Here is a 57,671-nt window from a genome sequence, read left to right as displayed (position 1 = left end):
TCGTCGTGCGGGCCGTCATTGGCCGAAGCTGGGGGCAGGGCGCGCAACACTCGCAGAGTTTGCAATCCCTGTTCATGCACATTCCGGGGATCAAAGTCGTGATGCCGACGACGCCGGCGGACGCCCACGGATTGCTATTGTCTGCGATCGACGATCCGAATCCCGTGGTGATGATCGAGCACCGGCTGCTCTATGATATCACCGGCGAGGTGCCGGCGATCGGCACGCGCATGCCTTTGGGGCGAACGATCATCAGACGGTCGGGTCACGACCTCACGATCGTCGCCAACTCTTATATGGTGGTCGAGGCGTTGAAAGCGGCGGACTTCCTCGCCTCGCACGGCATCGAGGTGGAGATTCTTGATCCGGTGTCGCTCGTGCCGCTTGACGAAGAGCCGATCATGGAATCCATCCGGAAAACGGGGCGGCTCCTCATCGTGGATACGAGTTGGGTCACCTGCGGAGTCAGCGCCGAGATTGCAGCCCTCGCCGGCGAAAAGGCCTTCTTCGCCCTCAAACAGCCGATCAGGCGGATGGGGATGCAGCGTACCGTCTGCCCGGTGAGCAAACCGCTCGAGCAGGCCTTCTATCCAAATGCGAAAACGATTGCCGCCGAAGTCTTTGCGATGCTCGACCGTCCGCTTCCCAACGTGGAGGCGCCTGTCTTGACCACCACTTTCAAAGGGCCATTCTAAATGATTCGCTACCATCTCGCGGAAGACACGATCGATCGGCAGGACATCGACCGGCTGATCGGCTGGCTCAAGACCTACCCCCGCCTCACGAAAGACAAGGTCACCGTCGAATTCGAACAGCGGTGGAGCGAGTGGTTGGGCCGCCCCTACTCGGTGAATTGCAACTCGGGATCGTCGGCGAATCTTTTGATGTACTATGCGCTCCTGTTATCCGGGCGACTGAAAAACAAGAAGGTGATCGTGCCGAGCGTCGGCTGGGTCACGACAATTGCGCCGGCCATTCAATTCGGGTTCGAGCCGATCATGTGCGAGGCGGATCCCGATACGTTTGGTCTCGATCTCAACCATCTCGAGGAATTGCTGAAAACCCATCGACCCGCCACTGTGGTGCTGGTGCAGGTCCTCGGCGTCCCCCATAAGATGCAGGAGATGCAAGCGCTGAAGGAGAAGTATGGTTTCATCCTGCTCGAGGACGCGTGCGCCGCGATCGGCGCCACGTATCGGGGATACAAGGTCGGCACATTCGGCGACATGGCGAGCTTTTCCTTCTACTTCGGCCACCAAATGTCCACGATCGAAGGCGGAATGGTCTCCACCGACGACAAGACGTTCAACGATCTGCTCCGGATGCTGCGGAGCCACGGTTGGAGCAAGGATCTGGACCCTGCCACGCATCAAGCGATGGTCATTAAGTACGGCATCGACGATTTCCATTCGCCGTTCGTGTTCTATGAGCCGGGCTTCAACCTAAGATCGACCGACCTAAATGCGTTCATCGGCGTTGGCCAAATCGAAAAGCTCGACTGGATGACCGCGCGTCGCGTCGAGAACCATGGCCTGTACAAACGCCACCTTGGCGAGAAGTTTACGATCCAGCGGTGCGACGCTTCCTCACAGGTGTCCAGCATCTCGTTTGGCGCGGTCGCCGCGTCAACCGAGCAGCGGCGGTCGATCGTGAAAGCCCTGGTGGCGAACGGAATCGAAACGCGGATATTCTCGGCCGGCAATCTCGGCCTCCATCCCTTCTGGTACGACCGATACGGGAAATCGAGTTTTCCAGTTGCCGACCGTATCCACCATTGCGGATTTTTCTTGCCGAACAACCCGTCGCTGACGCAGCCGGATATCGAGTTCATCTCAAACGTCGTGCTCGAGGCCCGGTGAGCGACACGCTGCTCATGACCGGCGGCCGCGGTCTGCTCGGCTCCGCCGTGCGTCGGCTGTGTCCGGACGCCGTGGCGGTCGATACCCGGGATGCGGACCTTCGGGATATCGAGCAGGTGAGACGCGTATTCGACCGGGTGAAGCCGCGCGTCGTTCTTCACCTCGCGGCACGGGTGGGTGGGGTGAAGGCGAATGCCGAGCACAATGCGGAACTGTTCGCCGACAATATCTCCATCAACACGAACGTGCTGCGCGTCGCACAGGAATGCGGTGTGTCGAGGCTGATCTCCGTGCTTTCCAGTTGTGCGTTTCAGTTGTACGCCGATCGTCCCTCCACCGAGGAGGATCTTCATGTCGGCATGCCGTTCGAAGGGAACTTGGGGTACAGTTGCGCGAAGCGGATGCTCGATATCCACACGCGGCTGCTCGCGCGGCAGTACGGGTGCCGTTTCTCCACGATTGCACCGGTGACGATGTATGGTCCGCACGATGATTTCGACCTCGACGGTGGGCATGTCATCGGCACGCTCATTCATAAGTGCTATCTCGCGCAACAAGAGGGTCGACCGCTCACCGTCTGGGGCAGTGGAAGAGCCGTCCGACAATTCGTGTTTGTCGACGATGTGGCGGCGGTGCTGCTCCGCATGTTGCGCGAGAAGCGCGGGCCGGAGACGACGATCATTGCATCTGACGGAGGGGTGACCATCCGGCAATTGACGGAGTTGGTCGCGCGCGTGATGGGTTTTCAAGGGCCGGTGGTCTACGATACGACAAAACCCGAGGGAGTGCCGGTCAAGCGCTTGACGAGCACGAAAGACGATCCCATTGTGCGATGCTTTCCGTTCACGCCGATGGAGGTCGGCGTGCGGAAGACCGTGGAATGGTTTCTGAGCCACACCCCGGAGGCGCGGGCGGGCTATTCGGTGCAGCGCGCGTGAGACGATAGACGGTCTTTAGACGAAGGAGTGGTCGTGGCGAAGCAACCGCTGAACGTGTTGATCACGGGTGGAGCAGGCTATATCGGATCGGTCTTGAGCAAGACGCTGCTGGATCGCGGGTTCCGTGTCACGGTCTTGGACAACTTCATGTACGGCCAAAACAGCCTGCTTGATTGCTGTCCGATGGAGCAGTTCGACGTCGTGCGCGGCGACTGTCGCGATGAATCGACCATGAAGCCGTTGCTGCGCGATGCCGATATCATCATTCCGCTCGCCGCGCTCGTCGGGGCGCCCTTGTGCAATCGCGACCAGGTCGGCGCGCGTACGACCAATAGCGAGGCGGTACGGCTCTTGTGTCGGCTGTCTTCCGGACAGCAACGAATCTTGTTTCCGGTGACCAACAGTGGGTACGGGATTGGGGAGAAAGGAATCCACTGTACGGAAGACTCGCCGCTGCGGCCGATTTCCTTGTACGGTGAGACGAAGGTCGAAGCGGAACGAGCCGTGTTGGATCGGGGGAATGCCATTTCTTTTCGGCTCGCGACCGTGTTCGGGGTGTCTCCGCGCATGCGCATGGATCTATTGGTGAACGACTTCGTCTACCGCGCGGTCCACGATCGGGCGGTCGTGATCTTTGAAGGGCATTTCAAGCGCAACTACATCCACGTGCGTGACGTGGTGCGTGCGTTCGTGCATGGGATCGACCACTTTGAATCGATGAAGGACCGGCCTTATAACGTGGGCTTGGACGACGCCAATCTGTCAAAAGTCGAGTTGTGTCAGTTCATCCAAAAGATCATCCCGCAGTTCGTGTTCTTCGAGGCGCCGATCGGCGAGGACCCCGACAAGCGCGACTATATCGTGTCGAATGCGAGAATCTTGGCGACCGGCTATCAGCCGGAATGGTCCTTGGAGCGGGGTATTCGGGAATTGATGAAGGCCTACACGATCGTCCGCAAGAACCTGTATGCCAATGTGTGATTTGGAGGCGATGGGGAACCAGAGCGCGCTGTCGGAGATGTACGGGAGCGACGTCGCCGGCCGGGACGTCTCCGTGCGAGCGGGTGTCGGCGTGATCGTCCGCGATGCGGAGGGTCGGATTCTGCTGGAGCAGCGCCGGGACTGTGGCTTGTGGGGATTGCCGGGCGGTCGTATCGAACCCGGTGAATCGATCATCGACGCCGCCACGCGGGAGGTACACGAGGAGACGGGCCTGACCATCCGGGTGACCCACCTCATCGGCGTCTATTCCGAGCCGGATGGCCGGATTGTCACCTATCCCGACAATGGGGATGTCGTGCAGCTTGTCGATGTCGTCCTGCACGCCGTGGCGACCGCCGGCAGTCTTCGGCCTAGCCATGAGAGCTTTGCGGTCCGGTTTTTCCATGCTGAGGAATTGCCGTCGGAGATTGTGCCGCCTGCCCGCGCGCCGATTCATGACGCCCTCAACCGATTGGCCGGCATCCTTCGTTAGGAGCTTTCACTATGATCATTAGCCGGACGCCTTTTCGCATCTCCTTCTTCGGCGGGGGAACGGACTACCCGGTGTGGTACCGCGAGCACGGCGGTGCGGTGCTCGCGACGACGATCGACAAGTACTGCTATATCACGTGCCGCTATCTGCCACCGTTTTTCGAGCACAAGACGCGCATTGCGTACTCCAAGATCGAAACTGTGAGATCGAACGAAGAGATCAGCCATCCGGCTGTGTACGGGGTGCTGAAGTTCCTGAAAATCGACGAGGGCGTCGAAATCCATCACGACGGAGATTTGCCGGCCCGCACAGGCCTGGGATCGAGCTCGTCGTTCACGGTGGGATTGCTCCATGCGATGAGCGCGCTGAAGCAAGTCATGCCGACAAAGATGCAGCTTGCGCGCGACGCCGTCAAGGTCGAGCAGGAAGTTCTTCACGAGAATGTCGGCTGTCAGGACCAGGTCATGGCCGCGCATGGCGGCCTCTGCCGCATTGACTTTCTCCAAAACGACGATATTCGAGTCACGCCCATGATCGTGAATCAGCAGCGGCTGGTCGATTTGCGCGCACACTTGCTGCTGTATTTCACCGGCTTCTCGCGCACCGCTTCTCAGATCGCCAAGGAGCAGATCGAGCGGACGAGGGACCGCCGGGCCGAACTCACCGGGATGTATCAGATGGTCGGGGAAGGTGTGTCGCTGCTGACGGGCTCATCGAACCTGGTGGAGTTCGGCAAACTCCTCCACGAAAGTTGGGAACTCAAACGACGTCTGACGTCGAAAATTTCGACGCCGATGATCGATGACATGTATCAAGCGGCACGTCGCCATGGTGCGATCGGCGGCAAGTTGCTCGGGGCGGGCGGAGGCGGCTTCATGCTGCTGTTTGCGCGCCCGGAGGACCATCCGCATCTCAAGTGGGAACTGCGGAAGTTCCTTCGGGTGCCGTTTGAGTTCGAAACCATGGGCAGTCACATCCTGCTGTATCAACCCGGCGCTCTGATCGAGCGGGACTATCCAGAGGATTTTTGCCTGCAGGAGAATGATCATTTACGTCAGCACACCGGCCTGTAGGCGTCGGCTTTTGTTGAACCTGAAGCATGAAGCGGGACTCGATCGATGTCGTCATTCTCTGCGGCGGGCTTGGCACACGACTTCGGCCTGTGGCCGGTGATCTCCCAAAGGCGATGGTTCCGGTCGGAGGGCGGCCGTTTCTGGACCTCGTCGTGGATCATGTCGTCCATCACGGATACCGCCGCGTCGTGTTCTGCACGGGGTATCGGTCCCACATGATTACGGACCACTTTGGAAAGCGCCGCGATCTGCGGATCGAATTCTCCGCCGAAGCGAGTCCGTTAGGAACCGGAGGCGCGTTGAAGCACGCCGCTGCTCTGATTCGAAGTGAATGCTTTCTGCTGCTCAATGGCGATACCTTCTGTCCGTGTGATCTTCCTGCGATGGTGGCCAGTCATGCCGCACACGATCGAATCGGCACAATCGGCGTCAGCAAGCCGGAAGGCCGCAGCGACGGCGGCATCGTCCGTCTCGGAAGAGACGGACGCGTGCTGGCGTTCGATGAGAAGCCGGACTGTACGACTGAAGGCTACTTGAATGCAGGCGTGTACGTCTTCGCCAAGACCGTCCTGCAGCACATTCCGGACCGTGCGTGCTCTCTCGAGCGGGAGATCTTGCCGCAGTTGATTCGGCACTGTTTGGGCGCCTATGCGGTGGAGGCGCCCGTGTATGATATCGGTACACCGGAGCGATTGGCTTCGTTCGCCAGTCTCTACGCCGCGTCTGCTGTTGTTGGACAACCCAAGGTTAATGAATGAGGCACCATTTGGATCTTCTCCTCGTCAATCCGAGCGCTCGCGCCCAGATTTACCAACGACTCGGCGAAGACCTCGCTGCCGTCGAACCGCCCGTCTGGGCCGGGTTGATCGCGACGTTCGTTCGCACACAGAGATATCGTGTGGCGATTTTGGATGCGGAAGCGGAAGGACTCGGGCCCGATGACGTCGCGCGTCGGGTCGAGGAGTTGAATCCGCTCTTGTGCGCCGTGGTCGTGTATGGCCATCAGCCGTCCGCCTCGACGCAGAACATGGTCGGCGCGAGCGCCGTTTCTACCCGGATCAAGGAGCAGACCCCGGAGACGAAGCTGCTGTTGATCGGGGGACACGTGTCCGCGCTGCCGGAGCGGACCCTGACCGAGGAGGCGGCGGACTTCGTGTGCGAAGGCGAAGGGCCGTGGACAGTCTGCGATCTGTTGGCAGTCTTGCAGGCCGGCGGCAAAGACCTGAGCAAGGTGAGGGGCCTCTGGTATCGAAGTGAAGAGGGAATCCGTTGCACCGCATCGGCCCCGCTGTTGGAAGACTTGGACGGGTTGATGCCCGGTATAGCATGGGACCTCCTTCCCATGGATCGATACCGAGCCCACAATTGGCATTGTTTCGGACATCTGCAACGCCAACCGTACGCGTCGCTCTACACGACCCTGGGGTGCCCCTATCACTGCTCGTTCTGTTGCATCCAAGCGCCGTTCAAGAGCGGTGAAAAGGCGGTGGGCTACAAGGAGACGGTGAACAGTTACCGCTTTTGGAGCCCGCAGACCGTCATTGCCGAGATCGACACCCTTGTCACGCGGTACGGCGTTCGCAACATTAAAATTGCCGATGAAATGTTCGTGCTCAACAAGCGCCATGTCGGCGCCCTCTGCGACCTCATCATCGAGCGGGGGTACGATCTCAACATTTGGGCGTACGCCAGGGTGGATACCGTCAAGGAGGGCATGCTCGAGAAGCTGCGGAAGGCGGGCGTCACCTGGCTGGCGCTCGGCATCGAATCGGCCAGTGAGCACGTTCGGGACGGCGCCTTGAAGATGTACGGGCAAGGCGACATTGTGAAAACAGTGCGGGCCATTCAAGCGGCGGATATCAACGTCATCGGCAACTATATTTTTGGCTTGCCCGACGATACGCTCGAATCTATGCAGCAGACGCTCGATCTTGCAATCGAGCTCAACTGTGAATTTGCCAATTTCTATTCCGCGATGGCGTACCCCGGCTCACCGCTCTACCGTATTGCAATTGAGAAGGGATGGCCGCTGCCGGAAACGTGGAGCGGCTATTCACAGCACTCGTATGATACGTTGCCATTGCCCACGCAGACGTTGTCACCTGCTCAGGTTTTGCAATTCAGAGATGAGGCGTTCCGGATTTATTTCAACAATCCGCTCTACCTAGAAATGATTCGCCGAAAGTTCGGTGAAGCTACTAGACGGCACATTTCTGAAATGTCCATGCATGGTTTGCCGAGAAAGTTCTCGAGTGCGTCTATGGTCTCTACACGGCACTTGCCTGAGGTCTGACAAACCACGGCGAAAAGTTTAATCGTTGACCGCCAGCTTCCCGACAGGTGAGTCGTTGTTCAGTGGAAGTGAGATTGCTTCAACGAGAGATGAGGCAATGGTCCGTGTAGCCACAGGACTTGCAAAGTGCGTATATCGATTTCGAAATGCCATTTATTTAATGGCGCAACGCGAAATCGCCGCTCGTTATATCGGAAGCATTGGTGGACCGTTGTGGATGGTGGGCCAGCCTCTTGCAACCGTGTTAGTATTTTGGTTTGTCTTTGCTGTAGGGTTTAAGGCAAATAATTTTTCTGGTATCCCTTTCATCGTATATTTTCTGGCTGGTTATACACCTTGGCTCCTTGCTACGGAATTGCTAATCAGCAGCACGCATTCGATCGTCAGGCATAGCTATTTAGTGAAGAAAACCGTGTTTCCAGTTGAAGTTCTGCCGCTAGTGTCATTAGCTGTTGCGACATTCACGCATATCATCGTTGTCCTTATGGTCGTACTCGTCGTCTGGATGAACGGCATCGTTATTCCGATGACCACTTTTCAACTCGTCTATTACTATGCAGCGATGGCAATTATGTTGATAGGACTGTCTTGGGGCCTAGCCGCCGTTCAGGTCTTTCACCGCGATGTGGGGCAGGGCATCGGGGTGGTTCTGAATCTCTGGTTTTGGGTGACACCCATTGTATGGGCCGAGGATATGATTCCTCAAAACATTCGCTGGCTCCTGACTTACAATCCGATGCACTATATCGTGCAAGGCTATCGAGAGTCGCTCATTTATGGCGTTCCGTTCTGGCAGAATCTGCAAGGCATGGGGCGGTTTTGGCTCATGGCGTCTGCAGTCTTTATCGTGGGGGCATATGTTTTTCAGCGATTGAAACCGGAGTTTGCGGAAGTGGTCTGAATTGGTGTGCCACGTGGTGAATAGTTCCGCTGTCAAACTCCAAAGCGTCAATAAAGTTTACGCCCTATTCAACTCGCCAATTGCACGTCTGAAGGAAGCGCTTCACCCGTTCGGAAAATGCTACCACAGTGACTTCGTCGCGCTTCGCGAGATTTCTTTTGACGTCCCGGTCGGTCAGACCGTTGGTATTCTCGGCCGAAACGGGTCAGGGAAATCGACCCTGCTGCAAGTCATCGCTGGAGTCCTTCGGCCGACTGCTGGTACCGTAGCGGTAAACGGTCGCATCTCTGCATTGCTTGAACTGGGCACTGGCTTTAATCCCGAATTCAGCGGAGAAGACAACGTTATGCTGTACGGCGCCATTCATGGGCTCTCAGACGTAGAGATGCGTGAGCGCATGCCTGAAATCAGGGCATTTGCAGATATCGGGGAGTTTTTCTATCAGCCGGTGAAGATCTATTCATCGGGAATGTTTGTGCGTGTCGCCTTTTCTGCAGCCATCCACATCGAACCCGACATATTAATAATAGATGAAGCACTCTCAGTAGGCGATCTCAAGTTCCAAAACAAGTGCTTCCAGAAGTTGATGGATTTTAAAAAGGCCGGCAAGACGATTCTCTTGGTTACGCACAGTACAACGTTAGTCACGAGTCTTTGTGAGAGAGCGCTTCTGCTGGAGGCTGGTGAATTGGTCTTTGACGGACACCCGGTGCCCGCCGTTGATCGGTACTTTGACTTGCTTTTCGCCACGACAGAAAAATGTTCAAAGCCGCTCCTTGATCAAGAGCAGAGGACCCGGCCGGACGGCAACCCAAGACCGATAATAGATTTGTCGGATTCGCGAGATCAATGCGCATTCCGCGCCGGATACAACAGAGAGGAGGTTCGGCTTCAGGTATTTGGCGCTCAAATCATCGATTACATCATTGCTTCGGCTTCGGCTATTGATGTCGCCAACATTTTCTTTGGATCTACCACCGCCTTCTTCATCAAAGTGCTCTTTGAAAAATCCATCGTCCATCCCATTATTGGATTCTCAATAAAGACAGTCGAAGGCGTAGAAATATCGGGCACGAATACATTCATGATGCGAGAAAAGGTGTTATCCGTGTCCGCCGGGGAAATACATTTGTTCAAATTCACGTTACAACAACGCCTGAATCCCGGTGATTATTTCATCGACCTCGGCGTAGCGGAAAACAACGGCACTAAGGGCGGAGAGATTTTAGATGTTCGAAGGTCAATCGCCCAGTTCACTGTCACCGCTGTCAATGAGATTGTGTCGGATGGCCTTATCGACCTGGCGCCAAAGTTTGAAGTGCTCTCGTGTGAGCCTCAGGCGCATCCGAAGCGTTTACTCTAATAGGTCACGAGGAAAGAGAACGAGCAGCCAAAGATGGCTGCCCGATGCAAAAACAAGTGTCTTACCGGCGACTTGCTCACGCTCTGCTTCAAGGGAAATCGTATTTCGGTCTAGCCTTACGGGCTCTTCAAGGGATGCCGATTCGGCACAAGTACTTCTTCCCCATCGTTAAGATAATTGCGGAAAGCAAACCAGGGCCTATGTCTATTTTAGAAGTAGGCTCTTGGGCAGGAGCGTCGGCGGTATCATGGGCAAAGGCATTACGGAAGCTAGACCGTCCGGGGCGAGTCTTGTGCGTGGATCACTGGCGTCCGTATTTTGATCTACAAACTGACTCAGGCCATCATTACGCCGAGATGGATGAGGCGGCACAAACAGGCGATATTTTTAGGCTGTTTTTGCACAACATACGTGCAGAAGGCATAGAAGCCATGATCGACTATCGAATTGGTGATTCGCGAGCCATTCTTCCCAGCCTGTCGAGCGCTTACGACGTCGTCTATATCGATGGTTCTCATCGATTTCCTGACGTTCTCTCTGATATTCAACATGCCAAACGTCTTGTGCCTGATGGTGTGATTTGCGGCGATGACTTGGAGGTTTACAAGCACGAAATTGACGAGCGCGAGCACGAGCAATTGCTCCGTGCCGGCTGCGATTATGCCTACAGTGCAAAAGCCCAACGGCACTATCATCCTGGAGTCACTGAGGCTGTCGCGCGTGAGTTTCCCACTGTGTCGCTTTGGGAAGGATTTTGGGCCGTGACGCGCAGTGGCAGCCATTGGCGTCAAATTGAATTGCAGGATCCAGGAAGGCTGGAGATCCCGCCCCATATCTTGTCGAGCATAGACGGTGAAACGATAGCGGAGCACGGCGAGACGACCCTATTCAATTTGCTGGAGATCGAAGGGCGTTTCCTGGCCATTTCCAAGGAGATTGGGAAAGTCGACGTGTTAAGTGAGCGGCTCGGCGAGCGAGAGTTATGGCCCATTGTATTGGAAGCGACGACGCTTGATGAAGTTCGGGCGAAAGCGCAACAGGTCGAGCGTACCGCAAGCCGGCCTACACCAGAGCCGTCGGGAGAAGGATGGGGATTCAATTTTGTGCGGATGGGCGAGGCTTATCTTGCTGTTGCGAAGTCCTTGGGGCCGACGGATCTTCTCCTTGAACGCCTAGGCGAGAGAGATTTGTGCCCTCTGATCTTCAGAGGAGAAACACTTGAAGAGGTGGTGAAGAAGGCGAAAGCAGCAAGAATTTGAATCACGCGCCCGGTGTTCGAACGGGGAGATCCGAATGAAAAAGATTGAACGATACGAAAGCTGTGGAAAATGTTTTTCGCTGATCGTGCCGACGCGCCACCGAACGGACAAGCTTCAGAGTCTGTTTGATAGCCTTCTGGCAACGACGGATGACATTTCCCGTCTCGACATTGTTCTCGTGGTCGATGCAGATGACCCGGTGTCAATGGCCTTCAAGCACGCCACGCTTCCTGCAGCCCGAGTGGTGGTACCGCCGGGAAAGAACATGGGTGAGCTCAACATGGCAGGCTATGAGCGCGCATCCGGACGGTACGTCATGCTGTTGAACGATGATGTGGTCGTAAGGACGAAAGGATGGGATGCGAAGGTTCTCGAAGCGTTCAAAAGTTTCAGCGATGAGATCGCTTTAGTCCATGTAAACGATCGGATTTTTGAAGACAAGCTCTGTACGTTTCCTTTCGTTTCAAAAGCGTACTGCGCCCTAGCAGGCGGAATCTGCCCTCCCGAATACGTCAGGTATCGTATCGACGACCATATCTATAACGTGTTCAACCTTCTCAGCGTCCTCGGAAAAAATCGGATCATTTATCTGCCGGATGTCGTCTTCGAACATACGAATTGCGTGGTGACGTCAACAGGAAAGGTTGATTATCGGCCCGATCCTGCCATTCACCAGATCGATACAACGACATTCGACAATCTGTTGCCGAATCGAAAGGAATTAGCAGTTCAATTAGCCGGTGAGATCGACAACCATCTTCTTCAGCAGGTGCCCGCCGTGCGCCGTAACGTTTTGAAGCCGATTACTGATTCTGTTTCTCTTCGTCGCGCGGAGTATGTACGCACGTATTCTTCGGTTGTGCCCCTTCAAAGCTCCAGTACTCGCGTGACAATTGGAATCGTGTCGGCCGACCTGCGTTCAAGCCATGCATCTGCATCGATTAATGCAGTAAAGAGGTATACGACTAATTACGACTTAGTTATTTTGGACAACAACAGGGGTAGGAATTTCAATCATTCAAGAGAAATGAACCGGATTATTTCGGTATGTAAGACCGACTACCTGGTGCTGATGGATGATGACGTATATGTCGAACCAGGCTGGCTTGATGGCATGTTGCGAGCGATGACGCCGAGCGTCGGCGTTGTGACGCCCCTTCACAAAAATGCCGACGGTCGTTTGTCGTATGCGGGGGTTGTGATGCGGCCTGATTATTCGGGCCACCATGCTCATGCCCTTGCCGTCCCCGATGCTCCGATTCCTATCCAAACCCTCTGCAGTGCTGTCGTGTTAATTGATATGGCAAAATGCGGCCACATAAGATTTGATGAATGTTACTCGAAGTACTTTTTGGACATCGATTACGGTCTTCGAATTTGGGAGTCGGGATTTCAAGTGGTATGCACGCCCTACGCGATAGTGACGCATATAGGCGGCGGCACTCTTCAGCAGGGCGGAGCGGTCTCCAATCAACTTTTCGAAGAGCAGCGGCGTCATTATGTCGAGACGTGGATTGAAACAGGGCGATACCAGACTGTCGAACGTGACAGATGGCACCGGTTCACAGAGCTACAAAAACTGTCGGATGTGGGAAAGCAGGTCGATCGGCTATTGCAGGACCGCCAGGGAGATAACAAAGCTTTCTTTCGCCGGAGCCTTCAATACTTTAAATCCTTATCCGATTACCCGTCCCTCTACAATTATGCCCGCGAACGTGTCTGGCAGTTCGTCGGGGACAAGCGCCCGCAGTTCCATGACGCAGATGGCGGCAGATTGGCATTCCTACTGGGGTTGTCGGGCCATCCAATTCTTATCGAGGCTGGGTGTAAGGGATTTAATATCATACTTTTTCAGTGCTTGTTTTATGCCATACCGGCAAACGAGGGGGCGTTTGATCCAGACCGGATTGAGCACCGCCGCTACACGCGTTTTTATTCTGGAGACGACGTTGAGACGGTGAAGGCTCAAGTCAATGGGGAGCAGTCTCCCACCGGGTCAGTACTCGAAACGAGGTCAAAGATCCATCTGTGGGGCGACCGGCTAATAGAATTGGCGAGAGTCGGGCGCGATGGATGGATAGTACTGAGGGCCGAGAAAAGCCGGTTTGGCAGGTGGAGGCCGGCGGTCCGCCACGCGGGAAAGATGGTAGCGAAAAGAGCGGGCCTCGTTATGCTCGGTACACAACGATTCGATGAGTATAAGGCGAAATGGAAAAGAGGATGCCAAGGGAATGTACCGACATTGGCGCTTGGCTTAAAGCTTGCCGGCGCCGCGTTGTACGAGGCGTTGAAGAGAGAACACCTATGCTCCCCTGGAAGCGTGCTGACCGCGCAACGACGTAATGGGAGCGAGACAAGTCTTCTCGGGTCTTGGCGTTCTGCGCCAAGTGCCAACTCTCTTACTTGGGTTCGCTCTAGCCCGGTTGTGTTGGTGGACGAATTCGGCGGGTATCGAATCTATCGTTTTGAGTACAAGTACTTCGCAATTCTCGAATCGGACGGGCCGTTCGACTACAAGCGTTTCGCACGCCGTCAGTATCACCAGTTTATCATTGGGCATACGCTCAGTGAAGTCCGCGAGGTGATAGCGGAACGTGCGGTGACGAGAAAGCCGCGTGGTGGACGGGTTCTGCTGGCATATTTGCCTGTGTCGCATGTCCGTCCCTACGCCACAGAACACATCACGGACGCCGGATTTGTCTTAGTATCACCCGGTGAGGAAAGTAAATGGGTAGGGTTTAATGTGATCGCAGTCGACCATGACCGGCTTTGTGAATGGGCAAGTAGTCTCCCGGAAGGAAAGATCAAGGACTGTCTCAGGAGTGGCGTAATCGTGCCATGGACGGACCCAGTGAGTTGGACGAATAACGCGCTTGAGGCATCGTGCGCCACTCTGACATCTCAGATGGACGTGCTAGGCCCCGACGGCAGGCGCTCAACGTATCGCGGCGAAAATCTTCATCGTGCTGTCTACAACAAAGCATGCCTTGCAAGCATGTTTGAAGCGGTGGGGCAGCCCAAGGCCCAAACAGTGCTCGAGGTAGGGTGCAGCGACGGTCTGCTATGTGAGATGTTAATCATTGCCGGAGCGAAGAAGGTGGTCGGGATCGATATTATGAGAAGCGTCGGTTGCCGCTTCACGGACGAACAGGCGCGTTATAAGATCATGGATGCCACTGCCTTGGGATTTAAAGACGCCATATTCGATCTTACTTGCTCGATCGCCACATTTGAACATTTGCCCGATCCATATTCCGCGTTGCTCGAAATGTTACGGGTCACGAAGGTCGGTGGCTACTGCTACGTTCAGGCCGGCCCTCTTTATCATTCTCCATATGGGCATCACATGTCCGCCTACTTTCGCGACTACCCTTGGATACACTTGCGAATGGATAAGGAGCAATTGAAGCGCTACGTGCGGGAGCGTGGAGTCGACAAATTGATCAAACAGGACTTGGGGATCAGCAGCGACGACTATATCGATTCTATGCTCTGTCGCGATCACGTTAATGGGCTGTTCTTGTGGGAATATGGTCTCGAAGAGTTCAAGCGCCGAAACGATATTCGCGTCATTAAGTTTCAAATTAGCTATGAAGGCCGGGATCTCCTCACTCCGCCTACAGTTGACGAACTTGCCACGTTTGATCGAGAAACGCTTGTCGAGCACGGGTTTGAGATTGCTTTTCAGCGCACGACGTGAAGCTGGAATTCAAACCCGGATGCGTCGATCACTGTTTCTACTGATGACCGGATATTTTGTCTTGTGCATCGGCTATGTTCGCTTCGTGTGCCGTGGGTACATGGTAAAGGTTACGAAATGTTCGCCACGAACAAGATCGCCGGGACACTTATGGCACAAAATCAAAGCGCTCTATCGGTTTGGGCTAAAAGTCAGTCTGTACTATCTCACGGCCGTTAAGGCATGTCGAACGGTCTTGAGAGATCTTGCGAACAAGGGCACAAGGAGGATTGCCGTATACGGGACAAACGAGGTTGCCGAGATTCTCTGTTGGCTAACGACGTTTGACATTCCTATTCGGATCATTCGCTTTTACCATGATGGCGGGTCTGCATGCTACTTCCAATGGCGGAGAGTATTGTCCATAGAGGAAGCGAATGCCTATCCCGGAGAGGTCGTGCTCATCGCTTCTATCCTCGATGTCGACGAGAAGCTAGAGCGATTGGCATTGCTCGGAATTAAGCGAGATCGAGTGGCTGTGCTTGTGCCGGGGGACTCAAGTAAAATGTCGGAGTGATGTTCGATCGGTAATGATTCTTTCTGGTGGGCGGAAGATTGTTCCGCTGAAGCGAGCCAAAACATTCCAGCGATTCCACGGAAGACCGTGAAGGCCACGATCGCGATTATCAGTTATAAAGCGAATGAACTTTTACGAGGATGCCTGAGATCACTGAAAAAGTCTCCGGGAGTGCAAAGCTACGAAATTATTGTCGTCGATAATGCCGCCGACGAAGACGTCCAAAGAATTCTTAACGAGGAAGTCCCGTGGGCGGTTCTCATCTCAAATGCTGAGAACATTGGGTTTGCTCGAGCCGTAAACCAAGCATTTCGTCGGAGTACTAGTGAATATGTCCTTGTTCTCAACCCAGATATTCACGTCAGACCAGGCTCTGTCGAGGCCTTGCTCGATACAATCAGGAATGACGCCCATATTGGGTTGTGCGCTCCCAAGCTATTAAACCCTGATGGCAGTCTTCAGTACTCCTGTCGTGCTTTTTATACTCCTAAAGCTATACTGCTTCGGCGAGCTCCTCTCGGCCCGTGGCTCGAGAATCGACAGACGTGGCGCCACCATTTAATGATGGACTGGGACCATGAGAGCGTTCGGACGGTGGATTGGGTCATTGGCGCTGCTATGATGCTGAGACGTGCCGCTTTCCCCGATGGTGCCGTGATGGATGAAAGGTTTTTTCTTTACTTCGAGGATGTCGATCTGTGCTGGCGGTTGAAGAAAGCGGGATGGAAAGTAGTGTACTGCGCGAATGCCGTCATGGTCCATCAGCACCAAAGGGCTAGTGCCCGAGGCTGGTGGAACCGTGCAAAATGGGAACACCTCAAATCGTTTCTCAAATTTGCTTGGAAATATCGTCGAGAGCCGATCCTCTCTTGATGGCCGGTCACGCATGCTCAGGCAGCAAGCACGTCAGCTAGTCGCGAGAACTGTTGCAATCGACAGCTTTGCCGTGCTTGCAGGCTTTCTCCTTGGCTACTGGATTCGGGCGTTGGCTTTACCCGCGGCCTTGCCCAAACACTTCGCACTCCCGATCTTCGACCTTGCGACGTACGCTTGGATGTGCCTTGTTCTATTGCCGGTCTATATTGCGATGCTCGCCACGTTTAATACCTATCGCCCTGGTCGGCTCTCTACATTTCGACGAATGCCTGTTGATATTGCAAAGGCTGCGGTCGCCGCGATCCTCTTGCTAATCGGCCTAACCTACATCGTAAAGGTTCAGGACGTGAGCAGATCGATGGTCCTCATTGTCGGGCTTACAACGTATATCTCTGTGATCGGAGGAAGGCTCGCGCTGCGCGGGAGCATTCAGGGCCAACGTGGCTATACGATAACCAGTGTGCTGATCGTGGGAACCGGGGAAAAGGCCCAAAACTTCGCCGCATTGATAGAACGAAACAGGAAGTGGGGATTCCGGCTCGTCGGCCTGCTCTCCGAGCATCGGTCAGCCAACTATCCTCGTTCTGTTGGATCGTTCGACGTGATCGGGAACCTGGATGACCTCGAGTGGATTTGTAAGCGACACGTTGTAGATGAAGTGATTGTCGTGGTCCCCGGAAAACAGCTCAGCGATATGGAAGATCTATTCCTGCTCTGCGAAGAGCTTGGGATCAATGCGCGCGTAGCGGTGGGGATTTTCCCGCACTTGATCGCTCGTGCAACTCTGGAGGAGTTTTCTCATATTCCGCTACTAACATTCACGACGAAACCGACAAACTGGGCTGCCCTTGCCGCAAAGCGCTGTGTAGACTTATTGATTGCCTGGCCCGCGCTCGTCATCGGTCTCCCTTTCTGGACGATTATCGCCATTCTCATCAAGGTCGATTCTTCAGGCCCTATCTTTTATTGTCAGGAGCGATGTGGGTTAAGTGGCCGGCGCTTTACAATGTATAAATTCCGTTCGATGGTTGCCGATGCGGATGCCCGACAAGGGGATGTGGTAGAGATGAACGAACTCTCCGGCCCCGTCTTTAAAATTCGAAAGGACCCACGCATTACAAGAGTGGGTCGTATCCTTCGCAAGACAAGCCTGGATGAAATTCCTCAATTGCTGAATGTGATCAAAGGGGACATGTCAATAGTAGGCCCGCGCCCGGCGATCCCCTCCGAAGTAGACAAGTATGAGCGCTGGCAGCGGCGCCGGCTCAGTATGAAGCCAGGCCTGACAAGCTTATGGGTAATCCGAGGACGAAACAACATCCCATTTGAACAATGGATGCATTTCGATTTGGAATATATCGATAATTGGTCATTGTCGCTTGACTTGATCATTCTTCTAAAAACAGTCCCCGTTGTTCTTACCGCCAGAGGCGCGAGTTAGATACCCCACGCCGCGTGAACATCCTCATCGCCGCCTGGCACATTAAAGATTTCAACGTTGGTCTCGGCCGCTATGCGCGTGGCCTCATCACCGCGTTGGCCGACCTCGACGGTGAAAACTCCTATGAGATCGTCACGCCCGTAGAGCCACCGCCGTTTCCGTCCAAGCCGAACTTTCGGTATCGCACGGTCCGGCTGCCGATGTTCAAGCGGCGTGTGTGGGAGCAGGTCGTGCCGTGGCTGGCCGGGCCGCATGATCTTGTCCATCTGCCCTACGATGGATGTATCGCGTGGAAACGGGGAAAGCTAATCGTCACGATCCACGATGTGAAACAGTTGCTCTTCGATGTCGGTCGGCACGCCCCGTCGCTTTTCGAACGCGTCTTCATGGCCGATCGGCGGGCGCTTGTCGATCATGTCATTACCGACTCCGAATCCTCGGCTCTCGACATTCATCGATTGCTGGGATACGAACGTGACCGCATCACGGTCGTCTACCCCGGTGTCGATCTGGAACGCTTTCGACCGGCCAAGGGCGATGAGTCCGTACCGCGCCCCTACGTCCTTTCCGTCGCTGGACCGGATCCGACCAAGAATGTCGAGACGCTGATCGATGCCTTCGCACGGCTTCCACCGGTGCGGCGCGAGCAATACGATCTCGTGTTGGCCGGAGATTTCCGACGGCGGCCGGATCTCAAGCAACGGCTTCGCGAAGCGGGCTTGGAAGCGCAGGTCGTCTTTCCTGGGGTCGTCTCGGATGAGCAACTGGTCGCGCTCTATCAGCAGGCGACCGTCTTTGTCTTTCCGTCCCGCTACGAAGGCTTCGGGTTGCCGGTGCTGGAAGCGATGGCGTGCGGCTGCCCGGTGATCAGCTCTAACGCCGCATCACTGCCGGAAGTCGTCGGGTCGGCCGGGCTGCTGAGAGCGCCATCTGATGTCGATGGGTTTGCAGCGGACCTCGCCGCTCTCTTGGCCGACCCGTCACGCCGTGGCGAACTCCGTGAGCGAGGCCTGAGTCGCGCGGCCCAATTTTCGTGGGAGAGGACGGCCCGGGGCGTGCTGGCGGTCTACCGAAAAGTGAGGACTGTGCCCTAATGCTGTCAATTACTTGCCTAATCCCCTTGGTTCACGTATCTTTTGCCGCTCATGACTCACCATACCCCAGCATCCCGCGACTGGCATGGATCGCCTCGATCTCTCGCGAGTGCCGAAAAAGCCCGCATCATCGAGAAGATCCGAGACGCGCTTGCCCCGCATATGGAAGTCAATTTTGCCTTGCTGCACGAGTCGTTTCTCACGGATCGACCATTTCGTGACATCGATCTTGCGGTATACGTGATTCCAGCCTTTGAAGGGCTGCGGCGCGGCCAGTATGAAATTGATCTTTCCACAGACCTCGCGGAACTCGTTCGTTTCCCAGTTGATGTCCGCGTCCTCAACGATGCGCCGCTTGCATTTCGGTATCACGCACTCACCGGTACGGTGCTGCTTGTTCGAGACGAAGAGTTATTGGATGAGTTCCGGGCCAGAACCTGGGATGACTATTTTGATTTCGCTCCCTTTGCCCGGCGATTCTTACGTGAGGCGATTGGTGAGTGAGGTCAACCTGGATCGTGTCCGTGAATTAGCCGGACATTTGCGGAATGCATGCCGGCTTATCAAGGAGCTCATGCCCGGCGATGTCGAGACCTTCCTGAGAGATCCGAAGACCACGAATGCGTAAAGTACCTCTTGATCGTCGCGACGGAAGCTCGACCTGTGTAATCATCTCGCAGCGAGAAGGGGGGGGAGGAGCCCCGAGGACTACGCCGACTGTATGGCCGTTCTCAGCGAACTGGGAGCGGTAGACGGCGACCTGAAGATTCGTATGAGCAGGATGGCTCGGTTTCGCAACCTCTTGGTTCATCTCTATTCCAGAGTCGATGATCGAGAGGTGTTTCGGATCGCTCAGTTCAGTCTAGGCGATTTTGACGACTATCTCGCGTCGATCGGTCGATATCTCAAGGCAGAGTTGTAAGCATGCGCATTCTAATCACCGGCGGGGCCGGGTTTCTCGGCAGTCACCTCTGCGAGCAACTGATTCGCGACGGTCATGCTGTCATTTGCCTCGATAACTTCATTACGGGCCGGCCGGAAAATATTGCGCATCTGCTCGGCAATGAACGTTTCAGCTTCATCAAATACAACGTCTGTGATTATCTGCACATCGACGGCCCGTTGGATGCCGTGCTGCATTTCGCATCGCCTGCGAGCCCGCAGGACTATCTGGAGTACCCGATCGCCACGCTGAAAGTCGGCGCGCTCGGGACGCACAAGGCGCTCGGGCTCGCGAAGGCGAAGAACGCCCGGTTCCTGCTGGCCAGCACGTCGGAAGTGTATGGCGATCCGCTCGTCAATCCGCAGCCCGAGAGCTATTGGGGGAATGTGAATCCCATCAGTCCGCGGGGCGTCTACGATGAGGCCAAGCGGTTTGCCGAAGCGATGACCATGGCCTATTACCGCTACCATGGCGTGGATACCCGCATCGTCCGGATCTTCAACACGTTTGGCCCCCGCATGCGGCCGAACGATGGTCGTGTGGTATCGAACTTCATCGTGCAAGCGCTGCAAGGGAAGCCGTTGACGGTATTCGGCGATGGCCGGCAGACGCGCAGTTTTTGCTACGTCGACGATCTGGTCGCCGGCATCATTCGCCTCTTGATGATTGAATCGGACAAGACGATCGAGCAGCGGACCGACCGCAGTGGATTTTTCGTGAAGGGTGGGGAGTCGGCGGAGAAGGAGGAGAGCATCCATGATCCCGTCAATATCGGGAATCCACGCGAGTTGACCGTACTCGAGATCGCCCGGTTGATCCTCAAGCTCACCGGTTCGTCCAGCGAGATCGAGCACAAGCCGCTGCCGCTGGATGATCCCAAGGTGCGACGGCCGGACATTCGCCGGGCGAAGGCCTTGCTCAAGTGGGAGCCGAGCGTCAGCCTCGAAGACGCGCTCGAGAAGACCATTGCCTACTTCCGAACCATCCTGCGATGAAGAATGGCCCGGTTCATCACTTTAAGTGGAGGGACACCGGCGGAGACGTCTGTGGCCGTCTTGGACCGATTGCAAATGCTCGGGTGATCGGCAGTGCGGCGCGTTATGTCCCCATGGTGCGATTCCGCAATTTTCTCGTCCATCAATACGAACACGTCGATCTCGGCATTGTATACGGCATTCTCATCAACAAGCTCGGAGATGTCGAAGCGTTCTCCGCCGAGTCAGAGCGTATGTCGAAAGTCATTGACGTCCAACGGCTGGAAGCGATCATGGCGTCGGTGCCCGGTGCCGAATTCTCTCTCCTGTTTGGCTCTGGACGGAGCGGGTGCCTTCCAATGGAAGACTCGGACATCGACGTGGCGATCTATCTCGACGAACGGTTGCAGATTCTCGGTCTCCTTCAAGACTCGCTGAAGGCGGACCGAGTGACATGGTCTTTCTGAACGTCACTGAGAACGTCACGCTCAAGCGGGAGGCGTTGAAGGGGCGACTACTGACCTGTCGTGATCCGGAACTCTACGCCTCTTTTTTCTCATTGGCGGACCGCCAAGGCCGCGACGAGGAAGAGCGTCTCCGGCGAGCATGGGCGATGAGGCGCGAGTTGAAGAAGTTCGAGGCTCGAAGATGACCTCGTCACATTGAACGATTTGGAGAAATCATGAAGGGCGTCGTCTTGGCGGGTGGATTGGGCACGCGGCTGCTGCCGCTGACGCGCGTCACCAACAAGCACCTCTTGCCGGTCTACAACAAGCCGATGATCTATTACCCGATCCAAACCCTGGTGAACGCCGGGATCAAGGAGATCATGCTGGTGACGGGCGGCAACAGCGCGGGCGATTTTCTGAAGCTACTCGGCAACGGGAAGGAGTTCGGCCTGCGACACCTGGATTACACCTATCAAGAGGGAGAAGGCGGCATCGCCGACGCGCTTCGACTGGCCGAATACTTCGCCGACAGCGATCCGATCTGTGTCGTGCTGGGTGACAACATTATCGAACGCAACATCGCCAAGGCCGCCGAAGCCTTTCGCGCCCAGAAGAAGGGCGCCAAAATCCTGCTTAAGGAAGTGAAGGACCCGCAGCGCTTCGGCGTGCCGGTGCTCGAAGGCAAGCGAGTGGTCAACATTGAAGAGAAGCCGCCGAATCCCCGCTCCCCGTACGCCGTGACGGGAATTTATTTCTACGATGCTCGCGTGTTCGACATTATCAAGACGCTGAAGCCCTCGGGCCGCGGTGAACTGGAAATCACCGACGTCAACAACGCGTACATTGCGTCCGGCGAACTGACCTGGGACGTGCTCGACGGCTGGTGGACCGATGCCGGGACGATAGAATCCCTCTACCTCGCCAACCAACTCGTCGCGCAGACGGGAGCGAATAAAGTAGAAGGATGAAATAGTTCGAGGTTCGACGTCCCGGGTTCGAGGTTGATAAAGACGCAGAGAGGAAGAGTTTCGGATCATGGACATCAGCCGCTTCTAAGGATATCCAAGCTTGGCAAGTGGCGGGAGCTTTGCAGGCGAGAGCTTTGCAAGATGGTGTACATGCTGAGTAGCGATGGCGCATTTTCAAGAGACTTTGGTCTTCGAGATCAAACACGCCGGGCTGCCGTTTCAGTGATGGCAAATATTGCAGAAGGCTTTGATACTCGGTCCAATACTGAATTTGTTCAGTTCCTGTCTTATGCGTTTCGCTCGGCCTCTGAACTTCAAAGTCACCTCTACGTTGCTCATGATCAAGGCTATTTTGAGGAAAAGCAGTTTGCCGAATTGTATGAGAAGGCCGGCAAGGTCAAGCGTTTGGTCTTTGTGTTCATTGATTATCTCCGTCACCTCAGCGGCTCAACAAATTCTCTTAACCTGGAACTTCGAACGTCGAACCTCGAACCCTTATGATCATCCTCGTCACCGGCGGTGCCGGATTTATTGGTTCACATCTCGTGCGGCGGCTCTTGAAGAACGGCCACCGGGTGGTCAATCTCGATGCGTTGCGGTATTCCGGGAACTTGGAGAATCTGCGCGATGTCGAGAAGGATTCGCACTACTGCTTCGTGCACGGAGACATTTGCGATGCGGCGACGGTCGCCAAGGTCTTTGCCGAACACAAACCGGAAGCCGTGATCAATTGCGCGGCTGAAACCCACGTGGACCGTTCGATCCTCGAGCCGAGCGGCTTCGCGAAGACCGACGTCGTCGGGACCGCGACGTTGCTCGAAGAGGCACGACGCGCGAAGGTCCAGCGATTTCTTCAAGTGAGCACCGATGAAGTCTACGGGAGCGTGGAAACGGGACACTCAACAGAGGACGACCGCCTCGATCCCCGCAGTCCCTATTCGGCCAGCAAGTCCGGCGGCGATCTGCTCGTGAAGAGCTATTGGACCACGTACCGGTTCCCGGTGGTGATCACGCGCGGCAGCAATACCTACGGGCCGAATCAGTATCCCGAAAAATTCATTCCGCTGTTCGTCACCAATGCCATCGAGGATCAGCCGTTGCCGTTGTACGGGGACGGCAAATACCGACGGGATTGGCTCTCGGTGACCGATCACTGCGCGGCCATCGAATTCGTGTTGATGCGTGGCGAGCCCGGGACGATCTACAACGTCGGCGGAGGCAACGAGCGCGAGAATATCTGGATCGCCGAGCAGATCTTGGCGCATCTGGGGAAGCCGTCTTCGCTGATTCGCTACGTCCAGGATCGTCCCGGCCATGACCGCCGCTACGCCGTGGACTGCAGCCGTCTCCGCCGGCTCGGATGGTCGCCGACCGTGCCGTTTGAGGAAGGCCTGCGCGCCACCATTGACTGGTATCGCGAAAACGTGGCGTGGTGGCAGCGGATCAAGAGCGGCGAGTTCCGCACTTACTATCAGGAAGCATACGGGGAGCGGCTCCGCGAACCCAAATAGCGTTCGAAGTTCGAGGTTCGACGTTCGAAGTTTAAAGATGGATTTCGGCGTTTGATATTCGTCGGCGAACTATTGATGCCTGGCTTATCTCGATCCACCTGATCGATCAACCTAGAACTTCGAACCTCGAACTTCGAGCGGTTCTATCTGAATGCGCATCACCATAACCGGCGCTGAGGGTCAATTGGGCTCGGAACTCCGGCAAGTGTTAAGCGACCACACGGTCGCCCCGCTGCAGTATCCGGACTTTGATTTGCTCAAACCGGATGTCGAGGAGCAAATCCTGAGGACGGAGCCTGATCTGATCATCCATGCGGCGGCCTACACGAATGTGGATAAGGCCGAGGATGAACCGGATCTGTCGATGGCGGTCAATGCGGACGGAACCGCGAGTGTCGCGCGGGCGGCGGCGAAGGCCGGCGCGCGGCTGTTCTATATCTCCACGGACTATGTGTTCGATGGGTTCAAAGGCACGCCATATGAAGAGACGGACGCAACGAATCCACTGAACGTGTACGGTCGATCCAAGCTCGAAGGAGAGCGACGAGCACTAGAACTCTGCGCTAAGACCGTCGTCGTGCGGACATCCTGGTTGTATGGCCGCTATGGCGCCAACTTCGTCAAGACGATTGCCCGGCTCGCGAATGAACGACCCGAGTTGCGCGTGGTCTCGGATCAGCGCGGAAGGCCGACCCATGCCGGGGATCTCGCGCGTGCGCTCGCGGCTCTTGCCCGTTACGAGCTAACCGGCGTCATCCACGCCACCGGCTCGGGCGATTGCACCTGGCATGAGTTCGCCGGCGCGATCGTCTCGATCCTCGGCCTGCCGCCGACCATCCACCCGATTTCGACAGTGGAAGCAAACCGGAAAGCCAAACGACCGCCCTACTCAGTCTTGGCGAACGGTCGCCTCGCCGCCTTGGGGCTGTCCCTGCCACCATGGAGAGCGTCCCTCGAGCGCTTCTTGACACATGAACTGCCCGCCGCTATGGTGACGCGCTCATGAAGCGGGCGCTCATTACCGGTATCACCGGTCAAGATGGCTCTTACCTTGCGGAGCTGCTGCTCGATAAAGGTTATGAGGTTCACGGCATCGTCCGCCGGGTCGCGATCGAGGATCCGGAGCATCGCCTCTGGCGCATCTTGCACATCAAGGACCGGCTTCATCTGCATGCCGCCTCGCTCGAAAGCTTGCCGAGCATCTACCGCGTCTTTCAACAGGTGAAGCCCGATGAGTGCTATCACTTGGCGGCGCAGAGCTTCGTGAGCTATTCCTTCGAGGATGAATTTTCCACGTTGAACGCGAATATCAACGGCACGCATTTCGTGCTCTCTGCCCTCCGCGACTGTACGCGGACCTGCCGCTTCTACTTCGCGGCGTCCAGTGAAATGTTCGGCAAGGTGGCCGAGGTGCCGCAGAAGGAAACCACGCCGTTTCACCCGCGGTCGGCGTACGGCATCTCCAAAGTGGCCGGATTCGACCTCACACGCAATTATCGCGAGGCGTACGGCATCAAAGCCTCCTCCGGGATCCTCTATAACCACGAGTCCCCGCGGCGCGGATTCGAGTTCGTGACTCGGAAGATCACTTCGCACGCCGCGCGCATCAAGCTCGGCCAGGCGAAGGAACTCCGTCTCGGCAACCTCGACGCCAAACGGGATTGGGGCCATGCGCGGGATTACGTCGAAGCCATGTGGCTGATGCTGCAGCAGGACCAACCGGGCGATTACGTGATCGCGACGGGGGAGCAACACTCGGTTCGCGAGTTCGCGGAGTTGGCCTTCTCCCACGTTGGGCTGAATTACCAAGACTATGTCATCGTTGATCCGCAATTGCTGCGGCCGGCCGAAGTTGAAACGCTCTTGGGCGATGCCACGTTGGGCCGCGAGAAGTTGGGCTGGCGGTGCCGCGTGCGGTTTCCCGACCTCGTGAAAGAGATGGTCGAGGCGGACTTGCGCCATTTCTCGCAAGTGCATTGATCGGGACGCCCTTAGTTGTCTTCCACAGACACCCTCTGCTAAGATCGTCCTCGGTTACGTTCGATGATGCCACGGTCCCGCCCTCACCGATCCTCTTCCAAAGGCAACGTCCTCCAGGCACTCAAACGAATCCGCTTATTTGCGACCGACGTGGATGGTGTGTTGACCGATGCCGGCATGTACTACAGCGAGTCAGGTGACGAGCTGAAGAAGTTCAACACGCGAGACGGGATGGGGATCAAGCTGCTCCAGCGCGCGGGGCTCATCACGGCGCTCATCACCCAGGAGGAAACGAAGCTGGTGGCCCGGCGAGGGGAGAAGTTGGCGATTCCGGAGGTGCACCAGCGCGTCTTCAATAAGCTGGAGGCCCTGCGCGAGATCGCCGACCGGCACCAGGTCACGCTCGAGCAAGTGGCGTATATGGGCGATGACGTCAATGACCTTGAAACCCTCGCTGCCGTGGGCTTCTCGGCGACGCCGGCCGATGGTATCGAAGCGGCGCAACGCACCGTGCACTATATCTGTAAGCGGAAGGGCGGCGAAGGGGCCGTGCGAGAAGTGATCGATATGATTCTCGCCGCGCAAGCGGGATCCTCAGAGGATGTGTGGTTCCGCAAGGCGAAACCGCCCGGACCGTAAAAAGGTTCAAGGGTCGACGTTCGAGGTTGTGAGACATGAAAGCTATAGCCGCGAAGAGGAAAAATTCTTCCGCGAAGACAACAGGCCAACGTGCCCCTTCCCGTGAACCTCGAACACCTTTGAATGCTCCAACCTCGAATCGCGAACGCCGAACCTCGAACAACCATCTGTATGCGGTCATCCTCGCCGGCGGCAGTGGAACGCGGTTTTGGCCGTTGAGCCGCCATCTGTATCCGAAGCAGTTGTTGCGCATCATGGGCGGCGAGACGTTGATCCAGCAAACGATGCGCCGCGTGGTGGAGTGTGTCCCCGCCGATCACGTCTACATTTCGACCAACGCCGTTCAGGCCGACTCGATCCGGTTTCAGCTCAACGAATGGAAAGAGGCGCTGCAGAATCATTTCATCCTCGAGCCGGAAGGCCGCAACACGGCACCCGCCATTGCGTTGGCTGCTCATCGGCTCGTGCAGTACGACCCCGATGCGATCATGCTGGTGATGCCCGCCGACCATGTCATTAAAGAGACGGGACGATTCCGAGCGGCGGTGAAGTTGGCGGCGCGGTGCGCCAACGCCGGCTATCTGGTGACGTTCGGCGTGAAGCCGATTCGACCGGAAACCGGCTATGGCTATATCCAGCCGGATGGTCGACGGCCGCTCGCGCGTTCCCGTTCGCTGGTCGGCTATCCGGTCGCGAGATTCGTTGAAAAACCAAACGCCAAGACGGCGGAGCGGTACCTTCGGGCCGGGAACTATTATTGGAACAGCGGCATGTTCGTCTGGCGGGCCTCGGTGATTTTGGAGGAGCTGGCTCAGCATCAGCCGGTGCTGTTGCGAGGGATTCGGCAACTGCCGTCCATCGAGTCGAGTCAGGCGTTTGAGGAGGCCTACCGGAGACTGCCGTCGATTTCCATCGACCACGGCGTCATGGAGCGGTCGTCGCGGGCCGCAATGATCCCGGTCACCTTCACCTGGTCGGATGTGGGCAACTGGAGCAGCCTGGAAGAAGTGGCGACGCTCGATCGTGCCCGCAATGTCGTGAGCGGAAAGGTCGTCGACCTCGATAGCCGGAACTCGGTGCTGTATGCCGATCAACGCGTCGTCGCGACGATCGGCCTTTCCGATATGATCGTCGTCGATACCGCTGATGCCACGTTGATCTGTCCGAAGTCCCGCGCGCAAGACGTCAAACAGGTCGTTGAGATCTTGAAGAAGCAGGGGGCGCCGGAGCACCTGGAACACCGTACCGTGTTCCGTCCGTGGGGGTCGTATACCGTCTTGGAAGAGGGGCCTGGGTACAAGGTCAAGCGCGTCACGGTGAACCCGGGAGGACGGCTCTCGTTGCAAATGCATCATCAACGAAACGAACACTGGGTCGTCATTGCGGGCACGGCCCGCGTCACGCGGGGCGAGGAGGTCTTCGAGCTTCCCGTCGGCCGGAGTACCGTGATTCCCGTCCAGACGCCGCATCGGCTCGAGAACCCGGGCACCGAGGTCCTCCACATCATCGAAGTGCAGAACGGTCCCTATCTGGGCGAAGACGACATCGTACGGTTCCAGGACGATTACGGCCGAACCAATCGTTGAGCACCCGCTGAGCATCGACATGGCACTCTTTCGAGAATATGACATTCGGGGGATCGTCGGGCGGGAATTGACCGGCGATATCGCCGAGCGCATCGGGCGAGCGTATGCGACCGTGGCGAAGGCACGGGGGGGTAAGACGATCGCCGTCGGCCGTGATGGCCGCTCGACCTCCCCGATGCTTCGAGAGCGCTTGCTCCACGGGCTCACGGCGGCCGGCCTCGATGTCTGGGACATCGGCATGGTGCCGACGCCGGTCCTGTACTTCTCCCTCTTTCACTGGCCGCTCGACGGCGGCGTCATGATCACCGGTAGCCACAACGCGGCCGAGTACAACGGCTTCAAGTTGTGCATCGGCAAGGAAGCACTCCACGGCGACGGCATTCAGGAGTTGCGAGCAGTCATGGAGCGAGGCGCATTCTCCTCGGGCAGCGGACAGGTGACAAATCGGCCCATCCTGCCCGACTACTTGGCGTACTTGAAGACGCACTTCGCGTCGGTGGACGCTCGCCATCTGCACGTCGTCATCGATTGCGGGAATGGCGCGGCGGCGCTCGTCGCCAAACAGGCCCTCGAGCAACTGGGCTGCCGGGTCACGGGACTCTATTGTGACGTCGACGGCTCGTTCCCGAATCACCATCCCGATCCGACCGTCGTCGAGAACCTTCAGGATTTGATCGAGGCGGTCCGGACGAGCCGGGCGGACGTCGGCATCGGCTATGACGGCGATGCCGATCGCATCGGCGCGGTTGATGAACGCGGAGAGATCCTCTGGGGTGATCGACTCATGGTGATCTTCGCGCGTGATATCTTGAGCGAGCGGCCGGGCAGTACGATTCTCTCGGAAGTGAAGGCATCCCAAAGTCTCTACGATGACATCGCGCGCCGCGGCGGTCGAGGGATCATGTGGAAGACGGGGCACTCGCTGATTAAAGCCAAGATGAAGGCCGAATCGGCGGTCCTCGCGGGCGAAATGTCCGGCCACATGTTTTTTGCCGATCGGTACTTTGGCTACGACGATGCGATTTATGCGTCCTGCCGGTTGGTGCAAATCTTGGCCAAGACGGGAAAGCCGCTCTCATCCCTCATCGCCGATCTCCCGACTACGGCCGTGACGCCGGAAATTCGCGTCGACACGCCCGATGCCGTGAAGTTCCAGCTGGTGCAGCGAGTGCAGGCCAGGCTCGTGGAACAAACCACCGCGAAAGTCCCACTCGGCCCCGGCCTCGCGATCCGTGACGTCATCACGATCGACGGCCTCCGAGTCGTCTTCGACGACGGGTGGGGACTCATCCGAGCGTCGAATACCCAGCCGGCCCTCGTCATGCGGTTTGAAGCCTCATCGGCGGACCGATTGGCTGCCATCCGGTCGGCCATTGAGTCGGAAGTGCATGAAGCGCGTCGAGCGGTTGGCGTCCCGTCTGGAACCGAGTGACACGAGCGAACGCCGCCGGCATTGTCTCTCTGACATCGGCTCTCCTGGTTGTCCTCTCCCTTCTTGCCGGTGCCACAGTCTCCGAGGCCGATCCTCCCCCACACGCCATGGCCCGGGCCTTCGTGCCCGGGGAACGGCTGACCTATGCCTTGAGCTATTTGAACATGCGAGCGGGGACAGCCGTTATGGAAGTACGGGAGGCGCCGCCGGTTGCCGGACACCCGGCGCTCAAGTTGCTCACAACGGCGAAATCAAGTCCGGTCGTCACGAAATTCTATCCCGTGGACAATCGGGTCGAATCCACCATTGACGCCGACACGCTGGCCCCGTATCGGCTCATCTTCCAACGGCGCGAAGGGAAAAAGCATAACGACTTCGACGTCACCTTCCATCACGATCAGCACACGGTCACCTCCATCAAGGACGGAAACGGAGAGACGCTTCCGATCCCTCCGAACACGCACGATTTGATCTCCTGCCTCTACTATGTCCGCAGTCTGCCGTCGATCCAGCCCGGCTCACCGGTCGTCCTCAACATTCATCATGACAAGAAAAACTATCGCGTCGAAGTCCGGGTCGAGGGCACGGAGCGCCTGCGGACGGCCAGCGGGGAGCGAGAGACGATTCGACTGTTGGTAATCATGCCCTTTCAAGGACTCTTTCTCAACGAAGGCAATATCCGCGTATGGCTGACGAATGACGATCGGCGCGTGCCGGTCATGATGAAGGCCAAAGTCATCATCGGGTCGGTCGTCGCGAGGCTCATCGAATAGCGGAGGCTCCCACCGAGAACCGCTGTCAGAACAAATGCATCCAATACTCTTTCGGGCGGCTCCAATCGTCCCTAGGACAATCCAGTACACCAACGTCTGATTGCGCGTCCTTCCGCGAAATAGCTATAATCCTTCGGACGTAAGGGGGAAGGCATGCCGGATGCGCCCATGACGCTGACGCGCCACCTGCTCCGTGAGCAGGCGGTCCATCCTGCCGCCAGCGGCGAGTTCTCCACGATTCTTTCCCAGTTGGCGCTTGCCGGGAAAATGATCAGCCGCGACCTGAGTCAAGCCGGACTCATCGATGTCTTGGGCACCACGGGCGACATCAACGTGCAAGGCGAAGCGGTCCAAAAATTGGACGAGCGCGCGAATGACATCTTCGTCAAGGCGTTTGAGTACTACGGCGGCATCGTGCAGGCGGTGGTCTCCGAAGAGATGGAAAAGCCGTGTCGCGTGGATGACCTGGCCGGTGGACGCCCGCAAGGGAACTATGTGATTTTCCTCGACCCCCTCGATGGGTCGTCGAATCTCGACGGCAATCTGACCGTCGGTTCTATTTTTTCCATTCACCGTCTCTCGGAAGTGGACGACTATGACCTTCAGCGCCAGCTGCTTCGCCCCGGATGCGAACAACTGGCGGCCGGCTATTTTCTGTACGGCCCCAGCACGCTCTTGGTCTATACGAGCGGGAATGGCGTGTATCAATTTACGTTGGACCAATCGCTTGGCGAGTTCGTCCTCTCGCGCAGTCGAATCAAAATGCCGTCCCGTGGAAAGGTGTACAGCGCCAACGAAAGCAATTACGAGAAGTGGCCGCGCGGGGTACAGCGGTTCATCGACTACCTGCGTCAGAAAGATCCGCCCACCGGCCGCCCCTATTCCTCTCGCTACTCCGGCTGCCTGGTGGCCGACGTGCATCGATTTCTCAGCAACGGCGGCATTTATCTCTATCCGGCTGAAAGCGGTAAACCCGAGGGCAAGCTCCGGTTGATGTACGAGGCAGCACCCCTCGCGTTCATTATCGAGCAAGCGGGCGGCGCGGCGGGCACGGGAACGGAACGGATTGCGGTCATCCGGCCCACGGCGGTCCACCAGCGGGTGCCGTTGATTATCGGAAGCCGAGAAGACGTGGCGCTCGCCGAAGCATTCATCCAAGGCAAGCGATAATTTCGTTGTGGGCGTTCAGTCCCATTGGTCCGTTGATTCGGTTCATTCGGTCCGTTGACTCCGTTATTTCCGTTTGGCCTTTGATCCGCGACACCGGTTCTGCGGAGAGAAGGGTCTCAAGGAGAAGGCTCGAGGACAAAGATAGAAGTAACGGCCGCAACCGACCTGGTGTCTTTTCATCCGGAGGATCTCTATGAAGCAACGAGTCCGAGAAATTTTGAGCTGGTACGGGAGCGAGAACCCTGGGATCAAGGCCAATCTCGCCCGCCTGCTTCAACACGGCAAGTTGGCCGGAACGGGCAAGCTGGTGATCTTGCCGGTCGACCAGGGATTCGAACATGGGCCCGCCCGAAGCTTCGCGCCCAACCCACCCGGCTACAATCCCTTGTATCACTTCGAACTGGCCATCGAGGCGGGGTGCAACGCGTACGCGGCACCGCTCGGCTTTTTGGAAGCAGGCGCCGATCAGTACGCCGGGGCGATTCCGCTGATTCTGAAATTGAACAACCATGACGTGCTTCACGACGAGAAGGATCCGCTGCCGGCGGTCACCGGCAGCGTGCGGGACGCGTTGCGGCTTGGATGCTGCGCGATCGGCTTCACGATCTACCCGGGCTCCGCGCACTGCACCGAGATGTATCAGCAACTCCGGGAGATTGCCGAAGAGGCAAAATCGCATGGGCTGGCGGTCGTCGTCTGGTCTTACCCCCGCGGCTCAGCGCTCAGTAAGGAGGGGGAAACGGCCATCGACGTAGTCGCGTACGCGGCGCAAATCGCCGCGCAACTCAGCGCCCACATCATCAAGGTCAAGCTGCCGACCGACCATCTGGAGCAGGCGGCTGCGAAGAAGGTCTACGAAGCCGAGCAAATTCCCATCAAAACCCTCTCCGAGCGTGTTCGCCACGTCGTGCAAAGCGCCTTCAACGGACGCCGCATTGTCATTTTCTCGGGCGGTGCCAAGAGCGCGGATGCCAACGTGTTCGAGGAAGCCCGGGCGATTCGAGACGGCGGCGGCTTCGGATCGATTATCGGCCGCAATTCCTTCCAACGGCCGAAACCGGACGCGCTGAAGTTCCTGAACACCGTCATGGGAATTTATGCCGGTGAGATTCCCTGAGATGGAGGCTCAGGCCGGGCGGGGGATCGACAACGATCGGCTGATGCTTCTGACCGTCACTTCAGCCGTCCCCTCAACCTCAACCGACGCCTCAGGGAGTCTTCGTGACCGGACATGAACCATCCAGAGCGGGACGCCGGCTGTCGTCCCTCTGGATCAGCCTTCTGCTCATCGCGGGCGGCGTCCTCATCGGGTTGACGGTGGCCTCCGATCTCGGCTGGCTGCCGTTCGGCCATGCCGTGCCAGAGTCGGCTCGACCCGCTCCGGCCGTCCCCACACCCGTCGCTATTCCACCGTCGGCCATTCCGGATTCTGAACGCAGCTTCGTCCGCGTGGCCAAGGCGGTGACGCCGGCGGTCGTCAATATCTCGACAATGCGGCAAGGCCGGGAGGGCGGCCATGCGATGCCCTTCGACGATCCCTTCTTCCGCCGGTTCTTTGGCGAGGAATTCTTCCGGCGCTTCGAGGCGCCGAGGGAGCGAAAGGAGCGGAGCCTCGGTTCCGGCGTGATCGTCGATGCGAGCGGATTGATCATCACGAACAATCACGTTGTGAGCAAAGCCGACGAGATCAAAGTGCTCCTCTCCGACAAGCGCGAGTTCAAAGCGAAGCTCGTCGGGACGGATTCCAAGACGGACATTGCGGTGCTCAAGGTGGACACCACCGGATTGCAGACGATTCCGTGGGGGGATTCGGATACACTGGAAGTGGGCGAATTCGTGTTGGCGGTGGGCAATCCCTTCGGTCTCAACCAAACCGTCACGATGGGGATCGTCAGCGCGGTCGGCCGGGCCAGCATGGGGATCGCCGAATACGAAGACTTCATTCAGACGGATGCGGCCATCAATCCCGGCAACTCGGGTGGTGCGCTGGTGAATGCGCGCGGCGAGTTGATCGGCATCAACACGGCGATTTTCAGTCATAGCGGCGGCAACATGGGCATCGGGTTCGCGGTGCCGAGCAGTATGGCGCGCACGATTCTCGACCAACTTGTCAGGAGCGGGAAGGTGGTCCGCGGCTGGCTCGGCGTGTCGATTCAGGAGCTGTCGCCTGATTTGGCCCAGCAATTCGGCGTGAACGAGTTGAAAGGCGTGCTGGTCAGCGAGGTATTGGAGGACAGCCCGGCGAAGCGGGCGGGAGTCGAGCGCGGGGACGTCATTCTGGAATATGACGGTCGGCCGATCGAAAGTCCGACCCAACTCCGGAACGCAGTCGCGAAGACGGCCGTGGGGAAAAAGGTCGTGCTGAAAGTCATCCGCGACAAACGGCCGAAAATGGTCGATGTGACGATCATCGAGCAACCGAAGTCGATCGCGCAGGCGGGCGGGGAAGAACGCGAGGAATCCGTTGCGCCGACCGGGGTTCTCTCCGATTTGGAGGTGCAGGAGATGACGCCGGAGATCGCACGCCGGCTTGGGCTTGCGATCCGAGAACGGGGCGTCGTGGTCACGCAGGTGCGGTCGGGCAGCCTGGCGGAAGAGGCGGGGGTCAAGGAAGGCGACGTCATTCTCGAGTTGAACCGCCGGCCGATTCCCAATCTGAAAGCGTATCAGGAAGCAGCGGCGAAGACAGGAAAGGAGGAAGCGGTCCTGCTGCTGATCAAGCGACAAGGACGGACGAGCTACGTGACGTTGAAACCGTGAGCGTCATGGGTGTTCCACAACGAGCAACCGATGAAAGGGGGTGGAGAGGTATGATACGACGAATCGCGTTCGTCGTTGTCAGCGCTCTCGCCGGCATGGCCCTATTCATCCGGGGAGGGGAGCCGAACGGTGGCGACCTGATCGAGGGCTTCGTGATCGGGGCGGCGACGGGCGGCTTGATTGTCGGCGGAGAGTATGCGCTCCAGCGGTTGTCATTCGGCGTGATCGCCGGCGGCACCGGGGGCCTCGCGGTCGGACTCTTGTTGACAGGATTGGTGGAATGGGTCGGCAGCGTCGTCTTCGACGTACAAACCGTGTTGTTTCATATTACCGGACTCGTGTTTTTGTTGGGGCTGCCGTACCTGGGACTGGTCCTCGGCGCAAAATTCGGCCACGAAAAAATGCCGGGGCCCACGAAACGTCCGGATCAGGCCGTGGAAGTGGTGAGCCGGAAGATTCTCGATACGAGCGTCATCATCGATGGCCGGGTTGCCGATTTGGTCGAAACGGGATTTCTCGAAGGCACGTTTCTCGTGCCGCAATTCATTCTCCATGAACTGCAGCATATCGCCGACTCGTCGGATTCATTAAAGCGCGCCCGTGGGCGGCGGGGCTTGGACATCCTCAACAAAATGCAAAAGATGGTGGACGTCGATGTGCGGATCATCGACGACGATTTTCCGCACGTCAAAGACGTGGATTCGAAGATCGTCGTGCTCGCCAAGAAAGTCGGGGCGAAAGTCATCACGAACGACTTGAACCTCAACAAGGTGGCCGAGCTTCAGGGCGTCCGCGTGCTCAACATCAACGAACTCTGCAATGCCCTCCGCCCGGTCGTCTTACCTGGTGAGACGATTCGCGTCTTCGTCTTGAAGGAAGGGAAAGAAGCCGGGCAGGGTGTGGCGTATCTGGATGACGGCACGATGATCGTCGTGGACAACGCCAAGCGCTGCATCGGCCGCAATGTCGATGTGGTGGTGACGAGCGTGTTGCAGACGACCGCAGGCCGGATGATCTTTACCCGCCTCCGCGAGGAAACCGAAAAGGAGGAGTTCCAGATCGCGCGTGGCTAAGAGGAGAGTGGCCGCCGTCGTTCCCGCCGCGGGGCGGGGACTCCGCATGGGGGGAGCCGTCCCAAAGCAGTTTCTAGCCTTGGGAGGGCTCCCCATTCTTGTGCATGCACTCCGGGCTTTGGAGCAGTGCCGGGCGGTGACGGATATCTTGCTCGCCGTTCCGGCCGCCGACCGCCAGTCCTGCCTGACCGATATCGTCGAACAGCACCGCTTTCACAAGATCCGAAAGATTGTCGCCGGCGGTGAGCAGCGTCAGGACTCGGTCCGGCATGGACTCCAAGAGGTTGAGTCCGACGTCGAGATCGTCCTCGTCCACGACGCCGTCCGGCCGCTGATCACCGAGACGCTGATCGCCGCGGTGATTGACGCCGCGGCGACGCACGGCGCCGCGATCGCGGCCATCCCCATGCGCGATACGGTGAAGCGGGTCGGCCACGATCATTTCATAGAATCCACCCTCGACCGCGGACCACTCTGGCTCGCCCAAACGCCGCAAGCGTTCCACCGCGCTCTGTTGGACGAGGCGCATCGCAAAGCACAGATCGAGGGATTTCACGGGACGGATGACGCGCAGTTGGTGGAACGTCTTGGACGCCGGGTTGCGATCGTGGAGGGCAGCGCCGAGAACATCAAGATCACCAGGCCCGAAGACCTCGTGATCGGTGAGGCGATCCTGGCCGCCCGCGCACGAGGAAGAAGCGGTCATCGTGAGCAATGAACCGTCAACCGGCAGCACACCAATCGTAGTAACTCGGAAATCATGAAGAACGCATTACGAATGAGAATTACGGAGGCTGAATGAAGGTCGGACTGGGCTACGATATTCATCCGATGGCGGCGGGGCGCAAGTTGATCCTAGGCGGCGTCGAAGTGCCGCACAGCCAAGGGCTGGTCGGGCATTCCGATGCCGATGCTCTCGTGCACGCCGTCTGCGATGCCTTGTTGGGCGCGATGGGGGAGGGAGACCTTGGGCATCACTATCCCAGTTCGGACGCGCGCTACAAGGATATGTCCAGTCTCAAACTCTTGGAAGACGTGGCCGGGATGCTGACCAGTAAACAATACCGCCTCGTCAATCTTGATACGGTGATCATCGCGCAGGCTCCGCGGCTGGGACCTCATCTGGCCGGCATGCAGGCCCGCCTGGCCGACGTGCTGAAGGTCAAGCCGGAACAGGTCAACGTGAAAGTGAAGAGCGGGGAAGGATTGGATGCGATCGGCCGCGAGGAGGCGATCGCCGCCCAGGCAATCTGTTTAATTGAACGTCTGCCCTGATCCCCGATCCAACCGGCCCTCGCTCCGTTTGTGCTCTCACCCTTGATATAGTATCTTTATCCGACACAGAACATCCTCCATGTTGAGAGCGATTCGAGAGGATCTCCAAGCCGTTTTTGATCGCGACCCGGCGGCGACCAGCCGGATCGAGGTCATCCTGACCTACGCCGGCTTTCACGCGCTGCTCGCGTATCGGTTTGCCCATTGGGTGCGGGGGAAGGGCGTTCCGTTCCTTCCGCGCGCCATCAGTCAACTTGCCCGTCTCCTTACCGGTATTGAGATCCATCCGGGGGCGACGATCGGCCGCGGGTTCTTCATCGATCACGGGATGGGGGTTGTGATTGGCGAGACGGCTGAAATCGGCGATTACGTCACCCTGTTCCAGGGCGTTACGCTGGGGGGGACCGGCAAGGAACGAGGGAAGCGTCATCCGACCCTCGGCAATCACGTGGTGGTCGGCGCCGGGGCGAAAATTCTCGGCGGCATTCGCGTCGGCGACAACGTGAAGGTCGGCGCCAACTCCGTCGTGTTGAAATCAGTGCCGGCCAACAGTACGGTCATCGGCGTGCCGGCTCGCGTCATCAAGATGGAGGGCGAGCGGCTACCGGAAGCCACCATGGACCACACCAACATTCCGGACCCGATCATCGATCGGTTCGAGGCGCTTGAACGCGAACTGATCGATCTCCGCAAAAAACTCGACAATCCCTAATTCTTGGCGCGACAGGACCCGTCTGATGAACAACAGAGGGGCAGTGGCGCGCCAGACCTACCCACCGATCATGGCGCTCAAATGCCGGAAGCGGTGTCGCGTCGCGACTCTCCCATCTGAAATCCGGCGCCTTTGTGGACACCTCTCCCGGGGATCAGATGCCATGACCGAGTGGTATCTGCCGAGCCACGGCCTGGAAGTCGTTCGCCCCGAAGTCTCTATCGCGCCAAGAATGTAGTGACGTGTAGTTCCAGTCGATCACTTTCCCGCTCGATACGGAGGACGGCCGGGGCGGCTTGGAGTTCCGTCCAGCTCCGCACGGGCACCCCGTCCATCGAGACGATCCGGTCGCCTTCCCTCAGGCCGGCCAACACTGCCGGTCCGCCTTGCAGCAATCCCAATACGCGCACGCCTCGACCGGTCCATCCGTAGTCGGGAACGATGCCGAGCGGATTATCGCCGAACGCAGCAGCCAGAGAGGCGAAGCCGTAGGCCGACGCCTCTTCGACGGCCGCACGGTGCACCAGTCGGGCCCCGCTTGGAAAATCTGTGGCTAGCCCGCTCGTAGGACGAGCCGTGGCGGTCGTATGCTGCCGGAAGAGCGTCGTCCCGGTTTCCACGTTGAGCAGGCGCAAGTCCAGCGAAGCGGTGCTTCCGGCGTCGCTGTCCGTCGTCGACATGCGATAGATGAGCAGCGCATCGGCCCCCGCATAGCCTCCCACGCGAGCCATCGTCGCGTCGTCGACGCGGCCGCTGTGCTGCCACTCGAGTTCCTCAAACAGACGCTTGCCGTCCTCACGCTCGACTAAGACCAAATCGGGATGCCGAGATCGCATGAAGTTCAGCGTCAGATCGAGCCATGAGGACACCGGGGGGGGCCGCGTCTCGGAGGATCCGATGACGGCGAGGCGGTGGATCGGCATCGGAATCGGGGGCGGCATGAAAACCGGGACGACCGAAATGGTGACGCGCGGCTTCCGCCTTGTGGGCGTCGCCCCGTCCGCTGCCAGCGCGTCGCCGCATACGCGGCCATCGACATGGCCGACGAGTGTGGGGCTTCCCCACAAGCATACGTGCCCGTTCCAAAAGGCGACGTAGTGCGGATGAGGCGGTTCGGCGGGAAAATAACAGAAGGGATGCCACGGACAATGGATGAGGTAGCTATACCATTCGTGCTTCGGGTAGAGCCGGTATTCCCAAATCGTCGCATGATCATCCGACCAGACGATCCGATCCGGCTTACCTAACGCCTTCCGGACCTCGGCTTGTGACATGGATCGTGAGAGCCGGTCGTCCAGTTTCGCGGCATCGTATGCATAGGGAAGGATGACCCCGCAAGCGGACAGCCCCACCGCCAGCATGAGGGATAAGAAGGCCAGGCGGATGATGCCTGCGCTTCGCGACCGGTCTTGATCGTTCATGACCCTGCTTCATCGTAATCGCCTCCAGCACCGGGTGCCAGCCGGGCAGCTACGTATCGCCGTTTTGAGAAATCTGCTCGAGCTTGCACACTCGCACGCTTCTCGTCGGGGAAGGAGCGAGACGGCACGGGGGCGCACAGCGCGGCTTATTCGAGAAGTCGACCAATGGTCTGCAGCAAGTCGCTGGGCTTGAACGGTTTGGCCATGGTGGGGACCTTGGGGAGTATGGGGGCGTCGCCGACGAAGGCTGTCATCAGCAGGACTTTCACGCGGGGGTACAGATGATGGATCTGTTGAATGAGTTGCACGCCCGTCATGCGCGGCATGACCATGTCGGTGATCACGAGGTCGAATGGCTCGCGGTGCAGACATTGGAGGCCTTCGGCGCCGTCGGTCGCTTCAGTCACATCAAATTCCGCATGACGAAGGATATCGCCGATGACCGTCCGCACATCGGCGTCGTCCTCGACCAGGAGAATACGCCCCGTGGTGACGGCGCGCCTCTCATTGCGAACGCCGGAACATTTCTCCGCGACAGGGACTGCCGCCTTCGGCAAGGCGAGTCGGACGGTCGTCCCCCACGACGCATCGCTCGAGATGTCGATGTATCCACCGAACTGGCGGACGATCCCATAGGCACTGGCCAGTCCCAACCCTGCCCCCACACCCGGCTTCGTGGTGAAGAACGGTTCGAAGAGATGCGCTTGCACGTCCGGCGTCATGCCCGTGCCCGTATCAGTGATCGTAATCTCGGCATAGTCGCCCGGCGCCGTGCGGTAGTCGCGAGCCGCCGCTTCCTCGAGCGTCACCTGCTTCGTTCCAATGAACAATCGCCCGCCGCTCGGCATGGCATCACAGGCGTTGTTGACGAGCGCGACGATCGTCCGTTCCAGTTCCGTACGATCCGCAATCGTCGGCCCCACCGCTGCGTCCAAATCCCAGGTGACCGAGACATGATGCGTCTCGCTGATCCGCTGGATCGCCGGCTGCATGTCGCGGAGCATCTCGGTGACGTTCAATTGATCTGGATGCGCCACTTGGTGATGGGTGAAGGCCGTCAGCTTATGCGCGAGCCCTGCGGCACGCTCGCCCGCGAGCCGGATATGATGGAGGCGGGCTGCGCGGGGGTCCGCCTCGGAGATCTCGTTCAAGAGCACCTGAGTGTGGGCCTGCAGGACGGTCAGGAGGTTGTTGAGGTCTTGCACGACACCGCCGGCGAGCCGGCTCAGCGCTTCCATCTTTTGCGCCCGGTGCGCGGCATGTTCGCTACGCTTTCGTTCGGTAATGTTGTTGATCGTCTCGATGACATGCAGGCGGCCGTCCTCGGTTGGGGCGGTGGTCCATTGAACGAGGAGATACTGATCGTCCGGCAACCGCACTTCGTTGGAGGTCAACTTCCCGCTCGCCACCGCTTCCGGCATACGGCAAAAGTTACAGGGCGCGGAGCATTTGGCGATGCCATCATAGCACCGTTGACCGGACAAATTACCCAGCCGGTCCAGTCCAGTTTGGTTTTGAAACTGGACGCGATAGGTGGCCGGGTCGATGACGGCGACCATCACCGGCTGGCTGTTGAGCAGCGTCTGAGGATCGTACGGTGAGGGCGTCGGTCTGCCTGCTTGGTCGGAACTCACGATGTGTACACTCCGGCCTCTACCGGGACACGGCACACGTACGTGGTGCAAAGGTGGTTCCGACTTGGTTACGCCGCGGACACAGTGAAGTGTGCAGGAACATTGGAGACGGAGTTCACCGGGCCACGCGGGCGACGGAAAAGAAGATACAGTTCGTATCCGGTTTGATACGGAAGTGCTGCCACGGAGATCAGTACTGAACGCGGACCAAGTACAAGCCGTGAGAGGGAGCCGTTTGCCCGGCAGCGCGCCGATCATGCGCCTCAAGAACAGCGCTCATTTCATCCGTGGAGCGTTTGCCTTGGCCGACCTCCACCAACGTGCCGACGATCGCCCGAACCATCTGCTTGAGAAAGCGGTCGGCTTCAGCCTCGATCACGACGATGGAGTCCGCTGCAGAAATATCAAGCCGGAGAAAGGTACACAGAGCGGTCTCCCGCTCGGCCCGTGGTCCCTCAAAAGAACGGAAGTCATGGGTGCCGAGGAGAGGCAGCGCCGCGGCCCGCATAGCAGTCAGGTCGAGCTGCCCCCAGAGATGCCAGGCGCGGGTGTGCTCGAACGCCGATCGCTCGGCGCGATTCAAAATCCGATAGCGATAGAGTTTCGATCGGGCTGCGTAGCGCGCGTGGAAGTTCTCTTCCACCTCGCTGGCGTCGAGAACGGCGATATCGGGCGGCAGCAGGGCGTTCAACGCTCTCGTCCATTCACCTGCTGTCAAGCGATCGTTGCATCGAAAACTGGCGACTTGCCCCAGCGCGTGAACGCCCGCATCCGTACGTCCCGCTCCAACTACCGAAATGGGAGTGCGGGCGATGTGCGCCAACGCCGCTTCGACGGCAGCTTGAATCGTCGGCTGATCGGGCTGCCGCTGCCAGCCCGCATACCGAGTGCCGTCGTATTCCAAGATCAGCTTGAAGGTGGGCATGATGAGTGGAGATATGGTGGTAGAGACGTAAAGTGATAGGGTCAGAACTCTTTTCTTAACACCCTACCCCTTACCCCTTTACCACTTTCTCGCGACCAGCCGCGACCTGCGCCGGGCCGATGAAGGCTTTGATGCCGGCGAGGATGCCTTCGGCGATGTGGTTGAGGAAGCCTTGCCCCTGCATCAACCGCTCTTCGGTGGGGTTCGAGATGAAGGCGATTTCCGCGAGGATGCTTGGCATGGCGGTGAAGCGCAACACATAAAACGGGCCGGCCTTCACGCCGTGATCAATCACTTCGTAGTGGCTGTTCAATCGCGATACCAACGCTTGTTTTGTAAACCAAGCAAGGTCGATGGACTGCTCCATCTTCTTCGTGGTGGTCAAGTCGGCCAGAATATAGCCCAGAGTTGAGTTCATCGTTTCCAGCGGCATATTGTTTTCACGGGCCGCCACCGCGAGCGCCCGCGGATCGCTCGCTTCGCCGAAGTGGTAGATCTCCAGACCCTTCGTTGCCCGCTGCGGATGCGAGTTCACATGGATCGAGACGAAGAGGTCGGCCTCGTGCCGGTTCGCGAAGGTCGCCCGGTCTTCCAGTTCGACGAAGACATCGCGGTCCCGGGTCAGGAAGACCTGTTTGCCGAGCTCCTTGACGATGAGGTCGCGAAGCAACAGCGCCACTCGTAACGTGATGTCCTTCTCGGCCGTGCCGCCACGTCCGATGGCGCCGGGATCCTTGCCGCCGTGCCCTGCATCGAGCACGATGGTCTTTACTTCTCGTGCCATTTGCCGGCGCACGGGGGGCGTCAGCGCGCGTTCGACGGCGGGCGGCGGAGGAACGGGCGCCAGTTCCTCTTGTGGCAACTTTTCATAGAGATCCACGACCAGACGATGAGGATTCTCGAGCGGCAGCAGCTTGTAATCGCTCAATGCGTCGAGGTCGAGCGAGATCGTCACGGCATGGGAGCGTCCGCGAGCCGCTTGGGAGACGAGCACGGGCGGCGGCAGCTCTCCTTCGGTCAACCGTGCTTTCGCCGTTCGGCCCAGCAGCGAGTTCTGTAGCTCGATGACGAGCCGGCCGGACTGCTTCTGCCGTTGCTGAGTGAACGTGACTTGCCGCTGCAGGTCGAAGACCAGCCGGGTGTGGTCGGTGTAGGGCGTCACGCGAATGTCTTGAATGAGGACCGGCGTCGTGAGAGCGCGATGCGGCTTTTTCTTTTTTTTCGCCACGCCGTGAGCGCTGACGAATCCAGGGATGCCGTGACCGGGAAGCGCGGATGCCGCGGCATCCGCGTGAATGGCCAGGATGAACACGGCGAGGCCACCGAGGAGCGCAAGCTGAAAAAAGCGGGAAAAGCGGCACATTTCGGGATTGTCCCTACGCATCCCCCCTGGTTTTCTCAGATGCCGCCAGGCTTGTCAAGGTGCGGGAGCGGGGCACGGCGAGATGGGAAGGGATGTTCTCTTCCTGCTCGATGAGGGGGATTCCATTGTTTCAGGATGTCCTGTCGAGTGCCATCGGTCCCCCCTTAAAGATTCGATACAAGACGTAGAGCGAGGGGAACAGGATCACCGCGCCGGCGATCAGGGCGCCGAGCAGGAATGTCAACGTGCTCACCGGCGCCGCGCTGTTGTAAAGCGTCAGGTCAGGCGGGACGAGATACGGATATTGGGCGAGGGCCCAGCCGATGACCATGAAGGTAACCTCCGTTGCGGCGAGGAGGCGAGTCTTCCGTGGCTGCCGGCGGATGATCGACAGGAACATGGCGGTGCCGGCGAGTCCGGTTCCGACCAACAGCAACGAGCCCCAAACAGAGCGGATGAACGTCGCCCACAGCGGCCGCTGCCCCACCGTCATCAGCAGGAGCAAGGCCGCGATCGCGTGCGTGACCACGGCGGCGGTCAGCGCACGGCGCCGAAAGTGAGAGGCCAAGGAAGGCTGTGCCTCCACCCACAAATACACTGCAGACAGCCAGAGCCCCACGGCAAGCGCCAAGCAGCCGACCAGAAGAGAGAACGGCGTCAACCACGACCAGACGAACACATCCACGAACGTCCCGTGCCGCTCATACACGTGCCCCCCGGTGATCGCGCCGAGAACGATCCCGAGAAGAAGCGGGGCCAGCGTGCTGGACGCCGCGAACAACCAGTCCCAGACGCCGTGCGTTGGATCGGCCCGCACGTCATGACTGCGAAACGCGAAGGCCGAGCCGCGCCCGACGATTGCGAGCAGCAGGACAACCAGCGGAATGTGCAGCACGGTCATGATGCGCGCGAAGGCCGGAGGAAATGCGGTGAACAGCAGCGTGACCACGAGAATCAGCCAGACGTGGTTGGCTTCCCAGATCGGCCCGATGGCGTGTTCGATCTGATGTCGCGCCTCCGCCCGGCTCGGGCCGCGTTCAAGGAGATACCACGCCCCGGCCCCGAAATCGGCGACGCCGAACAGCACGTACCAGATGAGCGACACGACGATGATGCCCCCGATCGCGACCTCAAGCGACGGCATGGCCATGCTCCTGAGTTCGAGGTGCATCTTTGTGAGGGATGGCCGCGACCTGTCGCCCGATCAGCCAGATGACGATCACCCCCAGGGCGATATAGACCACGGTAAACACGACGAGCGGGATGATCAATCCCGGCATCGGCGTCACTGCTTCGGCGGTTCGCATGATACCGGTGATGATCCACGGTTGCCGGCCCACTTCGGTGACCGTCCACCCGGCTTCGATCGCGACGAACCCAAGCGGGGCCACGCCCACGATGGACCAGAGCAACGGGCGCGAGCCGAGCGGATCCGGTGCCCTCCACCATCGCCAGGCCGCCCATACAGTCACGACCGCGAGAGCAAAGCCGGCGGCCACCATGATTTGAAAGGCGAGATGCACGACGCCGACCGGCGGCCACTGGTCCCGCGGAAAGCGATCAAGGCCAACGACCTCCGCACCGGGATCATGGGCGACAAGGAGGCTGAGGAGCGTGGGAATTTCGACTGCCCAGCGAACGTGCCCAGCGTCCTCATCCACCATGCCGCCCAGAACGAACGGCGCACCGGCTTGCGTGTGAAAATGGGCTTCGAAGGCCGCCAACTTCACCGGTTGGTGCGTCGCGACGTGCCGGGCGAGGACGTCGCCGGACAGTGGTTGCAGCACGGCCGGCAGACCGCCGACGAGTAAGGCGAGCGCGCACGCCCGTTGATGCAGGCGATGGCCGGGCTCCTTCAGTAAGGCGTAGGCGTGGATACCGGCGGCGAGAAAGCCGGTGGCGATAAATGCGGCGAGCAGCATGTGGATCGCTTCACCGACGGCCGAAGGATTCAGCATCGCGGCGAGTGGATCGACACGCACGATCTGACCGTTCGCCGTTTCGATGCCGGCCGGCGTATTCATCCATCCGTTTGCCGCCACCACGAAGGCGGCGGACGCGACCCCGCTCAAGGCCACGAGCGCGCCGGCGGCCAAATGGAGCCGCGGCGAGATGCGTGTCCAGCCGTACAGATAGATGCCGAGAAAGATCGCCTCGGTGAAAAAGGCAAACCCTTCCATCGAGAAAAGTACACCGATGGCGCCCCCGGCCCACGCCATGAAGTGTGGCCAGAGGAGCCCAAGCTCGAACGAAAGGACCGTGCCGGAGACGGCGCCGACGGCGAAGAGGATGGCACTCCCGCTCGCCCACCGTTTGGCGAGCGTCAGGTATTCAGGCGCGCCGGTCCGAAGCCAGCGCCATTCGGCGAGGAGCATCATCACCGGCATCACGATTCCAATTGCCGCAAAGATGATGTGAAAGCCCAACGACACGGCCATCTGGGAGCGTGCGGCCAGCAGGTCGGTCATGGTTTCAGCGTAAACGGAAGATCGGTCGCCGGCTGTCGGCGAATGGACGGTCATGCGTCGGTGTGTGGGCGGCGTCCATCGGGTGTATACTCAGCAGACATGGCGACGCATCTGATCATCGACGGCTACAACGTGCTCGGGAGGCGAAGACAGGTGGGCCCCCAAGCTGAGGCGGCGCGAGAACAACTCGTGCGCGACCTCGCGGGCTATCATCAGCGCAAGGGTTGGCCGATCACCGTCGTGTTCGATGGGTGGCGCGAAGGCCAGAGCTCGGAACACCAGGAGCATCGCGCAGGCGTGTCCGTGATTTACTCCAAGCGCGGTGAACGCGCCGATCAGGTCATCCAGCGATTGGCATCGCAGGATGGCGCAGCCTGCTCCGTCGTGTCGTCCGACCGGGAGGTCCAGCGCTCGGCACGCGCCCATGGAGCGTTCGTCCTCGATGCCGCCGAATTCGAGGCACGGCTGCGCGACATGCCGCGAGCCTCGTCTGTTGCCGGAAGATCGCAGAAGGACCGCGAGGAGCCGTCACCGCCGCGATCGACCGCCGATAAGAAAGGCAATCCCAAGAAATTGCCCAAGGCGCTCCGGCGCCGCCAGCGCCAGCTCAGGGGATTTTGAACAGAGCTTTCGCGTTGCGGGTCGTCGCCGCGCCCACTTCTTCGAGGGTGATGCCTTTGACCTCGGCAATCTGTAGTGCCACGCGGGCGACGTAGGCCGGCTCGTTCCGCTTTCCGCGATAGGGGACGGGCGCGAGATACGGACAATCGGTCTCGATGAGGATGCGGTCGAGCGGCGCTTGCTTGACAATCTCGCGCAAGGCGGTCGCGTTTGGAAACGTGATGATGCCCGAAAACGAGAGAGAAAAGCCGAGATCCAACGCGTCGTGGGCCAGCGCGGCATCGCCTGAAAAGCAGTGAAAGACGCCTCCAACGGTGGACGCTCCCTCGTCGCGGAGGATCGCGACCGTGTCGGCCTGCGCCTCTCTGGTATGGATCACGATTGGCTTCCGGAGTTCGCGCGCCAGGCAGACCTGCTCGCGTAGGCGCTGCCGCTGGAGCTGCGGAGCCGAATGGTTGTAGTGATAATCCAGGCCGATCTCCCCGTAGGCCACGACCTTGGCATGCGTCGCCAGGCGTCGCAATTCTCCGTACCACTCGTCGCCGATATGCTTGACCTCGTGGGGATGGACCCCGACCGAGGCATACACGTTCTTATGCCGGTCCGCAAGGGACACGGCCGCGCGGCTGGTGGCGAGATCACAACCGATCGTGATCATCGTCGCGATGCCGGCGTCGCACGCCCTCGTCAGAACGCTGTCCCGATCGCCGTCGTATCGGGCGTCATCAAGATGGGTATGAGTATCGATGAACATGACGGTCCTCGATGGCGCGGCATCGTACCACATCGTTCTGAGGGCAGCCAGTTTCGCCCGTCGCGCTTGACCTCTTTTAGGGAAGTTTGTTAGAAGCGAGCCGCCATGTCGACCACCGCCATGTTCAGAAGCCGAATCCTTTTCGACCGCGGCCGGGTGTTGATGGTCGTGACCGCCGCGCTCGTGCTGCTCGGCATGGCGCCGTTGGCGGGCGCGCTGGAAATCCATCATGCCCTCGCCGCGGCCGACCACGATGGTCATCAACACTCCGATTCCGATCTGTGCCAATGGGTTCAGCACCACACGGGCCATTCGCTCACCATCTGTGCCCACTCGGCCGTCCTGTTGCGGCGCGCCGAGGATCTTAACGCCCGCGAGCCGCTTCCCCTTCTGTCCGCCCGGCCGATCTCGGGCGGTCCCTCTCGCGCTCCGCCGCTCTTCTGATCCACGTGGTTCTCGCGCCGCTCCTTCAAGACGGCGTGTGTCATCGTTGTTGGATCAGGAGGAGAGATGTCTCGACGACAGCTCGTCGTCGGTGTGCTCGTGGCTTGTGCGCTGGCCTGGGCTTGGCCGCTTCAGGCGGCGACTTCCGAGACGCCGAATAGGGCCGCCTTGCCCAATCCTGTGACCGGCATTGTGCAATACGAGGATCTTCGCCGGGTCGGCCAGGCCACGGTCCAGATCAGGGATCAAGAAGGCACACTGCTCAAAAGCGTGGTGACGAATGAGGCGGGTGAATTCCTGACGACCGTTCCGGGCGAAGGAACCTTCTCGGTCAGTGCCCTGCAGGGCGACCTCCGGAGCGAGTATCTCGTCATTCAAGGGCAGCGGCTGCCCTCTGGACCACTCACACTCACGCTCGCCCATACCACCGAACTCGCATTGGAAGTCGTGGCGCCCCTGCCCCCCATTCAGTATCGGGCCTCAAGTGAAACCTATGCGATCACGCACCGCGACATCGAGGTCATTCCACGAGGCAACAACATCAACTTGGATGAGCTGCTGGCGACGGTCCCGAGCGCCGCGTTGGGGGCGCTCAAGCAGGTCCATATCCGGCAGGATCACGACAACCTTCAATTCCGCATCGACGGCGTGCCGATTCCCGATACCGTCACCTCGACGTTTACGGATGTGCTGACACCGCGGGCATGGGAACGCGCCGATATCATCCTCGGCGGCCTCGAGGCGCAGTATGGAAATCGAACCGCAGGGGTGGTCGATATCACCGGCAAGAGCGGGACGCGGCCCCCCTTCGGCAGCATCCAAATGTTCGGCGGCTCGAATCAAACCATCAACCCGTCGTTCGAATATGGCGGGACGATCGGCGAGAAATTCCGGTACTATGCCCTCAACAGCTATACGTCGACGAACCGCGGGATCGAGCCGCCGACCCTCGGGCACTCGGTGTTCCATGACCAAAGCGAGCGCAACCAAACCTATCTGCGCGGCGACTATCAACACGACAACCGGAACAACTTCACCTGGCTGTTTCTCAACTCCGTCGCCAAATATCAAATTCCCACCAGGTCAGGCCTTGCGGTCGACCCGACGGTGCTCGGCCTGCTGCAGGCGCAATCGGCCGGTTTCATCCCGGTGGCCTCGCAGGCCATCGATGAATTCCAGAAGGAGAACAATCAATACGGGCATATGGTGTGGCGGCACGACATCAATGCGACCAACTACTTCAGCTTCGCCGGCTACTTTCGTCACACGCAGGCGATCTTCACCACCGATCCGTTGAACATCTTGGCCTATACGCCCGACCCCAGTCAGCCGTTTTCGGCGGCGAATCAAGATCGTTCGGCGTACTCCGGCGGCATTCGGTTCGATTACACCTACGTGCCGAACGCGCAGCACGTCATCAAGACCGGCTTTCAGATCGATCGGACCCAGGCCGTCAACAAGACGCAGTTGTTCGTCTTCGACCGCGATCCGCTCACCGGGGACCCGACCGGATCACTGATGACACGGGACGCCGACAATCGGCTGATCGGCTGGCGGGAGGAGTTTTGGGTGCAGGATCAATGGACGCCGAGCAATCGTTGGACGTTCAACGTCGGCGTCCGGTACGATCAGGCGCAGTATCAGGTGGCCGAAGGCCAGGTGAGCCCGCGTCTCGGCGCGACGTACAAGGCGGACAACGCGAACGTCTTTCACGCCTATTACGGCCGGTTGTTCACGCCGCCGAATCTCGAAGCGATTTCGTTTGCGAAGCTCAATACGATCGGGACGACCGCGCAGCCGGACAACACGACGAACAATCCGGTCCGGGCCGAACGGTCGCATTATTTCGAAATCGGCAGCTACCACGCAATCACGTCGAAGATCACCTTGGAGCTCGCCGCCTATTACAAGCTGAACCACTTCCAATCGGATGCCGGTCAATTCGGCACCACGCCGCTCTTGAACTTCTTTGCGTTCGACCGCGGCTGGCAGCGTGGGATCGACGGCGCGCTGAAAGTCCAGGTGAGCGATCGTCTGACCGCGCGCGGCAATGTGGCATGGGGTCAATGCAAGGGGTACGGGCTTCAGTCGGGGCAGTTTCTCCTGAGCCAAAAAGAGATCAACGACATCAACTCCAACGGCGGCGTGTATTGCGATCATTCCCAATTCATGACGAGCTCGGCGGTCGTGACGTATCAAGTGCTGGAGCGGACGACGCTGACGGGTCAGATGCTCTACGGGTCCGGTCTTCGGACCGCCGAGGAGGGAGCGAAGACGAATTCCACGCACAGTCCCTCCTATACCGTCTATAATCTCTCGCTGGCTCATGTCTTCCCGTTGGCGGGGCGGCAGAAGTTTTTGGTGGCGGTCGATGTGATCAATCTCCTCGACCAAAAGTATTTCCTCAATCAAGGCGAAGGCAGCATCGGCCTGGGCGTCGCGCATGCCGGCATGCCGCGGTCGATCTTTTTCCGCGGACAATGGTTTTTTTGACGCAGTTGACAGTGAGGCGAGACGGTCGACATCGAATGCGACGTGTGCGCGTCGGGTTGAGGGTGGTTCGACGGTCACGATGAGAGCGGCTCTCTCGATCATGGCGTTCATCTTCATGGGGTTCCCTGCGGTAAGCCATGCCGTGGAGGGCGATCGTGCCACGCACCAATCCGATCACGATGAGGATCTGATCGAGATCCCGGAAGTCCATATCCATGGGCTCCCACTGAGCCAGGATCAGCAGCGGGGGCCGGTCCCGGTCCATACGCCGTGGCCGACGATTCCGCCTGCCCTGGAAGGCCGCGAAGTCGATGACTGGATGAAGGCGCGCTTCCTCGTGAGCAAGGACGCGAAGGTCAGCGTCGTCGTACTCGAGCCGGCGAAGCATCGGGAGTTGACGGTGGCCGGGCTGACCGCGCTCAAACAGTGGCGGTTCGATCCGCAGATGCGGGGGGACCAACCGGTCGATGGCGAAGTCACGGTCCGCATCCACTTCCGAACGCAGTGAGCCGATGATGCGTCGAATTGCTGTCTTTACAGGGCCGAGGCCGCGTGCGTTGGGACGTTGAGCTCTTCCGAGCCATCAACGAATTGGCGGGCCAATCCCCGCTCCTCGATGCGTTCATGCTGGGTCTGGGCCATCCGTCCAATCTCGTGCTGCCGCTCGTGCTCGTCTTGGCCTATTGGGTGTGGACCGACCGGCGTGAGGCGGTCATCGGGGCCGTCAGCCTCGCCGCGCTCTTCCTCTTCAGTGATTTCCTTGGCGCACAAATCAAGCATTGGGTCGCGCGGCCGCGGCCATGCCGTATGCTCGAGTCGGTCCATCAACTGGCCGGCTGTGGCGGCACCTATAGCTTTCCGTCCAATCACGCGATGAACACCGCCGCTGCGGCCGCCTGTGCCCACGTGCTGTACCCCATGACCGGCTGGGTGACATGGCCCCTCGTCGTTCTTATCGGCTTCTCACGAATCTACGTCGGCGGCCATTTCGCGACGGACGTGCTCGGCGGGTGGGTATTGGGAATCTTGCTCGGCGGCGGAGCCGGAGTGCTGTTGTCGCGGTGGCGTGGCTTCAGAGCGGCGGGTCAGGCAGGGCGGGCTAGAGGTGATGCGCCGCGGTCAACTGACTCAAGTCACAGTGGATCGCCTCGCCATGGCCACACTGCGTCTCCATCTGAATCGTCAGATGCTTGATGCCGAATTCTGACGCCACGCGCGCCCGCACCGTTCGGAGCAGTTCGTCGGTCAGATTTGAATCGTCTCCATCCACCATCACGTGGCACGTCAACATCACGAGGCGCGGCTCGACCGCCCAAATGTGCAGATCGTGCACGTTCTTGACGCCGGGAATCTTCTCGATCGCCTCGACGACATGCGCGGTCTTGATCCCGGGCGGGGTGGACTCGAGCAGGACCTCGAGCGACTCGCGCAACAACGGCCATGTGCCTCTGACGATGACGACGACGATCACGAGACTGACGAGCGGATCGAGCACCATCCAGCCGGTGATATAGATGGCCGCGCCGCTCGCCACGACGCCCAAGGAGACCCACGCATCGGCGAGCATATGGAGGAACGCACTCCGGATGTTCAAATCGTCGTGCGCGCCGTGCTCGAGCAACAGGGCGATTCCGAAGTTGGCCGCGAAGGTAAATAAGGCCACCCCCATTACCCATTCGGCAGCTACGGGAACTGGTGCAATGATCCGGGAGACGGCCAGCCCGGCGATGATGGCGGCCGTGATCAGCAGAATGACCGCGTTGATGAACGCGGTGACGATGCCGGCGCGGTGATACCCGAAGGTTCGCACTTCGGTTGCCGGCCGAGCTGCCAGCATGTGGGCGTACAGCGCAAGGAACAGGGAGCCTTGGTCGATCAAATTGTGCCCGGCATCGCTCATCAGGCCCGTGCTGTTCGTCCACACGCCGGCGAGAAACTCCGCCAGAATGACGACCGCATTCAGCCCGATCGCCACGTAGAGGCGATGGCGAATCTGCCGGTAATGAGAGGGAGAGTTGCCCATGCCAGGTTAGTTTCGCATGGACTGGGGCAAGGTGCAACGGCGTGGGCGCAGCGCGGATAGAATCGATCTCAAAATCGCTTGAGCTGTGGGAGAGCAGCCGGAACGGGGGCAGCGGCTTCGCTTGAAAGACAGAGCGGCGTGGACCGCTCGGACGCTCCGCTAAGATACGGCCGGCTCACCATCTCGCCGGCGTCCGCAAACGTGACGCTCATTATTCTTCGCGTCGCGGACCTCTGATGGCGCTGCGCCGCTGCCCCCGTTCCAGCTGCAGGATGAGCGATTTTGAGATAGCTTCTAGTCCGGGCGGTCGCGGTTCCTACGGCGCCGGCACGAACTCCATGAAATACTGGCGCGGCAAGAACGTGTGTTCGCGGAGCAAGCGATACCCGGCTTTGGTGAATTCGTCGATGACCGTTTGCTGGGGAACGAGGTGCTTGCGGGGAAAACCAACGTCGCCGGAGCGCGCATCGTGGTAGAAGTCGATGATCGCGACGCGCCCGCCCGGCTTCAGCGCCGATTTGAGATTCGCGAAGTACGTCGGCCGATCCTCAAGATGGTGATACGTATTGCACAAGAAGATGAGATCGACGGACTGGGTCGGGAGCTTGGGGTTGTCGGGTTGGGCCAGGATGAACTCCGCCGTGTAGGGCACGTGCATGTGCTCGACGCTGTCTTTCGTGTACGTGATCATCTCGGGCTCAACGTCGACCGCGTACACCTTGCCGGACTCCGTCACCGCTTCAATGAAGCGCCGCGTGAAGTAACCTGAGCCCGCGCCGATATCCGCCACCGTCATGCCGGGCTTGAGCTTCAACCCCTCGATCACCTCGACCGGTTTTTGATAGCTGTTGCGTTCGGGACTGTCGAGATGCTCGAGATACGCCTTGATGTCTTCGGGCCGGCGACGATGGCCATTGTGCTGGTCGGCCGCCGGTGTCCAGTCGGCGGCAAAGACGATAGCGACAAGGGCAAGGAGAAGAAGACGAAGTTGCCTATTCGGTTTCATGACACTGTGCTTCCGCCTGTTCTCGCTCTCAGGCTTTCGACGACCTCTTTGGACGCATGCAACTCATAGTGGTGAATTCCACGGAGCCCCAGGCGAAATGTCGCGTGCTCGTCAACCGGTTTCGACCAAAACGCCGCGCCAAATGCCATGCCGGCCTCCTGCGCGGCTTGTGCATCGAGCAGCGAATCGCCGATGTAACAGGTCTCGCAGGCGAACACGTTGAGCTTCTCCATGGCCGCGATCAATCCTTCGGCATGAGGCTTGGGGTGGAACACATCGTCATCGGTAATGACGACATCGAAAGGCGCAAGCGATGCCTTGGTACACGTCGTCGTCCACGCCGCGCGGCTCTTTCCAGTCACGATCCCGATGAGCCAACCGTTGGCGCGGAGCTCGTCGAGCATCGATGCGACACCCGGGTACAGGCCGTCACAGTGGCTGTCGTGCAGCGCTTCGTAATAGGACAGAAACAGGCGGAAGGAATCGGCGAACCGTTCAGCATCGACGACCCGCTCGAGGAGCCGGCGCTCGGCGGTCGGCTTCAGGTCGAGAATTTCCCAATTCGTGAGGCGGCGGCCGAAGTGGGGTTCGAGTGCGCGGCGGAAGGCTTCCAAGTACAGGCGCCACGTATCGATCAGGGTGCCGTCGAAATCGAACAGGACCGCGCGTCTCAACTCGTCGTCCCCGTGTGGGCCAGTTGCGGCGCGGCCGATTCGGCGATGATCGCCTTGAGCTCATCACCCGTGATCGTCTCCTTGGTCAAGAGGACGGCCGCAGCAGCACGCAAGCTCTTCTCCTGGGCTTGGAGGATCTTTTGCACGCGGAGGTATTGCTCGTCGATGATGCGCCGGACCTCGCAATCGATCTCCCGGGATGTCGCTTCGCTGTAGTCGCCGGTCGGCTCCGGCTGCGCGGCCTGAAGAAAGAGCGGTCGTCGGTCTCGCTCGAGGCTCACCTGCCCCAATTTTTCACTCATGCCGTACGCCTTGACCATGCTCTTGGCGATATCGGTCGCTTTCAATAAATCATCCTGCGCACCGGTCGAAATTTCATGATAGATCGTTTCTTCGGCGACCCGTCCGCCGAGCAGCACGGCGATCTTGTTGAGCAGCTCGGTCCGCGTCATCAAGAAGCGATCTTCGGTTGGCAGTTGCATGGTGTAGCCAAGAGCCGCGATCCCGCGCGGGATGATGGAGATCTTGTGTACCGCGTCGGAGCCGGGAATCGAGAGCGCCACGAGGGCATGGCCCACTTCATGGTGCGCGACACGCTCCTTTTCCATTGGATTGAGCACCCGGTTCTTCTTTTCCAGGCCGGCGATCACGCGCTCCACCGCTTCTTGCAGTTCCGGTAAGCCGACGCTGTCTCTGCCGCGTCGGACGGCCAGGAGCGCCGCTTCGTTGATCAAGTTCGCCAGATCGGCTCCCACGAAGCCCGGCGTCATGGCCGCCACGACTTCGAGGTCTTTCTCATTCGCCAGCGGCACGTTGCGCGCGTGCACTTTCAGGATCGCGAGACGACCGGCCTTGTCCGGTCGATCGACCAGCACGTGGCGATCGAAGCGCCCGGCGCGGAGCAGGGCCGGATCGAGAATTTCCGGCCGGTTCGTCGCCGCCATGAGAATGACGCCGACGCGCGGATCGAAGCCGTCCATCTCGACGAGGAGCTGGTTCAACGTCTGTTCCCGCTCTTCATGCGCCATCGGGCCCACGCCGCGCGCCTTGCCCAGCGCGTCCAACTCATCGATGAAGATGATGCAGGGAGCCTTGTCCTTGGCCTGCTCGAACAGATCACGCACGCGGGCCGCGCCGACGCCCACGAACATCTCGACGAACTCCGATCCGCTGATCGAGAAGAACGGCACCCCGGCTTCTCCGGCGACGGCGCGGGCGAGCAGCGTTTTTCCGGTCCCCGGCGGACCGACGAGCAGAATGCCTTTCGGAATTTTCCCGCCCAGGCGCCGGAATTTCTCGGGCGTCTTCAAGAACTCGATGACTTCTTTCAGCTCTTCCTTGGCCTCCTCGACGCCCGCGACGTCGGCAAAGGTCACCTTGACGTCTTTCTCCATGTAGATCTTCGCCTTGCTCCGGCCGACCGTCATGAATCCGCCCTGGCCTTGTCCCATCCTTCGCAACAGAAAAAGCCAGACGCCGAAGAACAGCGCGATCGGGATAATCCACGACAACAGATCTCGGAAGAACGTGCTCTCGATCACGCCGGTGATGCGGACGTGATGCGCCTCCAGTTCACGAACGAGGTCGGGGTCCTCGACCCGCACCGTATTGAAGACGTGCGGTTGGGCCGGCTGGCCTTCCTTGCCCTCCGCTTTCATCTGCCCGTGAATCACGTTGGTCGAAATCGACACCTCCTCGATCTTGTCGGCCGCCAGCGCAGCTTTGAAGTCACTGTAGGGGATTTCGGTTGGGCTGAAATAGGGTGTGACGAACAATTGGATGAGCATCAGCGCCCACAGGGCGATGAAGACATACCAGATGGAGAATTGCCGCTGCTTCTTGTCCATTTACAAGAGAAGGCGGGCGTGCCGTTTCGTCCGCAGCCCATTCTACACTGCTTCAGTTCGTTTTGCGCTTGAGTTGTTGGCTGACGACCGGATAATGTGCCTCCCCCATGCCGAAATGTCCCCCGGCGGTGTCGGCTGCGATGACGCGCAGCGTAATCCCGTCTGGCGCGTCCGAGGGGAGCGGCACGAAAAATGGCGCTTCGAAGACGCTCTTGCTGCCCGAATAAAACATTTGCAGCCGCTCGACCACACGGTCGCCGATCAACACTTCGCCGTGAATGTCCATTTTACGGGAGTCCCAGTCGCTGTGTGGTCGAACCAGCGAGCCGGACAGTGTACGCACCGAGGCGCCGAGCTTGACGTCGTCTTTCGCCATCAGCGGTTCACCGCCCTTCGGATACTCGATTTGCACGATGTATCCGTACAGATGAAGGACGATCCCGTCGTTGGTGAGATCGCGGCCCGGAAACAGCAGCACGGTTTGGGAGGCCCGTTGCATGGCCGACGGGTAGGCGAGCGGTCCTTGCGCGGTAATTTCCACCAGCGTCGGCCGGTCCAATTGGAGCGTGGCGTGGAATGATGCGGAGGGCCGGGTGGAATAATGGGGCTCTTCCAGGAGGCGCGGCGTGCGCATGATCTGATTTTGATCGCCCGCTTCGCCTGTCTGAAGACCGGATGCCAGCAGCCGCCCGGTCTTCACGTCGGTAATCGTAATCCGGGCACCGCCGACCGGATCGCCGACGACCATCGCACCGTGCGCGACGACACGGACGAGAATCTCGGTGTCGATCGCTTCGCCCGGCTGCGTGGTCACGTCGTGGAGAGTCGTGCCCCAGGCGACGGCGGGCCATACTATGGAGACCAGGAGCAGGCTGTGTCGAATCAGGCGCAGGCGCCGAATCATACCTATTTGACTTTAATACCGACCGGGACCGCCTCCACGAAGGTCGCCAATCCTTCCACCTCTTTGTCGCCGGCCGCGAGCACCATGCCTTGCGACTCGATGCCCATGAGCTTGGCGGGCTTGAGGTTCGCGACCACGATAATTGTCTTTCCAACCAAGTCCTCCGGCCCATATTTCTTGCCGATGCCGGCCACGATCTGCCGCTGCTCGGAGCCGAGATCGACCTGCAGCTTCAGCAACTTCTCCGATTTCGGCACCCGCTCCGCGGTCAATACCTTTGCCGTGCGCAAGTGGATTTTTTGGAAATCCTCGATTGTGATCTGACCCAGGGGCGCGGCCGGGGCTCCAGCGGATGCGGGCTGGCCCGGTGATGCGATAGAACCGGCCGGTGTCGTCTGTTCGCTCATGATCCTGGTCGCTCCTTGCGGTTTCGTTTCGATACGGGGGAAGAGCTGCCGGCCTTTGGCGATCTTCGTGCCGACTTTCAATTGGCCCCAGGCCGCCTGCTGTTCCAACGGCTGCTTGAAATCGAACGGGATGCCGAGTTGGGTACGGATTTCGTGCGCGGTCGTCGGCATGAACGGAGAGAGAAACAAGCTCAGGAAGCGCAGGCTCTCGGCGCAGTTGTAAAGCACGCTGGCCAGGCGAGAGCGGCTGTCGGGATGCTTCGCCAAGACCCATGGGGCCGTCGTATCGATATATTGGTTCCCGTGCTGGACGAGGTTCCAAATGGCCTCCAGCGCCTTATTGAACTCGCAGTCCTTAAGGTGACCGAGGACAATCGGCTGCAGCTGCTCGGCGGTATGGCGCAACGTCTGCTGCTGTCCGAGACCGTAATCGGGCTCCGGTTGTGGAATCGCTCCCCCGGCAAACTTGTCGATCAGCGTGAGCGTCCGGCTCAACAGATTGCCCAAGTCGTTCGCAAGATCGGTGTTGATGCGCCCGATCAGCGCATCGCGCGAAAAGTCCCCGTCCTGTCCGAACGGTACTTCCCGTAGCAGGAAGTATCGGAACGCGTCGGTGCCGAACTCGCCGATGATCTCGGTGGGATCGACCACGTTCCCACGGCTCTTTGACATCTTCTCACCTTCGACGGTCCACCAGCCGTGCGCGAAAATTGTACGAGGAGGCTCAAGACCAAGCGCGCGTAGCATCGTCGACCAATACACGGAGTGGGTGGTGAGAATGTCCTTGCCGATGAGATGGACGTCGGCCGGCCACCAGTGCAGGAACCGCTTCTCATCGACGGTGTATCCCGGAATCGAAATATAGTTCACGAGCGCATCGAACCACACGTACGCCACATAGTCGCGATCGAACGGCAGCTCGATGCCCCAGGACAGGCGCGATTTCGGCCGCGAGATGGAGAGGTCTTCAAGCGGGTGTTTCAAAAAGCCGAGCACTTCGTTGCGGCGTGACGTCGGCTTGATGAACTCGTCGTGACTCTTGATGTGCTCGATCAGCCAGTCCTGGTACGTCCCCATCCGGAAAAAGTAATTCTTCTCGCTCAACCGTTCCACGGGGCGCTTGCAGTCGGGACACAGGCCGTTCACCACGTCCTTCTCAGTCCAAAACCGCTCATCCGCTGTGCAATACCAGCCGGTATAGCTCGCTTGGTAGATCTCCCCTTTGTCATAAAGGGCTTGCAGTGCGGCTTGAACGACAGCTTTGTGCCGAAGCTGCGTGGTGCGGACGAAATCGTCGTTGGAGATATCGAGCCGCGTCCAGAGCTGTTGAAATTGGGGGGCGAGCCGGTCGCAATACGCTTGGGGATCGATGCCGGCCTTGTGCGCCGCCTGCTGCACCTTTTGCCCGTGTTCATCGAGGCCGGTCAGGAAGAACACGTCCTGTCCGCGAAGACGGGCGAACCGTGCCAGCACGTCGGCCGCGATGGTCGTATATGCGTGGCCGATGTGCGGCACATCGTTGACGTAATAGATCGGCGTCGTGATGTAAAAGGTCGGCTTCATGTTTATTTGCCCCGCCCGCCCCAGGCGCGCCGAGACGCGCCCCTTCCCGGCT

54 protein-coding genes (1 of these 54 running past the window's edge) are annotated in these 57,671 nt (G+C 59.1%); 41 read left to right on the top strand and 13 right to left on the bottom strand.

Annotated features, from left to right (window positions below; all coding sequences use genetic code 11):
* The 36 genes from AC1U7K_RS04955 to cysE all read left to right on the top strand — a co-directional run.
* Nucleotides 1-695, top strand: the 3' portion of a protein-coding gene (locus tag AC1U7K_RS04955; RefSeq protein WP_480249731.1) for an alpha-ketoacid dehydrogenase subunit beta. 337 nt of this gene lie to the left of the window's left edge; the window shows 695 of its 1,032 coding nt (coding positions 338-1,032); the start codon falls outside the window, past its left edge; it ends in the stop codon at nt 693-695.
* Nucleotides 696-1,859, top strand: a complete 1,164-nt coding sequence (locus tag AC1U7K_RS04950) for a DegT/DnrJ/EryC1/StrS family aminotransferase (RefSeq protein ID WP_480249730.1) — start codon at nt 696-698, stop codon at nt 1,857-1,859.
* Complete coding sequence (locus AC1U7K_RS04945; protein ID WP_480249729.1) at nt 1,856-2,797, top strand: NAD-dependent epimerase/dehydratase family protein; 942 nt, start codon at nt 1,856-1,858, stop codon at nt 2,795-2,797. Before AC1U7K_RS04950 ends, AC1U7K_RS04945 begins: the two co-directional genes overlap by 4 nt.
* 48 nt (nt 2,798-2,845) lie before the next feature.
* Nucleotides 2,846-3,778 carry an NAD-dependent epimerase/dehydratase family protein gene (locus AC1U7K_RS04940; RefSeq protein ID WP_480249751.1) on the top strand — a complete coding sequence of 311 codons (933 nt, stop codon included), beginning with the start codon at nt 2,846-2,848 and terminating at the stop codon, nt 3,776-3,778.
* Entirely contained in the window at nt 3,765-4,271 is a 507-nt protein-coding gene (locus AC1U7K_RS04935; RefSeq protein ID WP_480249728.1) for an NUDIX domain-containing protein, read from the top strand. The genes AC1U7K_RS04940 and AC1U7K_RS04935 overlap by 14 nt, the downstream gene beginning before the upstream one ends.
* An 11-nt stretch (nt 4,272-4,282) precedes the next feature.
* Nucleotides 4,283-5,344, top strand: a complete 1,062-nt coding sequence (locus AC1U7K_RS04930) for a GHMP family kinase ATP-binding protein (protein ID WP_480249727.1) — start codon at nt 4,283-4,285, stop codon at nt 5,342-5,344.
* Between the two features lie 26 nt (nt 5,345-5,370).
* A complete protein-coding gene (locus AC1U7K_RS04925) occupies nt 5,371-6,102 on the top strand; it encodes a nucleotidyltransferase family protein (protein ID WP_480249726.1) in 732 nt (243 codons plus the stop codon).
* On the top strand, nt 6,099-7,637 hold the full coding sequence (locus AC1U7K_RS04920; protein ID WP_480249725.1) for a B12-binding domain-containing radical SAM protein: 1,539 nt from the start codon (nt 6,099-6,101) through the stop codon (nt 7,635-7,637). Before AC1U7K_RS04925 ends, AC1U7K_RS04920 begins: the two co-directional genes overlap by 4 nt.
* 25 nt (nt 7,638-7,662) lie before the next feature.
* Entirely contained in the window at nt 7,663-8,538 is an 876-nt protein-coding gene (locus AC1U7K_RS04915) for an ABC transporter permease (RefSeq protein ID WP_480249724.1), read from the top strand.
* Nucleotides 8,539-8,551: 13 nt separating this feature from the next.
* Nucleotides 8,552-9,901 carry an ABC transporter ATP-binding protein gene (locus AC1U7K_RS04910; protein WP_480249722.1) on the top strand — a complete coding sequence of 450 codons (1,350 nt, stop codon included), beginning with the start codon at nt 8,552-8,554 and terminating at the stop codon, nt 9,899-9,901.
* A gap of 44 nt (nt 9,902-9,945) precedes the next feature.
* Entirely contained in the window at nt 9,946-11,160 is a 1,215-nt protein-coding gene (locus AC1U7K_RS04905; RefSeq protein WP_480249721.1) for a class I SAM-dependent methyltransferase, read from the top strand.
* A 34-nt stretch (nt 11,161-11,194) separates the two neighbouring features.
* Nucleotides 11,195-14,860, top strand: a complete 3,666-nt coding sequence (locus AC1U7K_RS04900; RefSeq protein ID WP_480249720.1) for a glycosyltransferase — start codon at nt 11,195-11,197, stop codon at nt 14,858-14,860.
* Nucleotides 14,861-15,503: 643 nt separating this feature from the next.
* Entirely contained in the window at nt 15,504-16,289 is a 786-nt protein-coding gene (locus AC1U7K_RS04895; protein ID WP_480249719.1) for a glycosyltransferase family 2 protein, read from the top strand.
* Between the two features lie 13 nt (nt 16,290-16,302).
* Entirely contained in the window at nt 16,303-17,733 is a 1,431-nt protein-coding gene (locus AC1U7K_RS04890; RefSeq protein WP_480249718.1) for a sugar transferase, read from the top strand.
* 14 nt (nt 17,734-17,747) lie between these two features.
* Complete coding sequence (locus tag AC1U7K_RS04885; protein WP_480249716.1) at nt 17,748-18,827, top strand: glycosyltransferase family 4 protein; 1,080 nt, start codon at nt 17,748-17,750, stop codon at nt 18,825-18,827.
* Nucleotides 18,828-18,878: 51 nt separating this feature from the next.
* Nucleotides 18,879-19,331: a nucleotidyltransferase domain-containing protein gene (locus AC1U7K_RS04880; protein WP_480249714.1), complete on the top strand. Its 453-nt coding sequence runs from the start codon at nt 18,879-18,881 to the stop codon at nt 19,329-19,331.
* Between the two features lie 157 nt (nt 19,332-19,488).
* Nucleotides 19,489-19,749, top strand: coding sequence for a type VII toxin-antitoxin system HepT family RNase toxin (hepT, locus tag AC1U7K_RS04875; RefSeq protein WP_480249749.1), 261 nt, complete (start codon nt 19,489-19,491; stop codon nt 19,747-19,749).
* A 2-nt stretch (nt 19,750-19,751) separates the two neighbouring features.
* A complete protein-coding gene (locus tag AC1U7K_RS04870) occupies nt 19,752-20,765 on the top strand; it encodes a UDP-glucuronic acid decarboxylase family protein (protein ID WP_480249713.1) in 1,014 nt (337 codons plus the stop codon).
* A complete protein-coding gene (locus AC1U7K_RS04865) occupies nt 20,762-21,211 on the top strand; it encodes a HepT-like ribonuclease domain-containing protein (RefSeq protein ID WP_480249711.1) in 450 nt (149 codons plus the stop codon). Before AC1U7K_RS04870 ends, AC1U7K_RS04865 begins: the two co-directional genes overlap by 4 nt.
* Complete coding sequence (locus AC1U7K_RS04860; RefSeq protein WP_480249710.1) at nt 21,199-21,396, top strand: hypothetical protein; 198 nt, start codon at nt 21,199-21,201, stop codon at nt 21,394-21,396. Before AC1U7K_RS04865 ends, AC1U7K_RS04860 begins: the two co-directional genes overlap by 13 nt.
* 30 nt (nt 21,397-21,426) lie before the next feature.
* A complete protein-coding gene (locus AC1U7K_RS04855) occupies nt 21,427-22,161 on the top strand; it encodes a sugar phosphate nucleotidyltransferase (RefSeq protein WP_480249708.1) in 735 nt (244 codons plus the stop codon).
* 33 nt (nt 22,162-22,194) lie between these two features.
* Nucleotides 22,195-22,662 (top strand): four helix bundle protein, encoded by a 468-nt coding sequence (locus AC1U7K_RS04850; protein WP_480249706.1) that lies wholly within the window; start codon nt 22,195-22,197, stop codon nt 22,660-22,662.
* Nucleotides 22,659-23,672, top strand: a complete 1,014-nt coding sequence (gene rfbB / locus AC1U7K_RS04845) for a dTDP-glucose 4,6-dehydratase (protein WP_480249705.1) — start codon at nt 22,659-22,661, stop codon at nt 23,670-23,672. Before AC1U7K_RS04850 ends, rfbB begins: the two co-directional genes overlap by 4 nt.
* A 151-nt stretch (nt 23,673-23,823) precedes the next feature.
* Nucleotides 23,824-24,678, top strand: a complete 855-nt coding sequence (rfbD, locus tag AC1U7K_RS04840) for a dTDP-4-dehydrorhamnose reductase (RefSeq protein WP_480249704.1) — start codon at nt 23,824-23,826, stop codon at nt 24,676-24,678.
* Nucleotides 24,675-25,652 (top strand): GDP-mannose 4,6-dehydratase, encoded by a 978-nt coding sequence (locus tag AC1U7K_RS04835; protein WP_480249703.1) that lies wholly within the window; start codon nt 24,675-24,677, stop codon nt 25,650-25,652. The genes rfbD and AC1U7K_RS04835 overlap by 4 nt, the downstream gene beginning before the upstream one ends.
* 63 nt (nt 25,653-25,715) lie before the next feature.
* A complete protein-coding gene (locus tag AC1U7K_RS04830; protein ID WP_480249702.1) occupies nt 25,716-26,291 on the top strand; it encodes a KdsC family phosphatase in 576 nt (191 codons plus the stop codon).
* A 119-nt stretch (nt 26,292-26,410) separates the two neighbouring features.
* On the top strand, nt 26,411-27,877 hold the full coding sequence (locus tag AC1U7K_RS04825) for a mannose-1-phosphate guanylyltransferase/mannose-6-phosphate isomerase (protein WP_480249700.1): 1,467 nt from the start codon (nt 26,411-26,413) through the stop codon (nt 27,875-27,877).
* Between the two features lie 19 nt (nt 27,878-27,896).
* A complete protein-coding gene (locus AC1U7K_RS04820) occupies nt 27,897-29,309 on the top strand; it encodes a phosphomannomutase/phosphoglucomutase (protein ID WP_480249699.1) in 1,413 nt (470 codons plus the stop codon).
* Nucleotides 29,306-30,082, top strand: coding sequence for a DUF3108 domain-containing protein (locus tag AC1U7K_RS04815; protein ID WP_480249698.1), 777 nt, complete (start codon nt 29,306-29,308; stop codon nt 30,080-30,082). Before AC1U7K_RS04820 ends, AC1U7K_RS04815 begins: the two co-directional genes overlap by 4 nt.
* Nucleotides 30,083-30,235: 153 nt before the next feature.
* Entirely contained in the window at nt 30,236-31,252 is a 1,017-nt protein-coding gene (gene fbp / locus AC1U7K_RS04810; RefSeq protein WP_480249696.1) for a class 1 fructose-bisphosphatase, read from the top strand.
* Between the two features lie 193 nt (nt 31,253-31,445).
* A complete protein-coding gene (locus AC1U7K_RS04805) occupies nt 31,446-32,369 on the top strand; it encodes a class I fructose-bisphosphate aldolase (protein WP_480249694.1) in 924 nt (307 codons plus the stop codon).
* A gap of 104 nt (nt 32,370-32,473) precedes the next feature.
* The gene (locus tag AC1U7K_RS04800) at nt 32,474-34,012 is read left to right on the top strand and encodes a DegQ family serine endoprotease (protein WP_480249693.1); all 1,539 of its coding nucleotides are present in this window, start codon (nt 32,474-32,476) and stop codon (nt 34,010-34,012) included.
* Nucleotides 34,013-34,062: 50 nt separating this feature from the next.
* Entirely contained in the window at nt 34,063-35,085 is a 1,023-nt protein-coding gene (locus AC1U7K_RS04795) for a PIN/TRAM domain-containing protein (RefSeq protein WP_480249692.1), read from the top strand.
* Nucleotides 35,078-35,803 (top strand): 2-C-methyl-D-erythritol 4-phosphate cytidylyltransferase, encoded by a 726-nt coding sequence (gene ispD, locus AC1U7K_RS04790; protein WP_480249690.1) that lies wholly within the window; start codon nt 35,078-35,080, stop codon nt 35,801-35,803. Before AC1U7K_RS04795 ends, ispD begins: the two co-directional genes overlap by 8 nt.
* An 80-nt stretch (nt 35,804-35,883) precedes the next feature.
* Nucleotides 35,884-36,360 carry a 2-C-methyl-D-erythritol 2,4-cyclodiphosphate synthase gene (gene ispF, locus AC1U7K_RS04785; RefSeq protein WP_480249688.1) on the top strand — a complete coding sequence of 159 codons (477 nt, stop codon included), beginning with the start codon at nt 35,884-35,886 and terminating at the stop codon, nt 36,358-36,360.
* Between the two features lie 79 nt (nt 36,361-36,439).
* On the top strand, nt 36,440-37,072 hold the full coding sequence (gene cysE / locus AC1U7K_RS04780) for a serine O-acetyltransferase (protein WP_480249686.1): 633 nt from the start codon (nt 36,440-36,442) through the stop codon (nt 37,070-37,072).
* A 218-nt stretch (nt 37,073-37,290) separates the two neighbouring features.
* On the opposite strand, the gene AC1U7K_RS04775 is transcribed toward cysE, so the two are convergent.
* From AC1U7K_RS04775 to AC1U7K_RS04750, 6 genes are all read right to left on the bottom strand, one after another.
* Nucleotides 37,291-38,493, bottom strand: coding sequence for a PDZ domain-containing protein (locus AC1U7K_RS04775; RefSeq protein ID WP_480249684.1), 1,203 nt, complete (start codon nt 38,491-38,493; stop codon nt 37,291-37,293).
* A gap of 146 nt (nt 38,494-38,639) precedes the next feature.
* Nucleotides 38,640-40,127 carry a response regulator gene (locus AC1U7K_RS04770; protein ID WP_480249683.1) on the bottom strand — a complete coding sequence of 496 codons (1,488 nt, stop codon included), beginning with the start codon at nt 40,125-40,127 and terminating at the stop codon, nt 38,640-38,642.
* A gap of 190 nt (nt 40,128-40,317) precedes the next feature.
* Nucleotides 40,318-41,052: a tRNA pseudouridine(38-40) synthase TruA gene (truA, locus tag AC1U7K_RS04765; protein WP_480249680.1), complete on the bottom strand. Its 735-nt coding sequence runs from the start codon at nt 41,050-41,052 to the stop codon at nt 40,318-40,320.
* Nucleotides 41,053-41,122: 70 nt separating this feature from the next.
* Nucleotides 41,123-42,436 (bottom strand): N-acetylmuramoyl-L-alanine amidase, encoded by a 1,314-nt coding sequence (locus tag AC1U7K_RS04760; protein WP_480249677.1) that lies wholly within the window; start codon nt 42,434-42,436, stop codon nt 41,123-41,125.
* Nucleotides 42,437-42,545: 109 nt separating this feature from the next.
* Nucleotides 42,546-43,559, bottom strand: coding sequence for a cytochrome d ubiquinol oxidase subunit II (locus tag AC1U7K_RS04755; RefSeq protein ID WP_480249675.1), 1,014 nt, complete (start codon nt 43,557-43,559; stop codon nt 42,546-42,548).
* Nucleotides 43,546-44,883: a cytochrome ubiquinol oxidase subunit I gene (locus AC1U7K_RS04750; protein ID WP_480249674.1), complete on the bottom strand. Its 1,338-nt coding sequence runs from the start codon at nt 44,881-44,883 to the stop codon at nt 43,546-43,548. The genes AC1U7K_RS04755 and AC1U7K_RS04750 overlap by 14 nt, the downstream gene beginning before the upstream one ends.
* A gap of 99 nt (nt 44,884-44,982) precedes the next feature.
* On the opposite strand from AC1U7K_RS04750, the gene AC1U7K_RS04745 reads away from it, so the two are divergent.
* Entirely contained in the window at nt 44,983-45,504 is a 522-nt protein-coding gene (locus tag AC1U7K_RS04745; RefSeq protein ID WP_480249673.1) for an NYN domain-containing protein, read from the top strand.
* Here the strand turns inward: AC1U7K_RS04745 and AC1U7K_RS04740 are convergent.
* The gene (locus AC1U7K_RS04740; RefSeq protein WP_480249671.1) at nt 45,491-46,258 is read right to left on the bottom strand and encodes a TatD family hydrolase; all 768 of its coding nucleotides are present in this window, start codon (nt 46,256-46,258) and stop codon (nt 45,491-45,493) included. The genes AC1U7K_RS04745 and AC1U7K_RS04740 overlap by 14 nt on opposite strands.
* 105 nt (nt 46,259-46,363) lie before the next feature.
* Between AC1U7K_RS04740 and AC1U7K_RS04735 the strand changes: the two genes are divergently transcribed.
* The 4 genes from AC1U7K_RS04735 to AC1U7K_RS04720 all read left to right on the top strand — a co-directional run bounded on the left by AC1U7K_RS04735 (nt 46,364) and on the right by AC1U7K_RS04720 (nt 50,389).
* On the top strand, nt 46,364-46,702 hold the full coding sequence (locus AC1U7K_RS04735) for a hypothetical protein (RefSeq protein WP_480249670.1): 339 nt from the start codon (nt 46,364-46,366) through the stop codon (nt 46,700-46,702).
* Nucleotides 46,703-46,768: 66 nt separating this feature from the next.
* Nucleotides 46,769-49,195, top strand: a complete 2,427-nt coding sequence (locus AC1U7K_RS04730) for a TonB-dependent receptor (RefSeq protein ID WP_480249669.1) — start codon at nt 46,769-46,771, stop codon at nt 49,193-49,195.
* Nucleotides 49,196-49,274: 79 nt separating this feature from the next.
* On the top strand, nt 49,275-49,703 hold the full coding sequence (locus AC1U7K_RS04725) for an energy transducer TonB family protein (protein ID WP_480249668.1): 429 nt from the start codon (nt 49,275-49,277) through the stop codon (nt 49,701-49,703).
* A 44-nt stretch (nt 49,704-49,747) separates the two neighbouring features.
* On the top strand, nt 49,748-50,389 hold the full coding sequence (locus AC1U7K_RS04720; protein ID WP_480249666.1) for a phosphatase PAP2 family protein: 642 nt from the start codon (nt 49,748-49,750) through the stop codon (nt 50,387-50,389).
* Here AC1U7K_RS04720 and AC1U7K_RS04715 read toward each other — a convergent pair.
* The 6 genes from AC1U7K_RS04715 to metG all read right to left on the bottom strand — a co-directional run.
* Entirely contained in the window at nt 50,295-51,218 is a 924-nt protein-coding gene (locus AC1U7K_RS04715; RefSeq protein ID WP_480249665.1) for a cation diffusion facilitator family transporter, read from the bottom strand. The two genes, AC1U7K_RS04720 and AC1U7K_RS04715, sit on opposite strands and share 95 nt — an antisense overlap.
* A gap of 316 nt (nt 51,219-51,534) precedes the next feature.
* Entirely contained in the window at nt 51,535-52,224 is a 690-nt protein-coding gene (locus tag AC1U7K_RS04710) for a class I SAM-dependent methyltransferase (protein ID WP_480249663.1), read from the bottom strand.
* The gene (locus AC1U7K_RS04705) at nt 52,221-52,898 is read right to left on the bottom strand and encodes an HAD family hydrolase (protein ID WP_480249662.1); all 678 of its coding nucleotides are present in this window, start codon (nt 52,896-52,898) and stop codon (nt 52,221-52,223) included. The genes AC1U7K_RS04710 and AC1U7K_RS04705 overlap by 4 nt, the downstream gene beginning before the upstream one ends.
* Nucleotides 52,895-54,745, bottom strand: coding sequence for an ATP-dependent zinc metalloprotease FtsH (ftsH, locus tag AC1U7K_RS04700; RefSeq protein WP_480249661.1), 1,851 nt, complete (start codon nt 54,743-54,745; stop codon nt 52,895-52,897). The genes AC1U7K_RS04705 and ftsH overlap by 4 nt, the downstream gene beginning before the upstream one ends.
* 52 nt (nt 54,746-54,797) lie before the next feature.
* Nucleotides 54,798-55,649, bottom strand: coding sequence for a hypothetical protein (locus AC1U7K_RS04695; RefSeq protein ID WP_480249660.1), 852 nt, complete (start codon nt 55,647-55,649; stop codon nt 54,798-54,800).
* Nucleotides 55,650-55,651: 2 nt separating this feature from the next.
* On the bottom strand, nt 55,652-57,671 hold a 2,020-nt coding region (gene metG, locus AC1U7K_RS04690), incomplete at its 5' end, for a methionine--tRNA ligase (protein ID WP_480249658.1).

The sequence above is a fragment of the Nitrospira sp. Vd2 genome, assembly GCF_979581665.1.
This window is presented reverse-complemented; position numbering and strand designations above follow the sequence as displayed.

Bases quoted from the DNA above. Each gene is read 5' to 3' on its own strand.
- rfbD (WP_480249704.1), top strand. From the start codon at position 23,824: ATGCGCATCACCATAACCGGCGCTGAGGGTCAATTGGGCTCGGAACTC.
- AC1U7K_RS04905 (WP_480249721.1), top strand. From the start codon at position 9,946: ATGCAAAAACAAGTGTCTTACCGGCGACTTGCTCACGCTCTGCTTCAA.
- AC1U7K_RS04860 (WP_480249710.1), top strand. From the start codon at position 21,199: ATGGTCTTTCTGAACGTCACTGAGAACGTCACGCTCAAGCGGGAGGCG.
- AC1U7K_RS04750 (WP_480249674.1), bottom strand. From the start codon at position 44,883: ATGACCGACCTGCTGGCCGCACGCTCCCAGATGGCCGTGTCGTTGGGC.
- AC1U7K_RS04865 (WP_480249711.1), top strand. From the start codon at position 20,762: ATGAAGAATGGCCCGGTTCATCACTTTAAGTGGAGGGACACCGGCGGA.
- AC1U7K_RS04715 (WP_480249665.1), bottom strand. From the start codon at position 51,218: ATGGGCAACTCTCCCTCTCATTACCGGCAGATTCGCCATCGCCTCTAC.
- AC1U7K_RS04855 (WP_480249708.1), top strand. From the start codon at position 21,427: ATGAAGGGCGTCGTCTTGGCGGGTGGATTGGGCACGCGGCTGCTGCCG.
- AC1U7K_RS04830 (WP_480249702.1), top strand. From the start codon at position 25,716: ATGATGCCACGGTCCCGCCCTCACCGATCCTCTTCCAAAGGCAACGTC.
- AC1U7K_RS04710 (WP_480249663.1), bottom strand. From the start codon at position 52,224: ATGAAACCGAATAGGCAACTTCGTCTTCTTCTCCTTGCCCTTGTCGCT.
- AC1U7K_RS04775 (WP_480249684.1), bottom strand. From the start codon at position 38,493: ATGAACGATCAAGACCGGTCGCGAAGCGCAGGCATCATCCGCCTGGCC.
- AC1U7K_RS04735 (WP_480249670.1), top strand. From the start codon at position 46,364: ATGTCGACCACCGCCATGTTCAGAAGCCGAATCCTTTTCGACCGCGGC.
- AC1U7K_RS04745 (WP_480249673.1), top strand. From the start codon at position 44,983: ATGGCGACGCATCTGATCATCGACGGCTACAACGTGCTCGGGAGGCGA.
- AC1U7K_RS04725 (WP_480249668.1), top strand. From the start codon at position 49,275: ATGAGAGCGGCTCTCTCGATCATGGCGTTCATCTTCATGGGGTTCCCT.
- AC1U7K_RS04820 (WP_480249699.1), top strand. From the start codon at position 27,897: ATGGCACTCTTTCGAGAATATGACATTCGGGGGATCGTCGGGCGGGAA.
- fbp (WP_480249696.1), top strand. From the start codon at position 30,236: ATGCCGGATGCGCCCATGACGCTGACGCGCCACCTGCTCCGTGAGCAG.
- AC1U7K_RS04870 (WP_480249713.1), top strand. From the start codon at position 19,752: ATGCGCATTCTAATCACCGGCGGGGCCGGGTTTCTCGGCAGTCACCTC.
- AC1U7K_RS04950 (WP_480249730.1), top strand. From the start codon at position 696: ATGATTCGCTACCATCTCGCGGAAGACACGATCGATCGGCAGGACATC.
- AC1U7K_RS04835 (WP_480249703.1), top strand. From the start codon at position 24,675: ATGAAGCGGGCGCTCATTACCGGTATCACCGGTCAAGATGGCTCTTAC.
- AC1U7K_RS04935 (WP_480249728.1), top strand. From the start codon at position 3,765: ATGCCAATGTGTGATTTGGAGGCGATGGGGAACCAGAGCGCGCTGTCG.
- AC1U7K_RS04805 (WP_480249694.1), top strand. From the start codon at position 31,446: ATGAAGCAACGAGTCCGAGAAATTTTGAGCTGGTACGGGAGCGAGAAC.
- AC1U7K_RS04730 (WP_480249669.1), top strand. From the start codon at position 46,769: ATGTCTCGACGACAGCTCGTCGTCGGTGTGCTCGTGGCTTGTGCGCTG.
- truA (WP_480249680.1), bottom strand. From the start codon at position 41,052: ATGCCCACCTTCAAGCTGATCTTGGAATACGACGGCACTCGGTATGCG.
- AC1U7K_RS04740 (WP_480249671.1), bottom strand. From the start codon at position 46,258: ATGTTCATCGATACTCATACCCATCTTGATGACGCCCGATACGACGGC.
- AC1U7K_RS04930 (WP_480249727.1), top strand. From the start codon at position 4,283: ATGATCATTAGCCGGACGCCTTTTCGCATCTCCTTCTTCGGCGGGGGA.
- AC1U7K_RS04920 (WP_480249725.1), top strand. From the start codon at position 6,099: ATGAGGCACCATTTGGATCTTCTCCTCGTCAATCCGAGCGCTCGCGCC.
- AC1U7K_RS04925 (WP_480249726.1), top strand. From the start codon at position 5,371: ATGAAGCGGGACTCGATCGATGTCGTCATTCTCTGCGGCGGGCTTGGC.
- AC1U7K_RS04760 (WP_480249677.1), bottom strand. From the start codon at position 42,436: ATGCGTAGGGACAATCCCGAAATGTGCCGCTTTTCCCGCTTTTTTCAG.
- AC1U7K_RS04880 (WP_480249714.1), top strand. From the start codon at position 18,879: ATGACTCACCATACCCCAGCATCCCGCGACTGGCATGGATCGCCTCGA.
- ispF (WP_480249688.1), top strand. From the start codon at position 35,884: ATGAAGGTCGGACTGGGCTACGATATTCATCCGATGGCGGCGGGGCGC.
- ftsH (WP_480249661.1), bottom strand. From the start codon at position 54,745: ATGGACAAGAAGCAGCGGCAATTCTCCATCTGGTATGTCTTCATCGCC.
- AC1U7K_RS04795 (WP_480249692.1), top strand. From the start codon at position 34,063: ATGATACGACGAATCGCGTTCGTCGTTGTCAGCGCTCTCGCCGGCATG.
- AC1U7K_RS04900 (WP_480249720.1), top strand. From the start codon at position 11,195: ATGAAAAAGATTGAACGATACGAAAGCTGTGGAAAATGTTTTTCGCTG.
- cysE (WP_480249686.1), top strand. From the start codon at position 36,440: ATGTTGAGAGCGATTCGAGAGGATCTCCAAGCCGTTTTTGATCGCGAC.
- rfbB (WP_480249705.1), top strand. From the start codon at position 22,659: ATGATCATCCTCGTCACCGGCGGTGCCGGATTTATTGGTTCACATCTC.
- AC1U7K_RS04890 (WP_480249718.1), top strand. From the start codon at position 16,303: ATGCTCAGGCAGCAAGCACGTCAGCTAGTCGCGAGAACTGTTGCAATC.
- AC1U7K_RS04755 (WP_480249675.1), bottom strand. From the start codon at position 43,559: ATGCCGTCGCTTGAGGTCGCGATCGGGGGCATCATCGTCGTGTCGCTC.
- AC1U7K_RS04695 (WP_480249660.1), bottom strand. From the start codon at position 55,649: ATGATTCGGCGCCTGCGCCTGATTCGACACAGCCTGCTCCTGGTCTCC.